This window comes from Streptococcus sp. 449_SSPC (assembly GCF_001073005.1).
GTDB lineage: Bacteria > Bacillota > Bacilli > Lactobacillales > Streptococcaceae > Streptococcus > Streptococcus salivarius_F.
Genome location: NZ_JVGR01000021.1, coordinates 1 through 57,671, shown reverse-complemented (window position 1 = coordinate 57,671; position 57,671 = coordinate 1). Strand labels below are relative to the sequence as shown.

The window sequence follows — 57,671 nt, the reverse complement described above, 5'->3', positions numbered from 1 at the left end:
CTTTTTTCTCTAATATATTACCTATATTTTAGCATTTTTCAGCCCTCTTGTCACGGTAAACCCTATGTTCTTAAGCTTTCATTAAGAAAATCACAAGTGTCCATTTTCTTAATCCAATCAAAAAGGATTTCGATTGAAACCCTTTTAGATTGAAGATAACCTCTTGTAGCACTTTCCTTAGAAAGCGTAATCATCATCTTCTTCAGTGCCTTTGTGCACTCATCCAGTCAAAGATACTGTTATAGGTTTGCCCATTGACACTAGCTCGAGAGCCACCGCCATAGGTTGGGTCAGTGGCTACCATACCACTATAACCATCCCAATTTTTCGTATTTTCAGGATGCTGAACGCCAATCACCTGGTCATGGAAGAAATAAATCCAAGCCCAATGCCCATCATACTCTGTACCAGGAAGATCAGTCCCGGTAGCTGTTTCAAAGTATGAAAACCATTTGTTAGAAGCTCCAGAGGTAATCAAACTCTTGTATAGAGGCAAGACACTATTTTCTGGTTGAACTGTTGCGTCTGCTTTCGTGTGAATCAACCACATAGGCTGGTCCTTCAGTTTATCAATCCCAGATTGGTCAACAGTTAAGGGAGCAGCAATTGGAATGAGAGCTGCAAAATAATCTGGATAGGTTGCTCCCATGGTCAAGACCATACCACCACCATTGGAAACCCCTGCAAGATAAATTCGTCCCTTATCTACCTCTGGGTGATTAGCTAGGTATGTATCAATGGTCTCTTTGAGTTGTGCTGCATTATCCGACCCCCAAGGTGTCTGCGTTTGAACAGCAAGCACATTGACCCCACGCGCCTGATCACCGGTTGTTAAGAAATGGCCTTGAATATCAGGCTGGGTAAGCGCATAGACGTCATTTGAAAGAAGAGGAATATTCATATCTGTCCCTCTTTCACCAATGCCGTGTAGCCAGACTATCAAAGGTTTGGTGCTATTTCCTGTACCGGTTTGGGCACTATAAGCCGCATACTGCATGTTACCTACCTGCCCTCGCTCATCGAAAACCTCCGTTGTTGGCATCAAACGATTATTGATGGCATCTTGCTCAGAAGACACCATTTGCGACTGACTACTACCTTCTGCCACTACTGACAAATCTTTCATTGATACCATATAACTTTCCAGCCATTGGTTAGTCCAAGTAGAAAGGTTAAAATACATAGGTTCAGCATTTCCACCCATGTTGTAGCGATTATAAGAAGGTAGGCTCAATTCAAGCGTCACGTACTTGCTGTTATCATAATAGACCACATGCCCCTGATCGTCGGACACATAAGAATTCGTCACCTGACGACTAACTCCTGCTGTTGTAACCTGGGTTGAGCTGTGGACAACCTCTGGTGTGACCTTCTGATTAAATTCAAAAATGACTTTGGTTACAGCAGGACCAAACTCATAACTCTCTAGGACAATTCTTGTCTTTGTCACAGCCAAGTCTTCTGCTGCCCCTGCTTTGACAGACAAGCCTAAACTTATGGCTAACAAGGAAACAAAGACTGTCACATATACTTTAACTTTTTGGAACATAGTCCCTCCCCATTTTTTATTAGTATTCACCTACAATTGATGAACAGTTACTATTTTATCATTTTCTAATCAAATAAGAAATAGATGTAAACAACTCTAATAAAAAAAGAATCAGCCAACATCCCTCAATAGCGAGAAATAGCCAGCTGATTCTTGAGTCTAAATATCTAGAAGAACTTTAATACTATTAGTCTTTTTTCTTAATGTACTGAGCCACTGGATAGTCCGCACTATCCAAGCTACCAGGTCGGTTCATGGCCAAATCAACCAGATTCTTTCCAATCAGTGGCCCTGTCGTAAGTCCTGAAGAGCCTAAACCTGAGGCGACAAAGACACCCTCAAGCTCTGGAACTTCTCCAAAGAAAGGTGAGAAATCACTCGTGTAGGCTCTAGTTCCCACACGTTCTGAGAAGGACTTGGCAGTACTTAAGTCAGGGAAATAGGTCTTAGCCTCTTCCTCCAGACTTGCAAGTACAGTCTCATCAACTGTCAAATCAAAGCCTTAGTCATTTTCATGGCTGGCCCCTACCGAAATCTTTCCACCAGCAAAAGGAATGACATCCAATTCGCCCTCTGGCATCAGAACAGGTAATCTACCAGTATCCATGCCCTCAAAGAAATAGTCACGCAATTGCCCCTTTTGGGGGCGAACGTCTACTTCAAAACCAAGGGGTTCAAGCGTTTGACCTAGCCAGGCACCACAAGCAAGAATGACCTTATCGAAAGTTTGCCCATTAATCTCGTAAGTGGCATTGTCAAGAGGAGAAAGTGTGACTAGACCCTCTACCTTTTCAAAACCTGAGGCCTCAATCAAAGTCGCTGTCAATTCTGCTCCCTCCACTCTGGCACCTCCAGAAGCATAGAGATAACGGTCAAATCCAGTAAATTCAGGGAGGTCGGCAGCATTTTTTATAGAGAGTTCACCAATAATGGGTGATTCTTCTAGCCTAGTTTCTGCATGCTGATACAAACCGTCCAACTTACTATCGTCTTTCTTGAGAAGGGCTACACCAGACTGATCATAGAAGCTCGTGTCATAACCATCATTTTCAAGATTTGAAACTAAATCTTGGTAAAAATCGGCTCCCAAACGTGCCATACGATACCAGGCCTTATTACGACGCTTGGAAAACCAGGGGCTGATAATCCCTGCTGCTGCCTTGGTTGCTTGCCCTAGACCATGATCAAATACTGTAACCTCTACGTCTTTTTCTTTTGATAAGTAGTAGGCAGCCGTTGAACCGACGATACCTGCACCAACAATTGCAATTTTCATTTTTTACTCCATCTATTTTAAAAGAGCTGAGTCCTATATCAATAGGCACAGCTCTTTAGTATTTTTAACCTAAGGCCACGTCCATAACCATCATGACGACAAAGCCAACCATGAGCCCCAAGGTTGCGACGTCAGTATTACCATTGGTTTGTGATTCAGGAATCAATTCCTCCGTTACCACAAAGATCATGGCACCTGCCGCAAAAGCCAAAGCATAAGGAATAATCACCATCATCCACAAGACTAGAGCAGCTCCCATAACAGCTCCTATAGGCTCCACGATAGCTGACATCGAGCCCCAATAAAAGGCCTTGATACGAGATTTTCCATCTGCTCGAATAGGAATAGAGAGGGCTGCACCTTCAGGGACATTCTGCAAACCAATACCTATAGCTAGACCAATAGCTCCCATAAGACCAGCAAGTGTCATATTCCCACCAGCTAGGGCACCAAAGGTAACACCAACTGCTAATCCCTCTGGAAAATTATGAATCGTGATAGCCAAAAAGAGCAGGGCAGTCTTGGACAACTTTTTCTTACGAGGTTGAATCCCTTCTGCTTTTGAGATATCATTTCCCAAATGCAAATGAGGAACAACGGCATCAATCAAACGAAGGGCCACACCACCAAGCAAGAAGCCAGCTGCCGCAGGGAACCAGGACCATTTCCCATAGCCATTTTGAGTCGCATAAGTTAAAGAGGGATCCAAAAGTGACCAAAAAGAGGCCGCAATCATGACACCAGCCGCAAAGCCCATCATAATATCTAACAATTTACGACTAATATTCTTGAAGAAGAAAACAATGGCCGATCCGATAATGGTACAGCCCCAAGTAAAAAGACCAGCAAGCAAGGCCAAAAAGACCACATTTTGATGTAAAAGCCCAGTCACAGACACATCCTCCTACAAATGGTCAAAAGGATTAGTTGAGGACTGACTCTCAAGTATGGTCACATTCCAATCATGCTCACGTTTCCAAGTCTCAAGTTTCTCAGCGATCTTTGAGATAAAGAGGGCTTCAATATGGTGCCCAGGGTCAATAGCCAAGAGACCATTAGTAATCATTTCTTGTCCTGTATGGTAGTATACATCACCAGTGATAAAGACTTGTGCGCCCTTTTTCAAAGCATCCTTGTAAAATCCTTGACCGCTACCCCCACAAATAGCCACACGGCTAACAAGAGGATTATCATGGTCATAACGAACCAATCGAACACTGTCCAAGCCAAAAACTGCTTTTACTTTAAGAGCAAGTTCTTCAATGGTCTGTGGCACGATATCACCCACTCGACCAATTCCATGATTTTCAGAAGTCTGCGTTAAATATGTGGTGTGTTTAATGTCAAGTAAGTCACAGAACCAATCATTAAGGCCATCATTAACGACATCAATATTAGTATGACTCACATAGACTGCAATATCATGCTTAACCAGGTCGAGCAAAATATCTCGGTCAGGCGAAGACACCAAATCCTTAACTGGACGGAAAATTGGAGCATGTTTAGCAATGATGAGGTCCACACCTTTTTCAATAGCTTCAACTACTGTATTTTCACGAACATCCAAGGTAACCATGACCTTCTGAATCTCCTTGTCCAGACTACCAATCTGCAAGCCAACCACATCACCCTCCATGGAAAGCTCCTGTGGACAAAATTCCTCATAAGTCTTGATAAGTTCACTAGCTAACATGGTTCAAAACCTCCTTAATGGTTTGAATTTTATCTTCAATAGCTGCACGGTCAGCCTGATTGGCAAGAGGAATGGATCCTAAGGCAATCTCAAGTTTATTGATTTCACGTTGCCATTTGAGCTGGAAAACCTGAGATTGTTCTTTCATGAGATGAGGACCAAAACGCACTTCCTTGTCCGAAAGGCTCATGTGTCCAGCTTCTGCCACCATGATTTCGTAGTATTTGCCATTTTCAGTCATGATAGACTCTGCAATAATCTCAAAACCATTTTCCATCAACCAGATACGGAGATCATCTTCACGATTATTTGGTTGTAAAATCAGACGGTTTACGCCCTTAAGTTTGTCCTTTCCAGCATCAAGGATATCCGCAATAAGACGTCCCCCCATGCCACAGATTGTGATGGTTGTGACAGCATCAGAAGGTTCGAAGGCAGCCAAGCCATTAGCCAAGCGCACCTCGATTTTATCTTGGAAACCAGAAGCTGAGACATTTGCAAGAGCAGACTCATAAGGGCCTTTTACCACTTCTCCAGCAATAGCTGAAGTAATCAGGCCTTTTTCAAGTAAATAAATCGGAAGATAGGCATGATCACTGCCTACATCCAAGAGTTTTGCACCTTTGGGAACATAGGTTGCTACGTCCTTGAGGCGTTGAGATAATTGTACGTACATATTTCATCTTTCTATTTTTTTAAGTCTATTTAATTATATCAAAAAAGGAAGTTGGTAAGAAATGGTTTTAACACATTTCCTAACAACTTCCTTTTTGCTTATACTTTCTCGCCTGTAAAGACGAAGAATTTAGAAATAATATAGTTCAATACAATGATAAGGACCTGAGAGAAGAGGCTCTCGATACCGTTTACCCAAGCATGACTATGACCAACAAATTGACCAATAATTTCTGGATAGGTATCGACTAAGAAATAGGCCAGTGCCAAATCCAAGACCAAGGTCAATAGGCGAGCACCCACGAACTTAACAAAGCGCGTAACCATACCTGTCTTTTCCTGATTAAAGACAAACATGTCATTTGTAAAAAAGGCAAAGATAATGGCAATCGCATTCGCTAAGACTGCTGAAAGTGTTCCTTGTTGGGTAAACTGGAAAATCAAAGTACGACTGACCATATAGACCAAAGTTGCCAAGACACCAAAGAAAAGGTACTTGAAAACTTCGGTGGCCATGAAGGCTCTGAGCTTAGCTATCATACTTAGTCCAATCCAATTTCTGCACGAACAACATCAGCAATCGTATCAACGTAGTAGTTCACTTCATCATCTGTTGGGGCTTCTGCCATAACACGAAGAAGAGGTTCAGTACCACTTGGACGAACCAAGATACGTCCATTTCCAGCCATCTCAGCTTCCATTTTTTCAATGATAGCGGCAATTGCAGGAACTTCCATAGCCTTATCTTTCATGCTATTTTCCACACGGATATTAACCAATTTTTGTGGATAGATGGTCACTTCTGAAGCCAATTCAGACAAGCTCTTACCTGTTTCAACCATGACTTTAGTCAATTGAATAGCTGTCAATTGACCATCACCAGTTGTGTTGTAATCCATGATAATAACGTGTCCAGACTGTTCACCACCAAGGTTGTAGCCGTTTTTACGCATTTCTTCGACAACATAACGGTCACCAACAGCAGTCACTGCCTTGTTAATGCCTTCACGGTCAAGTGCCTTGTGGAAACCAAGGTTTGACATAACCGTTGTTACAATAGTATTTTTAGCCAACTCGCATTTTTGAGACAAATGTTTACCAATGATATACATCACCTTATCACCATCAACAATATCGCCATTTTCATCAACAGCGATGAGACGGTCACTGTCACCATCAAAGGCAAGACCAATAGCTGAGCCAGTTTCTTTAACCAAGGCTTGCAACTGCTCTGGGTGTGTCGAACCAACACCAGCATTGATGTTAAGGCCATCAGGTTGGTCACCAATAACAGAGATTTCTGCGTTCAAGTCAAGGAAAATGTTACGTGCAGATACCGCAGCTGCTCCATTAGCCGCATCCAAGGAAACTTTTATGCCACCGAGGTCAACACCTGTAGCCACCAAGAATTTTTCGTATTTACGAAGACCCTCTGGATAATCCACAAGTGTTCCAAGTCCTTCAGCCGAAGGGCGTGGAAGCGTATCTTCTGCAGCATCGAGAAGGGCTTCAATTTCCGCTTCACGCGCATCATCCAATTTAAAACCATCGCCACCAAAGAACTTGATACCATTATCAAGAGCTGGATTATGGCTGGCTGAAATCATAACACCAGCACTTGCATTTTCCGTACGGACCAAGTATGAGACGCCAGGTGTCGCAAGCACTCCAAGTTTGTAGACTTCAATACCCACTGAGAGCAAACCTGCTACTAAGGCAGATTCCAACATCTCACCAGAGATACGTGTATCACGTGCCACAAAAACTTTAGGACGGCCAGTCTCATGTTGGCTAAGCACATAACCACCAAAACGACCTAATTTAAAGGCCAATTCAGGCGTAAGCTCAACGTTTGCTTCTCCACGAACACCGTCTGTTCCAAAATATTTACCCATAATTTTAATATTAGTGCTTAAGCACTAAATCCTCCTTAAACTGTGATGCTGTTTAGCAAGAGTCAATCTAGTGAAATCTATCTAGACAATCTAACTTTATAAAATTTCGCCAATATTTTCAACCCTTGATTTTAAACATTTTTAATTGGTTACATTTTTATGAGATTAGTCCCTCTCAATCCCATCCATTATACATGAATTTAGGAAAAATGTAACTCCCCTATTTTTGCGTGACTTTTAAGTTAACCTTAACAGTGCCAGGCTGAACCGTAACACCTTCTGCCTTAAGGTCTATTGTTTTTGATGTGTCCTTAGTCACTTGGCTAATGTCCACAGGAACTGTGATGCTATCAATCTTATCCATAGCTTCTTGACTACCAACAATAGTCACATGCCCACGATTAAAGCTATAGCTGATACTAGACACATTGCTAGCCTTATCTCCAGTCAGTTCGACCTTAACAGGAACAGATTTGCTCAATTTTCGCAAACTAATCTTGGCATGCACCTTAGCTGGTGAGATTGAACTTGCTAGGACTGTTCCATTTGTCGAAACTGCTTGAAGGACCAAGTTCCCATCATAATCTTCAGACAGGTTGGAATCGCCTTCCAATACTGCTTGAACATGATCAATCTGGTTAATGATATCTTCACTCGAAGTTACCTCTACCTTGGTTGCATCCAGGCTAACTTTTTTAACTTCATAGCCATTTGCTAACTTATCTGATGTGATATTAGCTACGACGTCAAAGGTCTTGCTGGCTTTTTTACCAATAGTCGCCGTCAAGGTTGATGGCGATACTTGCGCAGACATTCCAGCTGGAAGATCCTTAACCTGAATAGGTACTCGACTGGTTCCTTGACCCAGATTCGACAAATCAGCAACTAATTTAAAGTGACGCGTATCACTACTTGTCTCAGTCGTTAAAGCCAGCTGTGTTGTCGCTGTCAAATAGACTTCGGCATCATAGGAATAACCACTGATAAAGTACTTATCACTATCATATTTAATATCCACAGGAACCGATTCAACGGTTTGTGTAAAGGTATTAGATGCACTTGAGCTATTGTTTTTATTTTGCGTATTTCCCGACCATGCCGTGAAAAAGAGTACCACAGCAAAGAAGAGAGCAACTAGCATCTGCCATAAACGATCGTCTTTAAAGAAATTTACGAAACGCTTCATTTTTTGCTACCTCCCATCCAACGTTGGAAGAATGACTGACGTGGTTCTTGTTCTTTCAACAAGATAAGACTCAACTCTTGTTCAAATTCTTGAACAGAGAGATCATGGATGAAATTTCCCTTGTACGCAATTGAAATCGCACCAGTTTCCTCAGACACAACAAAGGTCAGTGCATCTGTCTGTTCTGAAAGACCAATGGCAGCCCTATGTCTAGTCCCAAACTCTTTGGAAATCTTATTAGATTCCGTCAATGGCAGATAAGAACAAGCCGTCGCAACCTTGTTATCTCTGATGATAACTGCCCCATCATGAAGCGGTGTATTTGGGATGAATATATTAATTAAAAGTTCCCCAGTCACCACCGCATCAAGTGGAATTCCAGTCGCAATCTGCTCTTGTAAGGTCTGAGTCTGTTCAATAGAAACCAGCGCCCCAATCTTACGAGGACTCATGTACTTAACAGCTTTAACGTAGGCTTGAACCAACTTCTCGTCTGAGCTAACCTCTTTATTTTGCAAAAAATGCTGAGGTGTCCGTCCAAAGGTTTCAAGTGCAGAACGAAGCTCTGGCGCAAAGATTACAACCGCCGCAATGGCCCCATAGTTGATAACCTGATTCATCAAATAAGAAATCGTCGTGAAGCCTATAAAATCAGAAATCAGTTTGACTAAAATAAATAAGACAACCCCTTGAACAAGGGTCATAATTTTTGTCCCTCGTAGGGCCCTAATAAAGCGATAAATTAAAAAAGCAACAATCAATATGTCCAAACTATTGACGATAACTTTCAGCGGACTATCAAAGAGTGACCGCCAAAAATCAATATCAATGGACGAAAGTATTCCCATACATATCACACTTTCTTTTAATTTTTAAACAGTTTCTATTATACCACGAATTCTAACTATTTTGAGACTACAATCACTACTTTTTGTGATAAAATAAATTCATGACTATGAAAACTACCATGGGAATTCTGGCGGGTAAAGCTAGCCATTTCGTCCTTTCAAAATTGGGACGTGGCTCAACCCTGCCTGGAAAAATCGCCCTTAAATTTGACAAAGATATTTTAGACACTTTAGCCAAGGATTACGAGATTGTCGTTGTCACTGGAACCAATGGTAAGACTCTGACAACAGCTTTAACAGTAGGAATTCTTAAAGAAGCTTTTGGTGAGATTGTGACCAACCCTAGTGGAGCCAACATGATCACAGGAATCACTTCTACTTTCCTAACAGCTAAAAAAGCCAAGTCTGGTAAGAAAATCGCTGTCTTGGAAATTGACGAGGCTAGCCTTCCAAAAATCACTGAATACATCACTCCAAGTCTTTTTGTCTTCACAAATATTTTCCGTGACCAAATGGACCGCTATGGTGAAATCTATACCACTTATCAGATGATTTTAGATGGTGCTGCTAAGGCACCTGAGGCCACTATTTTGGCCAATGGGGACAGTCCTCTCTTTAATTCTAAAGAAGTGGTCAATCCTGTACGCTTCTATGGTTTTGACACTGAAAAACACGCTCCAGAGCTGGCACATTATAATACCGAAGGAATTGTCTGCCCTAAATCTGAGAGCATTCTTCAGTATCGCCTCAATACTTATGCTAATTTGGGTGACTATGTATGCCTCAACTGTGACTTTCACCGTCCAGAATTAGACTATAAGCTAACAGAGTTGACTAAAATCACTAACACTACTTCTGAATTTGTCATTGATGGACAAGATTACAAGATTAATGTCGGTGGTCTTTATAACATCTACAATGCCCTTGCTGCAGTCTCTGTCGCTGAATTCTTCGGAGTGGCTCCAGAGCAAATCAAAGCTGGTTTTGATAAGAGTCGTGCTGTCTTTGGTCGCCAAGAAACCTTTAAGATTGGTGACAAATCATGTACTCTCGTACTAATTAAGAATCCAGTAGGAGCCAGCCAAGCTCTCGATATGATTAAACTTGCAGATTATCCGTTTAGCTTGTCAGTCCTTCTTAACGCCAATTATGCTGATGGTATTGATACTAGCTGGATTTGGGATGCCAACTTTGAAAGCATTATCGAGATGGATATCCCTGAGATTAACGCTGGTGGTGTTCGCCATTCTGAAATTGCCCGCCGTCTTCGTGTAACCGGCTATCCAGAAGAAAAGATTACGCAAGCAGAAAAACTTGAAGATATTATGGCCTTGATTGAAAAACAAGATTGCGATCATGCCTATATCTTAGCGACCTACACTGCCATGCTTGAATTCCGTGATATTCTTGCTCAACGTCATGCTGTCGGAAAGGAGATGAACTAATGACTTATACTTCACTCAAATCTCCAGAAAATCGTGACTACACCTATGACCTAAATGTTGCCCACCTTTATGGTAATCTACTCAATACCTACGGTGACAACGGAAATGTTCTTATGATCAAATACGTGGGTGAAAAACTTGGTGCTAAGATGACCTTCGACATCGTTTCAGTTGGTGATGACTTCGACAAGGACCACTACGACATGGTCTTCTTTGGAGGTGGTCAAGACTACGAACAATCCATCGTTGCTAAAGACCTCCCAACTAAGCGTGAGGCCATTGGTCAATTCATCCAAGATAACAAAGTAGTTCTTGCCATCTGTGGTGGTTTCCAACTTCTTGGTCAATATTACATCCAGGCTAATGGTGTCCGCATTGATGGTATCGGTGTTATGGGCCACTACACCCTCAATCAAGAAAATAATCGTTATATTGGTGACATCAAGATCCATAACGAAGAGTTCGATGAAACTTACTATGGCTTTGAGAATCACCAAGGGCGTACCTTCCTCTCTGATGATGAAAAACCACTTGGAAAAGTGGTCTACGGTAATGGTAATAACAAGGAAGACGGTTCTGAGGGTGTCCACTATAAAAATGTTTATGGTAGCTACTTCCATGGACCAATTCTTTCTCGTAACGCCAACCTGGCCTACCGTTTGGTCACTACTGCCCTTCGTAACAAATATGGCCAAGACATTAAATTGCCAAGTTACAATGATATTCTTTCAAGCGAAGTCGCTGAAGAATACGCAGATACTAAATCAAAAGCAGAATTTGAAAAATAATTCTATGACATAGCAAAATAGCGAAATCCTTAGGGTTTCGCTATTTTTTCATATCTATTTCCAAAGTCGTCTTTTCTTCAATCTGTCTTCAATTTTTCGATTATCAATCCTTAGAATGGCAATCATATCAAACAAGAGCCAAGTTCGTTTAGGATAAACAATGTATTTGGGAGACCAAATTGGAGAGAACTTCTCCTTATAACGTTGGAGCCCACTAAAAGAGTAAAAACGCTGCGCAAAGACATAGACCAAATTGGCAACCTTCTCTTCCAAAAAACTATCTTCTTCAGTACCCACATTCGCGAGTGGAGCCATTCCCATATCAAAATACTGCTTTCCTTCTGCTTGGAAGTACTGGAAGAGTTTCACAAAGAGGTAATCCATGATACCTTCGGGTGCCTTTTCAAAGTCATAACGCATAAGGTCAATCGTCGCCACCCGTTTGTTTTTGGTTGGCATGATGTTGGCAAAGGCTACAATTTCTCCCTCCTCACTCTCAACAATAGCAATCGGTGCTTGCTGCAAATAGGCTACATCAAAGAAACCAAGAGAGAAGCCCTTCTCCTTACGACCGTTAAGCCAAATATCTGAGACAGCCTTCATTTCTTGCATCTGAGTCTCTGAAAATGGAGGATCAAGTAACCTAAACTGGAAACCTGCTTTTTCAACACGATTGGTTGGCTTACGGAACTTCTTACCATGTTTACCATCAACAGAAAATGACGTCAAATCAACCATGGCATTTTCCCCAAATTTCATAAAATCAAAGCCATAATCATGAAGCATCAGGGTAATACTCTCATCTGCCTCATAAAACAAGGCTTGTAAATTCCAATCCGATAAGGTCTTCAAGAAAGATTCCCAAGCTACTCGGTAATAGTTTTCATTACCTATCGGATTTCCCATAACCACACACTTGTTACTGGTTTGTGCAAATTGGAAAACTACCTGGTCTTGTCCATCGACACGATACCAAAAGAGGCGTTTATCATGTAAATAAGCCAGGGCACTTTCTGATGCACCTCCATATTTCTCAAGGAGAGCTGTGAAGCGCTCATCATCCATGCTTTGACCAAAAGGCCTGCGGGGTGCCAAAATTCTCAAGACTCCCCAAACAATAGTTGCAATGATAACTGATGCCAGTAAAATATCAAACCAAATATGAACAAAATGTCCAAGAACATCCCGATTCTTAGGTGGCAATAAATGAGACCAAAAACCGCTGCCACCCAAAACGAGGAGAACCAGAATCGTAAAGGCTAGGAAAAGGAAATCCTTGGTTTTGTCTTCCCAACTATAAACAAAGTAACGATGATACAACCTCTTTCTGATGATCAACATAAGCACCAAAGAGAGTAAAATTAGGAAAGACATGGCCCATGAAATACCATTGAGATTGACATAAATTAAGGCCAAGACAAAGGTTATCAAGGAGGCAACAAAAGCACCCTTAACCCGACGTCTAATGAGACGAGCCATGAAAATGAATAGGGTACCAAATAGGATACTTGGGAATTGCCAAATCAACTGCTCCTGAATAGGATCAAAACGGCTAATAAAGTAGACATTAGCCAAGCGTTCAGGGATTAGGGCAGACAAAATCAAGAAAATCCCTAAAAAACGTAGCAAATAGACGAGAAAACGGTGGAGACTTCCACCAAATACTCGTGAAGAAAGTTTGAAGTATTTCTCGTTGATACGTCCTCCCATGTGTTTGAAAAAGAAGACAACACCAAGCATGAAGGGAATAACGTAGTAGGTTAAACGAAAGAGCAAGAGCAGACTAACCGCAAGAGCATTGCTAACCCCCATAGAGGTCAGACCGGTAATCACAATCAAATCGAAACTACCAATACCACCCGGAATCATAGAGAAGATACCAATAATAACCGCTAGGAAATAAAGTGGAACCAGATTATAAAGTGGAACATGTAAGCCCATTAAATAAGCCACACTGACAAAGCTCCCTAGGGCCGTTCCCCATTCAGCTGTCGAAGCTAAAAGAAGACTTAGCCTCGTTTTCAACGGTACTTGACCAAAATAAGTTAACTTTTCACGACTAGAAACAAAGAAAATAAAAGGCAGATAAAGGAAAATACCCAATAAGAGTAACCAATATTTTCTTAAGTCTGGACTTAGAGGGAAGAACCAAAAGACAGCGAATACCAAACCACTTAAAAGGGATAGACCCGACATAAAATAAGGCAATAAACGAGAAAGTGCCTTAACACCTGTCTTTTCCTGCCCATCCTCAGAATAAAAGGAATATCGCAGACCCACATCGACCAAACCAGCAAAACCAGCCAAGTTATTAATGGTATTGACAGCCCAACTTGTTTCTAAGATATAGGATTTGGAATAATCCGTTTCTAGCTCCTTATTCAGTATGATGTCATAAAAGAGCATGGGGGAGACAGCGACTAGTCCGATGACAGCCATCAAAACAAGATGCCAAATAGACAAACCGGACAGAGCTGACTCCAGTGACTCTAAAGTGATGGTCCGTTTTAGACGAACCAATTCTATGACGACAAGAACCGTAATCGAGATAAAGAAGATGGATTTAACGGCCGCTTTTAAAGGTTGAAGTCTCTCTAAAAGACGCTTCATGCCACCACCTCTTTTCGACTAATTCTCACAAGTTCACGAATCATTTGATTAAAGACCTTATATTTACGTTGAGCTAGACGATGTCCTTCTCGACGTTGGACATAGAGCTTATGAATAGGAAAGAGTTCTGAAATCTCTCTAGAATGCCTAATACTGATAACATCCCTTTGCCCCATAACTACCCAAACAGGATAGGCAGCCTGATGTAGACGTTTCCTATCTAATGGCAAGTCATGAAGCATCAGACCCGTTACCTGAGCCATGATATCCATTTTAGATGAAAATGGTGACAAGGCTTTTAAGCAAAGATATTGTATATAGACCGCGAATCTTGAGCGTCTCGTCAACCCATTAAAGGTCATATTCCCCGCATTAAGCAAGAGCCCTGCAATCCGGTCAGGATAACGACTAGCATAAACCATAGCCAAATTAGCACCGTCACTATGACCGACAAATAAGGCCTTCTTGATATTCAAATATTGCAAAATTTCCTCCAAATCGGCAGCCATCTGTTCAAAGGTCATCTTAACACTCTGACGACTGGACCTGCCGTGATTACGACTATCAATGAAAATTAAACGATAGTCTCGATACAGAATTCCTTGCTTACCAAAGTAATTTCCTGACAAATTATTGCCATGCAAAAAAACAATTGGAAAGCCTTTACCGAGATCACGATAATAGATGATTTGACCATCTTTCACTTTGAATTCCATAATATTACCTACCTTTTCACTAACGCATTCTTATACGATAATTAGTCTTATAAGGCATTTGGGATAATGAATTGGACTTATCTCATTCCAAAATCATCTAACCCTCTTCACTCCATTATAACACTTCCACTAGGCAAGAGTCAGAATATTTGTGCATTTTCTGCAAAAAGAAAAAGCCTTTTCAGGCTTCTCCTCTTATTGTTCGAAAGTTTGTTGAGCGATGAGCTTATTATAGTTTTCTTCATCTTCTTGATTATCACGGACAACCTTAGATACTGTAAATGAAGATGAAATCAAACCAACACATCCCATGAGGTAGTAACCCTTAACCATCAAAGGCTCTTTAAGGGTATAGAGGCCTACCAACATTAAGATTACGAAGAAGCCAAATGATCCCCATGCCATCATGTTGAAAGATGTTGTGTTACGATACACTTTTTTCTTTACTTTGTTCATAAAGTTAGTCTCCTTTTATATACTAAGACTGTTATACCAACAATGTAAGCCTTTCACAACTCAAAACATGAAAAGGTTCTCATCATCCCTTAACTTTCCAATTGTTCTGATAGGTCACTCCACTCTTCCATCAGAGCTTCTTGATTGACTGATAAGTCATCCAGCTCTTTCTGTAAGTCAGACAATTCTGCCACGTCATTTGTTTCAAGCATGGCAGCAGAGATTTCCTCCAATCGTTCTTCAATCGTCTCTAGCTCATTTTCAATTTGCTCAATGCGTCGGCTTAATTTACGCATCTCTTTTTGATTGGCTTTTTGAGCTTGATAATCACTAGCACCCGCTGAAGCTACTTGAACTTCCTCTGATACTTGATTTTCCTCTGCTTCAAGACGTGCTAACTCTTCAAGCTCCGCCTTCTTCTCAAGGTAGTAATCATAATCTCCAAGATAAATGGTTGCCCCATCCTCAGAAATTTCCATCACTTTGGTTGCCACACGGTTGATAAAGTAACGGTCATGGCTGACAAAGAGAAGCGTTCCATCAAAGTCAATGAGGGCATTTTCCAAGACTTCCTTGCTATCAATGTCCAAGTGGTTGGTCGGCTCATCTAGGATGAGGAAGTTATTGTTTTCCATTGATAATTTAGCTAGGAGCAGACGAGCTTTCTCACCACCAGAAAGCATGGAAACAGACTTTTTGACATCATCACCTGAGAAGAGAAAGGCCCCCAGACGGTTACGAATCTCAACTTCAGGAGTCGTCGCAAAATCATTCCACAACTCATCAAGGACTGTGTTCGACGGTGTCAAGGCAGATTGGGTTTGATCATAATACCCCACTTCAACATTAGCACCATAGGTTGACGTTCCCTTGATAAAAGGCAATTTACCCACTACCGACTTGATAAAGGTTGTTTTTCCGATACCATTTGGACCAACGATGGCAATGGCATCCATCTTCTTAACATCCAGGGAAATAGGCTCTGAGAGAATCTCATCGTCATAACCAATAGCAGCATCCTTAACTGTCAAGACCACATTCCCAGAGACCTTATCCGCATGAAAAGTCATATTAGCTGACTTCTGGCCTTCTGTTGGCTTATCCAGACGTTCCATTTTCTCTAGCTGTTTACGACGGGCTTGAGCACGCTTAGTTGTAGAAGCACGGACAATATTACGATTAACAAAGTCCTCCAACTTAGCAATTTCCTTTTGTTGTTTTTCGAAGTTCTTTGCTTCAGTGGCCAACTTTTCAGCCTTAAGGTCCATGAATTTTGAATAGTTTCCGACATAACGATCTAAACTATGTTTGGTCAAATCCAGGGTTACTGTCGCCACCTTATCCAAAAAATAACGGTCGTGACTGACAATGACTAGAGCTCCCTGATAATTGACCAGGTAATTCTCCAACCAGGCAATGGTTTCGATATCCAAGTGGTTAGTCGGTTCATCCAGTACCAAGAGTTCAGGCTTCTCAAGCAGCATTTTCGCCAAAGCTAAGCGCGTGTTTTGCCCTCCAGAAAGATCTGAAATAGGCATCTCCCACATGCTTTCATCAAACTTAAAACCATTGAGAATAGCTCTGATATCAGATTCATAGGTAAAACCACCTCGCTGTCTGAAATCCTCAGAAAGGCGATCGTAGTCAGTCATTAACTTGTCCAAGTCTGAACCAGTTAACTCAGCCATCTTCATTTCCATGTCACGAAGGCGTTTTTCGTCTGCACGAAGACCTGCAAAAACATTTAACATTTCCGCATAGATGGTATTGCTAGACTCAAAGCGACTATCCTGAGCTAAGTAAGACAAATTCAAATCACGTTTTGTGTTGATTTCACCACTTGTCGGCGTTTCCTCTCCAACCAAAATTTTCAATAGGGTTGATTTTCCAGCACCGTTACGTCCAACAAGGGCAATACGATCGCGTTCATCTACCTGAATATTAATATTATCAAAGAGCACATCCCCTGAGAAAGAGCGCTCAATCTTGTTTCCTTGTAAAATAATCATAACGTTTCAATTATACCAAAAAAGCCAAGCTCCTGCTTAGGCTTTCTGACTTTCTTTCAAAATACTTGCTACCTTAGTATTAATCAAATCGATAGCAACAGTATTTGTGACACCTTCAGGAATCACCACATCTGCGTAGCGTTTCGTAGGTTCGATAAACTGGTGGTACATAGGTTTAACCACACTGATATATTGCTCAATGATACTATCCAAGCTACGGCCACGCTCTTCCATATCACGCTTGATACGACGGATAATACGAATGTCATCATCAGTATCTACAAAAAGCTTGATATCCATCAAATCACGCAAGCGTTTATCCTCAAGTACCAAAATCCCTTCAACAATGAAGACGTCCTGTGGTTCCTGACGATAAGTCTTTTCACTACGAGTATGTTGGGTGTAGTCATAAATCGGAATATCCACTGGACGCCCAGCAATCAGCTCATTGATGTGTTCAATCATAAGATCTGTATCGAAGGCAAAGGGATGGTCGTAGTTAGTTGACACACGCTCTTCAAAAGTCAAATGTGACTGATCCTTATAATAAGAATCATGCTCAATCATAGCAATTTTCTCATCTGGAAAATTTGATAGAATGGCACGAGAAACACTGGTCTTACCTCCACCAGAGCCACCCGTAACCCCAATAATAATCGGTTTTTTAGGCATGGTAAATTCCTATCTAATATAGTCTTTCTTATCTATTCTACACTAAATCATGATATAATAAAAGCAAATCCATATAGAAAATGAGACTTTTATGTTTAAAAACTTTCCTGAACAATGGCAAGACCTCCTTAAAGAAAAAGGAATCACTACAGAGACTGCCATTCAAAAAGAACTCTTTGCACCAATCACTGAAGGAGACAATATCCTAGGTATCAGTCCTACAGGAACAGGTAAGACTCTAGCCTACCTTCTCCCATTGCTCCTCTCACTCAAGCCCAAAAAATCTCAGCAATTGCTTATCCTAGCACCCAATTCAGAGCTTGCTGGACAGATTTTTGATGTGACCAAACAATGGGCTGAGCCACTAGGACTCACTGCCCAACTCTTCCTTTCTGGCTCTAGTCAAAAGAGACAAATTGAACGCCTGAAGAAAGGACCGGAAATTCTCATCGGAACACCTGGCCGTGTCTTTGAGCTGATTAAACTCAAAAAGATCAAGATGATGAATGTCAACACCATCGTCCTAGATGAATTTGATGAGCTTCTCAGTGATAGCCAATACCACTTTGTGACAAAAATCAGCCACCATGTTCCTCGTGACCATCAAATGATTTATATTTCGGCAACCAACAAAATTGATGATCAAAATCTTGTCGAAAATACCATCGTTTATGACCTATCTGATCAAGAACTTGACACTATCAAACATTATTATATCAGTGTTGATAAACGTAACCGTGTCGAACTTCTCCGTAAGTTCTCCAATATCCCTGACTTCCGTGGCCTTGTCTTTTTTAACAGTCTATCTGACCTTGGGGCTACTGAAGAACGCCTCCAATTTAACGGAGCTTCAGCGGTATCATTGGCTAGTGACATCAACGTCAAATTCCGTAAGGTTATCTTGGAAAAATTCAAGAATCATGAGATTTCACTCTTACTAGGTACTGACCTCTTGGCACGCGGCATCGATATTGAAAATCTAGAGGTAGTCATCAACTTCGATATACCTCGAGATCGCGAAGCCTATACTCACCGTGCAGGACGTACTGGTCGTATGGGAAATGAAGGTAGCGTCATTAGCTTGGTAACCCATCCAGAAGACCTCAAAAAACTTAAAAAATTCGCCAAAGTTTCAGAACTGGTTCTTAAAAATCAAGAACTTCACGAAAAATAAGGCATCACAAAAGCACTTCAGTTTACTCTGAAGTGCTTTTAACATATACAGATTAGGCTTTTTTACCAAAGTCCTCAATCATTTGTTCCATTTCCTCACGACTTGGAGTTGTCAACATATAGAGGAAGTCACCTTGCAACTCTGCAAAGGCTGCAGGCATGATTTTCTTAACTTTAAGTTGTTCACGATACTTATCAAAAAGTTCTTCTTCTGAATAAGCATAGTGAGAGCTTGCACGACGTGAAGTCGCCAAACAGTAAAGTGGCTCAAACTGAGAAGCTGGGAATGGTTCGCCAGCAACGATATCCGCATACCCCTTGTACAAATCGAAAGAGTGAGCATAGTTATACACGTCGATTGTGAAACCACCTGCTGGACGGTTGTTATATTCAATAGCAATATAATCGTCACCATCACGGAAGAACTCAATATGGAAGAAACGTTCCTTCATACCAAATTCTTTGACAATTGCCTCACCATACTTACGTAACTTAGGATCCATTTCTTTAAGAACGTAGTAAGAATTATCCATCTTGTAAATCATCAAGTCAAGTGGTGTGTGGGCATAATCAAAAGTTGTCGAGAAGACAATATTACCATCATGATCAATCAAACCATCGAAAGTACAGATTTCGCTTGATGTTACAAATTTTTCAAAGAAATAAACTGTTTCATGATCCCACTCAGCCTTAAAGTGATTGATATCATCTTCTGTTTCAAGTTTGAAGGTTGCAGCTGCACCAACCCCATTATCTGGCTTAGCAATCATTGGAAGACCGATTTCTTTCACAGCTTTATCCACATCTTCATCAGTTTTAATGATAGCACCAGGTACAACTGGAACTCCAGCTTTTTGGAAGAGTTTTTTCATTTCAGACTTGAATTTAGTCTTCTTAAGATCTTCTGGCTTAGCACCAAAAACATTGAACTGTTCACGAAGAGCAGCATCCAATTCCAACCAGTATTCGTTATGAGATTCGATTCGGTCAATTGGTCCGTGTTTATAGAAAAGAAAGGCTACCGCACGTTTAACTTCATCCAAGTTTTCCAGATTGTCTACACGGAAGTACTCAGTCAAAGCCTCTTTCAAAGGTTGATCCAATTGTTCATAAGGCTCTTGACCAATACCAAGAACAGTGATTCCCTTATTAGCAAGTTCAACTGTAAACTGTTGGAAGTTTTGTGGATAGTATGGTGAAATAACAAGATAATTCATTAGTAATTCCTCTTTTATAGTTATTTAGATGGGATGGACAAAGAAATTATAGGTTCATATTGTCAAGGAAATAAGGCATTTGTTTACGCCACCATTCCCAATCATGAGCGACATCATGGCCCCACTCAGAGAACCAAGCTGGAATATTCTTTTGTTCAAAGGCTTCCTTGAGTTTATAGTAAGATGGAAGACCATCTTGTTCCCAAGCACCAAGACCTGTACATACGATAATCTCAGCTTGACGGTAACGGTCGATAAACCAACCATCATTTTGGTTCCAGATATAATCTGATGGGGAATTTTGGTAAATAGCTTCGTCCCCTCCAAACTCACCCACAAAGAAACGAGCATCGTAGACACCACTGAGGGCTACCACTTTATTGAAAACATCAGGGTGTTGCAAGAAGAAATTAAGCGCATGGTATGCCCCCATTGAACAACCTGTTGTCATCATTGGATCAAACCAACCAGTTTTGTGTTTGATAAATGGAATAGCTTCTTCAATAACATAGCGTTCATAGGCACGGTGCATTTCAGCACGATCGTGTGGATTTTTCCAATCACAAAGCCAGCTTTCACTGTCCACACTTGAAAGCGTAAAGAATTGTACGCGTCCTTCTTCGATAAAACGTGCACAAGCATCAATCATACCAAAGTCATAGTATTCGTTATGGCTACCACCTGATGAGGCAAAAACCACAACAGGGATACCAGCGTGCCCGTAACGGTTAACATACATTTCACGGTTAAGTTGACCACTCCAGTGGCTAAGATGTTCGATATTCATATTTATATTCCTTTTCCTAAATTAAATTAAATTAATTTGCGTTAATAAAGACTAGTCCCATTTTTCAGCGAAAAAGCGAAGACAGTCTGGTAAATTCTCGGCCCAAGCTTCTTCATTGTGTTCAGCACCAGATTGAATGTGAATCTTGATATTTTCCAAATCAACCCCACGAGCAATCAAATCATGATAATAGCTCAATGAAGAGTCTATATAAGCCTGCTTAATATTACCAGCCATCAAGGTCTTGTCAGTATCATCAGCTTCCTCAGTTCCTACATATATGTAGACACGTTGATCTGAATCGAGCTTTTGACGCGACATGTAACGATCAAAAGCATCCTGATGCAACCAGTTAGCTGAAGAAAATACCCCAAGACAACCAATCTGCTCCTTATAATCAAGCCCCATAAACTGAGTAATATTACCACCGAGAGATGAACCAATCATAGCTGTATGCTGACGGTCAGAGAGGGTACGGTATTCCTTATCAATAAAGGGTTTAACCACATCCATGACAAACTCTGCATACTCTACACCCTTACCTCCGAACTGGACACCAGGGATATTAGATTCTTGGTACTTCCACGCAGAATACTCATTCATACGGCCAGGACCATCATTATCAATGGCTACAACAATCATGCGCGAAATATCAGGATTACGCTTGACTGTTGGGATAATCTTCCAAGAATAGCCAGAAAACGACTCCTTACTATAAAGAACATTCTGACCATCATGGAAATACACGACAGGGTAAGAACGATCTGTATCCGTTTCATAGTTCTTAGGTAGAAGAACACGCACACGACGAAGTTGACCAGTGTATGGTACCTCTAACTCATGCGTCTTCATAACCAAGTAAAAATAAGATTTATTCATTGTCAGAAAACTCTCTATATTCGAAATTTAGTTCTATTATACCATATTTTAAAAGAAAAAGAGTCCCTATAATGAGGACTCTTTACACTTTTTTAATGATTGAATAGCTAAACTCTTAGTAGTTTGCGATATCAAATACTGTTGATTTCACACGAGTCATAGCTTCGATAGAGTATTTCACACCTTGAGTTCCGGCACCGGATCCTTTAACACCAAGGAATGGGAAGTTATCTGTACCACGTTGTGTTTTGTTGTTGATGTGAACTGTACCAACTTCAAGTTGTTCAGCAATTGCAAACGCACGTGGGTAGTCTTGAGTGAAGACTGCACCTTGAAGACCAAATTCAGATTCGTTAGAAATCTTGATTGCTTCTTCTACTGAAGATACACGGATGAATGGCAATACTGGACCAAATGGTTCTTCCCAAGCAAGACGCATGTCAGTTGTCACATGGTCAAAGACAGCTGGGTAGATAAGGTTACCTTCACGTTTCAATTCAGTTTTAGCAGTAGCACCTTGTTCAACGGCATCATCAATCAAACCTTGAACGAAGTCAGCTGCTTTTGTATCGATAAGTGGTGTAACGCTTGCGCTTTCTTCAGGCATACCAACAGTGATATTACCTACCAAAGCAGTTACTTTTTCTACCAATTCATCTGCAACACTATCCATTACAAGAACACGTTTGATAGCTGTACAACGTTGACCTGAATAGTCAAAGGCACCAGCAACAATGTTTTTAGCAGTCAAGTCAAGATCAGCATCTTCAAGAACGATAGCGGCATCTTTACCACCAAGTTCAAGCATGATTGGACGCATAGCTGCCAAACGACCGATGTTTTCACCAACTGGTGTTGAACCTGTGAAGTTGATGAAATCAACTGCTTTGTGTTCAACGATGTAGTCACCGATAACAGAACCACGACCTGTGATAGAGTTCAAGACACCTGCAGGGATACCAGCTTCAACAAATGCTTCAACCAAAAGAAGACCTGAGATAGAACCTTGTGTTGGTGGTTTGAAGGCAACAACGTCACCAGCAATCAAGGCAGGAGCAATTTTAGAACCAGCCAAGTTTACTGGGTAGTTAAATGGAGAGATAGCAAGGACAAGACCTACTGGTTCGCGACGAACAACAGCGATTTTTTTCTTACTACCAGCGTCAAACGCACCACCTTCAAGTACTTCACCTTCCAAACGCAAACCTTCTTCAGCTGCATAGTGGATGATTTCAGCAGTACGAACAACCTCACCGATTGCAGATTTCAAACCTTTAGAGATTTCTTTAGAAAGAACTTGTCCGATTTTTTCTGCATCACGTTCCAAGATATCTGCTGCTTTATGAAGGTAAGCTGCACGTTCAGCATATGAAAGCGCACGCCATGCTGGAAGTGCTGCTTTAGCTGCTGCGTAGACTTCGTCTACTTCAGCTTGGCTCATCGCTGGAACTGATCCAAGTTCCTCACCGTTTGCAGGTGCGTAAATAGTAATTTCGTTTTCAGATGTTTTCCACTCACCATTGACATAGTTTTTGTATTGTTTAGCCAAGATAGTAACTCCTTTTATCTATTATAAGACCTATTTTATCATTTTTTTAGAAATAATCCAAGATTTAAACGAGAATTATTCAGAAAATTTTGACAAAAAATAGTTTTAATTATTAACCTAGGTTAGCCGTATTCTACTCCTAAGCAAAGAATGAGTCAATTATTTTGTCTCTGTTTAGCTATAAAAAAAGTGAAAGCCTAAGCCTCCACTTTTTATGATTAGTCTACGTTAACGTATTCTTTTGAAAGTTCAAGAACTTCTTCCATTGTTGAACATTCAGTAAGCGCACGGTTAGCGTATTCTTCCATTTTAGCTGTGTCAAGTTTCTTCATCAAGCTACGTGTACGAAGAACAGATGTCGCTGACATTGAGAACTCATCCAAGCCCATTCCGACAAGAAGTGGAACAGCAGTTTGGTCACCGGCCATTTCACCACACATACCAGCCCATTTACCTTCAGCATGAGCCGCTTTGATAACATTGTTAATCAAACGAAGGATTGATGGGTTATATGGTTGGTAAAGGTATGAAACTTGTTCGTTCATACGGTCAGCAGCCATAGTGTATTGGATAAGGTCGTTTGTACCAATTGAGAAGAAATCAACTTCTTTAGCAAATTGGTCAGCAAGCATAGCTGCAGCAGGGATTTCAATCATGATACCTACTTCGATATCGTCTGCAACGGCAACACCTTCAGCAACCAATTTAGCTTTTTCTTCTTCAAGAATACCTTTAGCAGTACGGAACTCATTCAACAAAGCAACCATTGGGAACATGATACGCAATTTACCGTGAACAGATGCACGAAGCAAGGCACGCAATTGTGTACGGAACATTTGGTTACCAGTTTCAGAGATAGAAATACGCAAAGCACGGTAACCCAAGAATGGGTTCATTTCTTTAGGAAGATCGAAGTAAGGGAGTTCTTTATCCCCACCGATATCCATTGTACGAACGACAACAGGTTTACCGTTCATACCTTCAAGAACTGCTTTGTATGCTTCATATTGGTCATCTTCAGTTGGGAAGTCTTGAGAATCCATATACAAGAATTCTGTACGATAGAGACCAACAGCTTCTGCACCGTTATCATTTACACCTTCAACGTCTTTAGGTGTACCGATGTTAGCAGCCAATTCGAAATGTTTTCCATCAGCAGTAACTGTTTGAGCATCTTTAAGGAGAGCCCATTCAGCTTTTTGTTTAGCGTAAGCTTCACCAGCTGCTTTAAACTCAGCAATTTGCTCTTCAGTTGGGTTGATAACAACTTCACCAGTAATACCTGAAACCGCCAAAATGTCGCCATCTTTGACAAGTTCTGTGATGTTATTTGTACCAAGAACGGCTGCGATTTCAAGTGTACGAGCCATGATTGCAGAGTGACTTGTACGTCCACCGATATTAGTAACAAAAGCTTTTACGTACTTTTTGTTCAACTGAGCTGTATCAGATGGTGTCAAGTCATGAGCAACAACGATTGATTCTTCGTTAATTGTTGCTGGGTTAGGCAATTTCTTACCAAGCAAGTTAGCAAGCACACGTTTTGTAACGTCACGAATATCCGCTGCACGTTCTTGCATGTATGGGTTGTCTTCCATACCTTCAAAAATAGCGATAAACATGTCTGTTACTTCTGTCAAAGCAGCTTCAGCATTAACTTGTTTAGCACGGATAGTTTCTTTAATTTGACCAGTCATTTCTGGGTCAGCAAGAACCATCAAGTGAGCATCAAAAACGGCTGCCGCTTCTTCACCAAGGCTTTCAACTGCTTTTTCGCGGATAACAGAAAGCTCGTCTTGTGACGCCGCTAGAGCAGCATCTAGACGAGCCTCTTCTGCACTTGTATCTTCAACTGTTACAGTTTCAAATGACAAGTCCGGTTGAACAAGCAGATATGCCTTAGCAACTGCAACACCGTCAGATGCTGCGATTCCTTTAAGCATTTCTGTCATATTCTTATGCCAATCCTTCTTTTGTCATTGTTTCTGCGATTGCTGCGATTGCGTCATCAGCATCAGCACCTTCTGCAGAGATAGTTACGTCAGCACCTTGACCAACACCAAGGCTCATAACACCCATGATAGATTTAAGGTTAACTGCTTTACCTTTGTAGTCAAGAGTGATATCTGAAGCAAATTTGCTAGCTGTTTGAACAAGCAAAGTAGCTGGACGTGCGTGGATACCTGTTTCTGCAACAATGTGGAAATCTTTAGAAGCCATAATGGATTCTCCTTCTTCATTTGGAATATTTGAGTTATCAATGATAACCCTTACAATTTAGAATTATAACATAGCTAATTGAGATTAGCAAGGTTAAAACGTACTTTCTACAAGTTTTTCGAAAGCTTGTCTCTCATTTTACTGGTCATTTTCATTTTTCAAAACATAAACAAATACTAGTCTCTAGTTATTTACAACATTTTCAGAAAATTTCTTTCATGGTGTTTTCAATCGTTAATTTTCATTTTCGAGCAAAAACAATCACATAATTGAAAGAATTTGATTGCTAAAGGCACTCGTTGAATAAGCTTGTTTCCCAAATGCTAAGTCAGCTGTAAAGATATCAGCTTTAAATGTCTTCTCAATAGCACTTGTAATCAGTTGAGCTGCCTCAGTCCAACCAATATAATCTAGAAGCATGCAGCCAGATAATAAAACTGAGCAAGGGTTAGCCTTATCTTGATCCGCGATATCTGGAGCTGTTCCATGTGTTGCTTCAAAAATAGCATGGCCTGTTTGATAGTTAATGTTGGCTCCAGGGGAGATGCCGATACCACCAACTTGTGCAGCCAAGGCATCACTGGCATAATCACCATTCAAGTTAGTTAAGGCAACAACATCAAATTTTTCTGGATTCAAAAGAATCTGTTGGAGAAAGTTATCAGCGATTATATCATTAATCTCTAGACGACCAGCTAGCAATTCTGCTTTATAGTCTTCCTGAGCTACTTCATAACCCCATTTACGGAAGCCACCTTCTGTGAATTTTTGAATATTCCCTTTATGAACCAATGTCACTTTCTTTAGATTGTTCTTGAGAGCATAATCGATAGCAGAGCGAATGAGACGTTTACTTCCTTCTATTGAAATTGGCTTGATTCCGATACTACTTGATTCTGGGAAGCGAATTTTATTAACATTCATTTCTGTCTGGAGAAACTCAATCACGCGCTTGACATCTGCCGTTCCTGCTTCCCATTCAATCCCCGCATAAATATCTTCAGTATTTTCACGGAAGATAGTAATATTTGTTTTTTCTGGTTCCTTAAGTGGACTTGCTACTCCGTCAAAGTAACGAACAGGTCTAACACAAGCGTAGAGATCAAGTTCTTGACGTAAAGCTACATTTAAAGAACGAATACCACCACCTACTGGCGTCTCAAGCGGTCCCTTAATAGCTACTAAACTTTCTCGAATAGCCTCCAAGGTTTCTTTCGGCAACCATTCACCTGTTTTGTCATAAGCCTTCTTACCGGCTAAAAGCTCTTGCCACTCAATATGACGCTTTCCTTCATAGGCTACTTCTACTGCTTTATCAAAGATTGCTTGGGCATTCTTCCAGATATCATGTCCAACACCATCTCCTTCAATAAAAGGGATAATTGGACGATCAGAAACTTGAAGCTGTCCATTTTTCATTACGATTTTTTCTGCCATATAGCTTTCCTCCCTAGCGTTTTTCTAAAGGAATATACGTCATATTTTCTTGTCCGATGTACTGCGAGCGTGGACGAATCAATTTATTATTTTTTTGCTGCTCTTGAATATGAGCAATCCAGCCGGCAACACGACTCATAGCAAAGATAAGGGTGAAGATATCGCTGTCAATTCCTAGAGTATGGTATACGGTGGCTGAATAGAAGTCCACATTGGGAATCAATCCCTTCTTATCTTTCATGAATTCTTCAATTTCTTGAGACATATTAAAGAATTCTTCATTCTCAGTACCCTCTGTCAACTTTTTAGCCATATCTCTTAAGAAAATTTCACGAGGATCCTGTTTCTTGTATACACGGTGTCCAAATCCCATGATTTTTTCTTTAGAATCAAGTTTTTCCTGCAAGTAAGCATTAACATCACCAGATTCACGGATTTCTTTAAGCATATCAAAGACGCGTTCATTAGCTCCACCATGCAGGGGACCTTTTAGAGCTCCAATAGCTGTTGTGACACAAGAATAGATATCTGTCAGAGTCGAGGCACAAACACGCGCTGCAAAAGTTGAAGCATTCAACTCATGGTCAGCATGTAGAATTAATGCCTTATTCATAGCTTCAATTTCAATTTCAGAAGGTTCAACACCATTCAGCATGTAGAGAAAATTAGCTGCAAAACCTAAATCTTCTCTTGGTTTGAGAGGCATTTTACCAGTACGTAAGCGTGCAAAAGTCGTAATAATTGTAGGCAATTTAGCCATCAATTCAATACTTTGCTGATAAATTGCCTCCATGGATCTTTCCTCGGCGTCAACATTGTAAACTCCAAGAAGGGAGACTGTTGAACGTAACACACTCATTGGGTGCAAATGTGGACGAGACTGGATAAGAATGCATTGTTCTACAGCATCAGAAATATCATAGTTCTTACGCAACTCAGCTTCAAAATACTTAAGTTCCATTTGCGTAGGAAGATGACCATTCCACAAGAGATAAATCACTTCCTCAAAAGACGCTTTATTTTCCATAAACTCAGAAATATCATATCCCGAATACGATAAATGATCATCGATAATAGATGAAATCCTAGTATTACAGGCAACCATATCCTTAAGTCCATTAATTTCAACTGTTGTCATATTAGGCCCCCTTCAATTTTTTTCTTACAACCATTGGCAAGATACCACCATTTTTATAGTAGCGAATGTCAGCATCTGCATCGAAGCGTACCAAGGCTTTAAAGGTTTTGGTTTGTTCAGGTGTTGAAGCTGTAACAGTGATAACATCATGGACACCTGGATTTTCTGAAAGGTCAAAGCTAAAGGTCTCATGTCCTGTCAATCCAAGACTTTCAGCATTTTCTCCTTCCATAAATTGGACTGGTAAAATCCCCATCATAACGAGATTTGAACGGTGGATACGCTCAAAACTCTCAGCAAGCACTACTTTTACACCAAGAAGATTAGCACCTTTAGCCGCCCAGTCACGACTTGAGCCCATACCATAATCCTTACCGGCTATTACAAGCGTATCTTGATTAGCTTCTTTATATTTCATAGCAGCATCATATATAGGTAGAATGTCACCATCATATTTAGTATATCCACCAATTTTTCCATCTGCTAGCTCATTCTTGATACGAATATTAGCAAAGGTTCCTCGCATCATGACTTCATGATTACCACGACGGCTACCATAAGAATTAAATTCTTGATAATCAACACCATTCTCAGTCAAATAACGAGCTGCTGGACTATTTCTGGCAATATTACCTGCCGGAGAAATATGGTCTGTTGTAACCGTATCTCCAAATTTAGCCAAAACCTTCAAATCTTTCAATGGTTTAATGCTCAAATCATCTCCTAAAGCATCAAAGTAAGGCGGGTTTTGAATATAGGTAGAGTTTTGATTCCATTTATAATTTTGACTTTGTTCAGTAGGAATGGCATTCCACTTCTCACTATCAGAAAAGACACTGGCATATTCATCTTGGAAGAGTTGACGGGTGACGTATTTATCAACATAAGTCTCAATTTCATCACGAGATGGCATAACATCCTCTAAATAAACAGCTTGACCATTGTCGTCAAAACCTAAAGGTTCAGTTGTCAAATCAATATTCGTGTTACCAGCTAAGGCATAAGCAACAACCAATGGTGGGCTAGCCAAGAAATTCGCTTTAACAAGTGGATTAATACGCCCTTCAAAATTACGATTTCCTGACAAAACAGCACTCGCTAATAAATCAGTGTCTACAATAGCCTTAGCCACCTCAGGACGTAAGTCTCCTGAGTTCCCAATACAGGTTGTGCAACCGTAACCTACCAAGTTAAAGCCAAGCTTATCTAGATAGGTTTGCAAGCCTGAAGCTTTGAGATAACCAGTAACAACCTTAGAACCGGGTGCCAAAGATGTCTTCACTGTTGGAGAGACTTTTAATCCTTTCTCAACCGCTTTTTTAGCTAAAAGACCGGCTGCCATAAGAACGTAAGGATTTGAAGTATTGGTACATGATGTGATAGCTGCAATGGCCACATGACCTGTTTGAATTGTTTCTGAATGATCCTCAAAGTCAACGTTTGCAGTTTTTACTAACTCTTCCTTATCCAAACCGAAACCACGGACACCTGCTTCTCGTACCACTGCATCCTGGAATTCTTGCTTAGCATCTGATAAGAGAATCAAATCTTGTGGACGTTTAGGACCTGAGATAGAAGGTTTAATAGATGACAAATCGATTTCAACAATCTTAGTATACTTGGCTTCTTTACTTGGATCATAGAAAAGATGATTGGCTTTTGTATAGGCTTCAGTGACTTGGATATGATCCTCATCACGGTTAGTTAAACGCATGTAGTTAAGAGTCTCGTCATCAATAGGAAAATAACCACAGGTCGCACCATATTCTGGTGCCATATTAGCGACTGTGGCACGGTCAGCTAGAGACAAACTCTTCAAGCCAGGTCCAAAGTACTCAACAAATTTACCAACCACATTTTCAGAACGAAGCACCTGAGTAATCTTGAGAGCCAAATCTGTTGCCGTTGCAATTTTAGGCAACTCTCCTGTCAAATGTACACCAATAACCTCTGGAATTGGAAAATAAGATGCTTCACCGAGCATCGCTGCTTCAGCTTCAATTCCGCCAACGCCCCAACCAAGGACGCCAATACCATTAATCATAGTCGTGTGACTATCTGTACCAAACATAGAGTCAGGATATAGGAGCCCATCATTTTCAATAATGACATCACTCAAAAATTCAATATTAACCTGGTGAATAATACCTGTAGCTGGTGGAACCGCACGATAATTTTCAAAAGACTTTTCAGCCCACTTAAGAAATTCATAGCGCTCGTTATTACGTTTAAACTCTAGATTGATATTATCTTCAAGAGCAGTATCACATCCGTATGAATCCACTTGGACAGAGTGGTCGATGACCAAATCTACTGGAATCTCGGGATTAATAAATTCGGCTTTACCACCATTAGCCACTATAGCATCACGCATTGAAGCTAAATCAACAACAACAGGAACTCCTGTAAAATCTTGTAAGATAACACGACTTGGTTTAAAAGGCACTTCAGAAATTGTTGGAAAATTCGGAAATTTCATTAGATCAGAAATGTGAGATTCCTTAACATCCTCGCCATCTTTTTTTCGGAGGAGACTTTCAAGTATTATTCGAATGGTATAAGGTAGCTCTCCGACCTTAACATCATGAGATTTTGCTGCTTTTTCGAGATCATAGAAAGAGAATGTCTTACCATTTACAGTTAGATTTGAACAGTATTCTTGCATACTTGAACCTCCATTAGTTAAAAATTTTCTTTATTCTACACTGTTTTTTTTGAAAAAACAAATAGAATTGGCATTTTGATGTTATATTATATAACATCAGAGGTGAGATATTTCTTTTTTAGTCAATTCCATAAACAAATCCTATTTAATTTAGGAAACTTAAAAAAGCCTTTAAAACACAAGATATAGGGTTGTGTTTTAATACTAAACACAAAATCTTGTATTTCCTTAAGATATTTAGCTTGATTTTTCCCTATATTTTGGGTATTCTATTAGAGTCGAAAAAGTGGCTCTTGGCCACTTAAAATCTTTTTATAAAGGAGTATTTGCAATGGCAAAGATCACATTGTTTTCTAAAAACAACTGCATGCAGTGCAAAATGACTAAAAAATTCTTGGAAAAGGAAGGTGCTGATTTCGAAGAAATCAACATTGATGAACAGCCAGAAAAAATCGATTACGTTAAAAGCCTCGGTTTCACTGCTGCTCCAGTTATTGAAGCCGGCGATATCGTCTTTTCAGGTTTTCAACCGGCTAAACTTAAAGAAATCCTTTAATTATCAAGTTTTTATATAGAAAGGAACTTGTTTGCTTAGTTTAATATTTTAACCTTAATCTACTATTAAACTGAGCCTGGTATCTGTATTATGTCTTTAAAAAATCTTGGCGATGTTTCATACTTCCGCCTCAACAACGAAATTAACCGTCCTGTTAACGGTCAAATTCCTTTGCATAAGGATAAAGAAGCGCTTCGTGCCTTCTTCCTTGAAAACGTTAAGCCAAATTCAATGGCATTCAACAGCATCACAGATAAAATTAATTATTTGATTGAGAACGATTATATTGAGTCTGAATTCATCGGTAAATACGAACCTGCTTTCATCGAAAAATTGTCTGCAGAAATTCATTCTCAAAAATTCCGCTTCCAATCTTTCATGGCAGCCTACAAGTTCTACCAACAATATGCCCTCAAAACAAACGATGGCGAGTCTTACCTCGAAAGTATTGAAGATCGTGTTCTATTCAACGCCCTTTACTTTGCTGATGGTGATGAAAACCTAGCTAGTGACCTTGCCAACGAAATGATTCACCAACGTTACCAACCTGCTACTCCTTCATTTCTAAATGCTGGACGTAGCCGTCGTGGTGAGCTCGTGTCATGTTTCCTTATTCAAGTAACGGATGACATGAATTCTATCGGACGTTCTATCAACTCTGCCCTCCAGTTATCACGTATTGGTGGTGGGGTAGGTATTAGCTTGTCTAACCTTCGTGAAGCTGGTGCTCCTATCAAAGGATATGCTGGGGCAGCCTCTGGTGTCGTGCCTGTTATGAAGCTTTTCGAAGATAGCTTCTCTTACTCAAACCAACTTGGCCAACGTCAAGGTGCTGGTGTTGTTTATTTGGATGTTTTCCACCCAGACATCCTTGCCTTCCTTTCTACTAAGAAAGAGAATGCTGATGAGAAGGTGCGTGTTAAGACACTGTCACTTGGTGTTACAGTTCCAGATAAATTCTACGAGTTGGCACGTAATAATGAAGATATGTACCTCTTCAGTCCTTACTCAGTCGAAAAAGAGTACGGTAAACCATATAACTACATTGATATTACAGCTATGTACGATGAGTTGGTTGCCAATCCAAATATCACAAAAACCAAGATTAATGCCCGTGAGCTAGAAACTGAAATTTCTAAACTCCAACAAGAATCAGGTTATCCATATATCGTCAATGTTGATACAGCCAATCGACACAATCCAATCGATGGTAAGATTATCATGTCCAACCTCTGTTCTGAAATTCTTCAAGTTCAAACACCAAGTGAACTTAACGATGCACAAGAGTTTGTTAAACTCGGTACAGACATTTCATGTAACCTTGGATCAACTAATATCCTTAACATGATGACTTCACCTGACTTTGGTCGTTCGATTAGAGCAATGACACGTGCGCTTACCTTTGTTACAGATAGCTCAAGTATTGACGCTGTACCATCTATCAAAAATGGTAACCAACAAGCTCATACCTTTGGTTTGGGAGCTATGGGGCTTCACTCTTACCTCGCTAAACACCATATCGAGTATGGTAGCCCTGAATCTGTTGAATTCACTAATATCTACTTCATGCTTATGAACTACTGGACTTTAGTTGAATCTAACAACATTGCCCGTGAACGTCAAGAAACCTTTGTCGGTTTTGAAAAATCAAAATATGCTGATGGTTCTTACTTTGACAAATACGTTACAGGCCAATACGTTCCTAAATCTGATCGTATAAAAGAACTTTTCGATGGCCACTTCATCCCACAAGCCAAAGATTGGGAAGAACTCCGTGAACTCGTTAAGAAAGATGGACTCTACCATCAAAACCGTTTGGCTGTTGCGCCAAATGGATCAATCTCTTACATTAACGACTGTTCGGCTTCTATCCATCCAATCACACAACGTATTGAAGAACGTCAAGAAAAGAAAATCGGAAAAATCTATTATCCAGCCAACGGTCTTTCAACAGACACAATTCCTTTCTACACTTCAGCCTACGACATGGACATGCGTAAAGTTATCGACGTTTATGCCGCTGCGACTGAACACGTTGATCAAGGTTTGTCATTAACCCTGTTCTTGCGTAGTGAGTTACCAAAAGAAATTTACGAATGGAAAACAGAAAATAAACAAACGACTCGTGACCTTTCTATCCTTCGTAACTACGCCTTTAACAAGGGAATTAAATCAATCTACTACATCCGTACTTATACAGATGACGGTGAAGAGGTTGGTTCTAACCAATGTGAAAGCTGTGTCATCTAAGATAGTGATTTAACGGTAACACCTTCACTAGTCTTATTTACAAAATGCATTAAAAGGTCGGTTCGCCGACTTTTTTAATAGATCAACTCAAAAAACTATATCATGATTTTGAATTATGATAAAATAGTAACGATATCAATAAAGAAAGAGGTTTCTAATGGAAACTTACTACAAAGCCATTAACTGGAATGAAATCGAAGATGCGATTGATAAATCTACTTGGGAAAAATTGACCGAACAATTTTGGCTCGATACACGTATCCCACTTTCAAATGACCTTGATGACTGGCGTAAACTTTCAGCTGAAGAAAAGGATTTGGTTGGAAAAGTTTTCGGTGGTTTAACCTTGCTAGATACCATGCAATCTCAAACTGGTGTTGAAGCCATTCGTGCAGACGTCCGTACACCTCATGAAGAAGCTGTATTGAACAACATTCAGTTCATGGAATCTGTTCACGCGAAATCTTACTCTTCAATCTTCTCAACTTTGAATACTAAATCTGAAATTGAAGAAATTTTCGAGTGGACTAACAGTAACGAATACCTACAAACCAAGGCGAAAATCATTAACGATATCTATGAAAATGGAACACCTCTTCAGAAAAAGGTTGCTTCAACATATCTTGAAACATTCCTTTTCTATTCAGGGTTCTTTACTCCACTCTATTATCTTGGTAATAACAAGCTGGCTAACGTCGCTGAAATCATCAAGCTCATTATCCGTGACGAATCTGTTCACGGAACCTATATTGGCTATAAATTCCAACTAGGGTTCAACGAATTACCTGAAGAAGAGCAAGAAAGTTTCCGTGAATGGATGTATGATCTTCTCTACCAATTGTATGAAAATGAAGAGCTCTACACTAAATCTCTTTATGATGGTGTTGGATGGACTGAGGAAGTCATGACTTTCCTACGTTATAACGCCAACAAGGCTCTCATGAACCTAGGACAAGATCCACTCTTCCCAGATAGTGCGAACGATGTTAACCCAATCGTTATGAATGGTATTTCTACAGGAACATCTAACCACGACTTCTTCTCTCAAGTTGGTAATGGTTACCTTCTAGGTACTGTTGAAGCCATGCAAGATGATGATTATAACTACGGACTATAAGAAAAAACTAGCTGAGCTAGTTTTTTCTTTATTGTGTTCAATACTATATTCGAAAAACAAATAGAAAAAGAGTTCAAATTGAACTCTTTTTATTTTATTTTGCTTTTACTTCAAAACCTTCTGCTACACCTTCAGCAAAGTTTTCTTCAACAATGCTAGCACAGTGATCACAGATAGTCGCATTGTAGCTACGTTCTTTGGTAGTTGGATCGATACGACGGCAACGATCACAGACATCACCTTCAGCACGTTCTACTGTGAATGCTACACCTTCAAAGCTTACAGCAGATTCAGGAGCATCTCCTTCAGCAATAGTCAATGCTGAAACAATCAAAAGTTGAGCAAGGTTAGTGTTCAAACCTTCAAGAAGTTCTTTGACTTCAGCATTAGGATAGATTGTCAAATGAGCTTCAAGTGATTTACCGATAACTTTTTCGTTACGCGCTTCTTCCAAAGCTTTTTGAGCTTGGCCACGGAAATCCATGAAGGCATTCCATTTTTCAAGAAGTGCATCTTGACCAGCGAAATCTTCTGCTTCTGGCAACTCTGACAATTGAACATAGTCTTCTGTTTCAAATTCAAGATATGACCAAATTTCTTCTGCAGTGTGAGGAAGAATTGGAGTCAATAGTTTTGTAATCTTAACAAGAACATCGTAGAAGACTGTTTGCATTTGACGACGTTCAAGTGATTCTGCACTCTCAATATAAACCACATCTTTGGCAAAATCAAGATAGAAAGCAGACAACTCAACGTTAATAAAGTTAACCAAGGCTTTGTAGATAGTTAAGAATTCAAAGTTTGCATAGGCATCACGAATAGTCTTAACTAATTGGTTAAATCGAATAGTCATGTACTGATCTACAGAACGCAAGTCTTCAAAGGCTACTGCATCAGTTGTTGGATTGAAGTCAGATGTATTAGCAATCAAGAAACGAAGTGTGTTACGAATCTTACGATAAGATTCTGATACTTGGCTAAGGATATCCATTGAGATACGAACGTCATTAGTTGTATCAACACTTGTTACCCAAAGACGCAGAATTTCAGCACCAAATTGTTTCTCAACATCACTAGGAGCAATAGTATTACCGAGGGATTTAGACATCTTTTCACCCTTACCATCAAGCGCAAAACCTTGAGACAAGAGTTGTTTGTATGGTGCAACACCATTATTAGCAACAGATGTGATAAGTGATGAGTTAAACCATCCACGATATTGGTCTGAACCTTCAAGATAAAGGTCAGCTGGATAAGTCAACTCAGGACGGTTAACAACGACACCATTCCATGATGAACCTGAGTCAAACCATACGTCCATAATGTCAGTTTCTTTAGTAAACTCACCATTTGGTGAACCCGGATGTGTAAATCCTTCTGGAAGAAGATCTTTGGCATCACGTTCCCACCAGATAACTGAACCGTGCTCTTCGAAAAGTTTAGCCACATGTTCGATTGTTTCTTCAGTCATGATTGGTGTTTTATCTTCAGCATAGAAGATTGGGAGAGGCACACCCCAAGCACGCTGACGAGAGATTACCCAGTCACCACGGTCACGAATCATGTTGTAGAGACGAACTTTCCCCCACTCAGAATGGAATTTAACTTTTTCAATCTCATCCAAAATCTCTTGACGGAATTTAGAAACAGAGGCAAACCATTGTGGCACAGCACGCCAGATGATTGGTTTCTTCGTACGCCAGTCAAATGGGTATGAGTGTGAGATTTCTTCTTTAGCAAGGAGCAAATCACCGAGTTTTTCCATAACGATTGGCGCCACTTTATCGTAGAACTGACCTTCAAAATCAGGACCAGCATTTTCCATCATGATACCACGCTCATTAACGGTTACGGCAACTTCAAGGCCATTAGCGATACCTACGTTATAGTCATCCTCACCAAAACCAGGAGCCGTATGGACGATACCTGTACCTGAATCAGTAGTAACGTGATCACCAAGGATAACAAGCTCATCAACTTCTGTATCCCATGGGTGTTCAGTGACGATTTGATTCAATTCTTCACCACGGCATGACTGAAGTACTTCCACATCAGTCCAACCAAATTTCTCAGAAAGGCTATTAAGTAATTCAGAAGCAACGACAAATTTTCGGTTTTCTCCGGCAGGTTTTACGAGAACGTATTCAATATCAGCACCAACAGTCAAACCACGTGAAGCTGTTACTGTAAATGGTGTTGTTGTCCAAACTACGATATATGTATCTGTGTCTAGTACTCCTCTACCATCCTTAACCTTATTGGCATAGTAAAGTGAGGTTGAAACTAAATCATGGTACTCGATTTCTGCTTCAGCAAGTGCTGACTCTGATGACCATGACCAATAAACTGGTTTTGCACCTTGATAGATGTAACCTTTTTTAGCCATCTCACCAAAGACACGGATTTGTGCAGCTTCATAGTCTGGTGTCAAAGTAACATATGGATTATCCCAATCAGCCGAAACACCAAGACGTTTGAAATCTTCACGTTGTTTGTCAACTTGTGAAAGTGCATAATCACGACACATCTTAAGATATTCAGCACGATCAAGTTCTTTACGTTTCACACCTTGTTTTGCCAACACTTGCTCAATTGGAAGACCATGCGTATCCCAACCAGGAACGTAAGGAGCATAGAAACCAGACATTGATTTTGAACGAACAATGATATCCTTAGAAATTTTATTCATCGCATGTCCAACGTGAATATTACCATTGGCATACGGAGGACCATCATGAAGAGTGAAGTGAGGTTTACCTTGGTTCAACTCTTGACGACGTTGATACATCTTAGCATCTTCCCACTCTTTTTGCCAGATTGGTTCTTTGTTAGGAAGTCCAGCTCGCATTGGAAAAGCTGTCTTACCTAGATTTAAGGTTTCTTTGAGTTTCATTATATCTCCTCTTTAAATTAATTTACTAAATAAAAAGAGCCTTCATCAAAAAGGACGAAAGCTCGTGGTACCACCTTAATTCAGAGCAAAAAACATTTGCTCCCTCATATGTCCGTAAGGAGGACCATCCTTCTAACTTACTTAGTTCAGTTAGAATGCTTGAAAATGATAACTATCCAAATAGGGAATGTGGGACTCACACCATCTCCCACTCGCTGTTAATATACTTGGTAAGTTGTATTTTTCTTATTCGCTAATATTCAATTTAAACGTTTGTGTTTCGTTAAGATTAATTTCACCTGTTGACTCAGGTTGCAAATCAAAATCTTCATCTACTGGTGCTGAAGTTGGGAAATCTGCCACTTCACTCTCGAAAGTATCTGGAATACCAAAATCAACTGGAGTTGAGACAACTTCGTTTGTTTCATCAACTTCTGGACTAGAGAAATCTTCAACTTGCTTATTACTTTCAGCAACGCGACGTTGAAGTTCAGCCATTTCATCAGGAGTGAATTGACGAGTTGCATCAAATGAAGCTGCGTCATTTGAATCAGGTACATGCTCATCCAAAACTTTTTCAACAACTTCTTTAAAGGCAGCATCTGAATTTTGAAGATAAATAGCTGTTGGTTGCAACAATTCACCCCATTCTGGAGCACTTGCTAAGCTAAGTTGACCTTCAACTGCAGCCAATAGGCGTTGGTGGAAGACACGACTTTGACGCTTAAGTTCTTCTGTTTCGATGGCAACTCGTTTGGCTTCATCTGTTGCATCACGAAGAATTTCAGATGCCTTAGATTTAGCTTCTTCAACCAAATGAGTAGCATTGAAGTTAGCCTTATTAATCAAGTTAGCTGATTCATCAGCCGCTGAAGCTTTAACTTTTTCAGCTGTTTCTTGAGCCAAAATAACTGATTGACTCAATGATTCTTTCATTTCATCAAAATAAGCCAATTTTTCTTCAAGCTCTTTTACACGAGCAGCAAGTTCACGATTATCACGAACCAAATCTTCATAATCATCTACAATAATATCAAGAAATTCATCAACTTCTTGCTCATTATATCCACGAAATTTAGTTGTAAACTGTTTATCTTTAATATCAAGTGCTGTAATAGCCATTACAGGCCTCCTTTATTTTTCATTACCATATCTGATGGTTTAAATTAAATAACTACTTTTTTCTCCGTCTTAACAGACTTTCAATAACGATTTTAGCTTTCCCGGACTTTGAAAATCCGTCTCGTTGAGCTAGTCGAAATCGACCATAACCTCTAACCGAAATCATATCACCAATCATAACCGTCTGATTAGCCTTCTCAATTTGTCTATAATTTAATTTAACTTTTCCAGAAGCAATAAGTTTTAAGGCGTTAGAACGGGATAGGTTTAGTACCGTCGCCAACACATTATCAAGACGCATACTGGAAAGTAAAACAAAAGATTGTGAATAATTTTCTTGATTTGAAATCCAATCGTCTTTACTTACTTCTTTTAGAGTAACCGAAACATTACCAATCTTAGTAATAGTCATTATCGCATAACTTGCTAAATGAGAAGCAATGGAAAATTGAACGCGTCCTTCTTCATCAAGAATAATATCTCCAAATACTTGACGGTCAAGACCAAGTTGATTAATCAGTGCTCCCAAAACTTTTGGGTGTGTCAATTTATTGAACTGTCTCGCATAAGAGATTTCTAGGCGTTTAATTTCAAAGTCTTCGTCATCAAGCTCGTAATATTCGGGAGCAAGAATAACTCTTCCATATTCTTCAGATTCAGGAGTAGAACTCACAAAAAATTTTAAATTGTAGTAATGAGCTAACTCTTCAACAATCTGAATTTCACGAGGATTCAAGAAATCAGTTAAGTAAGGACTGTACCTATCATCAACTAATTGACAAAATCCCCTAACCTTCTCTAGAAAAGGCCGTTCATCTAACGAGTAATGCTGTTCAATATTTTTAATATCTGACATCAGAGTAGAATAAATCTAAGAATTCTAAGTGAAAAGTTTAGTAGAAGTACAATTACCAATATTGAAAAATCAATACCAGCAAAAGCTAAATTCAAGCGACGAAATGGTGCGAGAATCGGTTGAACAATTTGTCTAATGATTCTTCCAAGGCTAGTGTCATAAGCTCCTGGAAACCAGGATAAGAACGCATAGACTACAAGAAGAATCTCTATCACGTTAACAACACGTGCCCAAATAACATAAAGTAATACAGACATCGCTTAACGTCTCTTCATGTCGAAGTCAAAATTAGCTTCTTGATTGCCATGTGCCAACCCAATCTCTTCGATGTCAACAACGACATTAATTGGCGTAAGCAAATACATTGAAGAGCCAACTTTTTGCAAGTTGCCTGTAAGTACCTTGCTAGCACCATCAATAAAGTCAAGACAACGACGAGCTTGCGCTTCCAACATATATTGAAAATCGATTAAAACACATTCGTTTTCAATCAATAGTTCTACAATTTCCTGAGCATCTTCATACTTTTTAGGATATTTAATTGCAATTGTTGTTTTAGTTGTATTCATTTGTTGTGGTCCCTGGTTTGCTTGTGAACGACTCAGAGGTAAACTACGAAGGACTTGAGTTTCCTGTAAGTCTGAATGAACATGTTGGCGACGAGGAGGGACTGTTGCCTGAGAACGCTCAGGTTGACGTTGCTGACGAGGAGGTGGTGTCTGCACAGGTTTCTGTGCTTTCACTGGACGTTCTTTAGCCTCTTCTTTAGCAGCATCTTCATAATCTGTTACTTCGTCGGTATCAAAATATGAAACAATTTTATCAATTGCGTCTTTTAATGCCATAAGGTTATTCTCCGTTCTCTTTAAAGAATGCACTGCCTATTCTGACAAAGGTTGATCCATTCTGAATAGCCATGTCATAGTCTCGACTCATCCCCATGCTTAACTGATCACAAGGAACATTCTTTAGTTTTTTCTCTTGAATTGATTGTCTAAGTTCATTTGTCTCAGCAAAAATCTTATCAAGTTCTTGAGCATCTGCATCAATTGGAGCCATAGTCATGAGTCCAACTATACAAATCTTATCAAGATTTTCAATTTGTTTTAGAACAGTATCAAGTTCTTCAGGTGAAAAACCATGTTTTGACTCTTCACCTGAAACGTTAACTTGTAGGAAGCAATTAATGGTGTGGTCGGCACGCTTTTGAATTTCCTCTGCCAATTTAACAGAATCCAAAGCATGAAAATAATCAACTAAATTAATAACATCCTTTACTTTACGACGTTGCAGGGTACCAATAAGGTGCCAAGTCAAATCATAATTTTTTAAAGCTTGATACTTATCTAAGAATTTATCAACGCGATTTTCAGCAATGTGCTTGATTCCCGTTTTAACTAATTCTTCAGCGACATCACTTGAAACATATTTGGTTACAGCAATAATATTGACATCATCACTAGAGCGATTAGCCTTATCACAAGCTTTTTTTACCGCTTGATAAACATTATTTTTATTCTCTTCTATAGTCATTATTAACGATTTTTAAAGAATGGTGGTGTCTCCAATTCATCATCATCTTCAACATCACTTGAGAATGTAGACATAGTCAATTGACTATCTAGTTGACCAGTTTCAGGACGAGAAATATTATCACGTCTCAAATCCCAATTACCAAAAGCTGACTGCTCTTGTTGAGGAGCTGCCGCTGCAGGACGAACTCCTGCTTGAGGCATTGAAGGTGTTTCATTATAGTCAAAATTTGGTTGACGTTCAAATGAAGGTTGAGAAACTGGACGTTGCTCTTCTTGAACAACTTGTTGAGCAGGAGCTGATGGTTGTGAAGGAGCTGTAGTCACTTTACGTGGCTGAGCTTTCATACCAGATACTTTTTCAGCACGATCTTGACGAACTCCAGTTGCAACAACAGTTACACGGATTTCATCTTTCAATGTATCATCGATTGATGTACCAAGCCAAATGTTAACACCGCTACCAGCTGCTTGACCAACAATTTCAGATGCTTCTTCTGCTTCTGTAAGCGTCATATCAAGACCACCAGTTACGTTAACGATAACATCTTCTGCACCATCAATAGTAGTTTCAAGAAGTGGTGAATAGATTGCTTTGCGCGCAGCTTCAACAATACGTTCTTCACCTGAACCAATACCAATACCCATAAGTGCATTACCTTTATTTGCCATAACTGTTTTCACATCGGCAAAGTCGAGGTTGATCAAACCTGGGTTAGTGATAAGGTCCGTAATACCTTGGACCCCTTGACGAAGAACATTATCTGCTTCACTAAGAGCTTCAAGAAGTGGTGTTTTCTTATCAACGATTTCAAGAAGGTTATTGTTAGAGATAATAAGAAGGGTATCAACTTGCTCACGCAACTCTTGAATACCTTCGACAGCGAAGGCACCACGTTTGTTACCTTCGAATCCAAATGGACGTGTCACAACTGCAACTGTCAATGCACCCAAGCTTTTCGCAATACGTGCAATAACTGGTGCTGCCCCTGTACCAGAGCCACCACCCATACCAGCAGTGATAAAGACCATATCAGCTCCTGTAAGTGCTTCTGTAAGTGTTTCTTCACTTTCTTCAGCTGCCTTACGACCAACTTCAGGTTGACCTCCGGCACCAAGGCCACGAGTCAATTTAGGACCCAATTGGATTACTGTTTCTGCTTTAGAAGAGCTGAGTGCTTGAATATCAGTATTAGCTGCAATAAATTCAACACCAGCAAGACCTTCTTCAATCATTCGGTTGATGGCGTTTCCGCCACCTCCACCGACACCGATAACTTTAATTACCGCACCTTGAACTGATGCGCTATCAAATGAAAAACTCATTTTATTTCCTCGCTTTTACTAGATTCAATTAATCAAACATACTGCCGAAAATACCACGAACACGATCACCAAGTTTTTGTTTTTGTTCATGATTTTCTTCTTCAACTGGCAGAGGTACCTCAATGGTATTCTCAACTGGAATAGGATTTGGTTGAGGAGCCACTCGAGGTGCTGGAGCTGGAGTTCTATCAAAACTCAAGGCAGGAGCCTCATTGTCGATTGGTTTACGACGAAGATACTCTTCACCAGACACAGCTTGTTGCGCGATGATATCAACTTCTGTAAGAAGACCAACATACTCAACAAGACTAATCACATTTGCAAACATTGGATTACGGATACCAACTTGATTTGGCACGTAAAGTTTAACATTTGTCTCAAAAATTTCTTGAGCAACTTCAACCACACCTGGCATGATAGCTGTTCCACCTACAAGGACAATGCCACCAGGCAAATCAAGTAGACGTCCTCGAGTCAAGTCTTGTTTAACTCTATCAAGGATATGCTTAACACGAGCTGAGATAATCTCAGCAAGGTATTTTTCTGTAATCTCAACTGGTGAATTCTCACCTACAACTTCTACTTGGACAGTTTCTGTTTCGCTTGCTTCTTCAATATCTGCATTACCAAAATTGAACTTAAGTGCTTCAGCAATCTGCATTGAAGTCTTCAAAACTTTTGAAATATCCTTAGTGATGTACTCGCCACCTTCAGAATAAATATTGGTAAATTGAAGTTCTTGAGCACGCATGCTCGCAACAGTTGTTTGACCGCCACCCATATCAATAACAGTAGCACCAAACTCACGTTCACCTTCATTTAGAACAGCACGTGTCATTGCAAGAGGAGAGATGATAATATTCTCTACTTGAATACCAGCACGTTCAACTGTCTTACGAAGGTTGTGAAGAATTGTTGTTGGACCTGTGTATATGAGACCTCTCATTTCAAGACGAATCCCCATCATTCCACGAGGATCACGAATTCCTTGGAAGCCATCAACAATAAACTCTTCAGGAACTAGTGAGATAACCTCACGCTCAGGTGTAATGCTCTTTGTCAAGGCTGAGCGAACAACACTTTCAACATCTTCATCTTTGATTTCTTTTGATTCACTTGTTACAGGAATCATACCTTGTGTAGGCTCAATTTGAAGAAGATTAGCTGGAAGCCCAACGTTCACTTGCTCAATAACAATCCCAGCTTTTTCTTCTGCTTGTTCAATAGCTGTTTTGATTGATTTCGCTGCAGCGTCAATGTCAACAATGATGCCATCTTTCACACCAGAACTCTTAACATTACTTACTCCGATGACATTCATTGATCCATCAATAAACTCAGCAACAAGAACCTTAATCGAGCTAGTTCCTATATCTAATCCTGTAAAAAAGCCATCTCTAGCCATTCACTCGACCTCTCAATCTTTCCATTCAATATCTTTGTAAACTGTATAAAAACAGAATTATTCGGATACTATTGTACCATAAAAAAACGTAAAATGTCAGCATTTTACGTTTTTTATTATTCAATATTAGCCTTGAGCAGGGGAAGTCCGATGAGTTGTTTCCTGACCAACTGGTGGATTTTCTTCTGTTTGAATACCTGAATTTTCAGAAATAGTTTCTTCTTCAGAATGCTGTTCCGTTGATGTTGTAGTATCTTGACCTTCTTCAGAAGTTGCATTTTCTTCTTTTTTATCAGTCTTATCTTTATCTTTCTTTTTATCCCCATCAGTTTTTGATGATTCAACTTCAGGAGTCGTTGTATAAAGTCCAACTTCCATATCTACAATACTTCCATCTGAAAGTTGACTCTTAATTTTCTCGTAGTAAGGAAGCTTAACTGTTAATTGAGAAAGTGGAACACGAATGGAATTGCCATCATACAGCTCAATCGTTAGTAAATCTGAAGTTGCTTTAGTAGGCGTAAGATTAATAATTTGAATATTATTCTTGATTTTTGTATCAAGTTTATTTAATTCTTTTACTAACTCTTCGATTTTCTTCTCGTCATCCATCTTTAAGGTGATGAATTTATCAGGTAGATTACTAGTTGAAACTGTTCCTCCTGTCTTACCACTTTGAAGAATAGAAACATAACCATTTGTAGTTTGACGATAAGCCACGATTGGGTATTCTTTTACTGCAATATTAAATTGATTTGGAAAACTATATGTAACTGTAGCCTTTTTAACCCAAACATTAGTTTTTTCAACAGTTGATGCAACCTTTCCTTGGTTGAAAAAGACATGAGTGATATAGTCTGTATCAAGAATACCACTTGCAACTTTCACATCTTCTGGTAAAGCATTTTTTGTTCCTGATACAGTGAGAACCTTTTGTTTTGACCAAGGTGAAATAAAGAAAAGTGAAAATACGATTAGGAGTGCAGCGATAAAAACAACTAGTCCTGCAAGATTTTGTTGTGCAATTGGAATATTACTAGTTGTATTACCTTTTTTTCGTTTCTTCCTTTTGGTCTTTTTTTTCTTTTTAACCTTCTTTTTCACTGGTGGCTGGCTCTCATTTGAAGTCGCTTCTTGTGAATGAACGACCTTTCCATTCGCAAATTCTTCAGAATCTTCGGTTTCTTTTTTTCTCAAAAATTCGAGATTTCTCTTCTGCCACTCTGTAAGAACTTGTTTTTCTTGTGATTCTTGATCCTTTTTTGCCATGAAATTCCTTTATTTTTTTGAAATACTAGTCACTAATAGGTTATAAAAATCATCAGGAGAAGTGATTTCATCAGATTTAGCCATCGCTTCTTTGTAAGTCTCTGCATGTTCAACAAGTTGTTCAAGCTCATGATTCAAGGTTTCCCAACTTAATTCTGTTTCCTGTAATTGACGTGCGTAGCCTTTTCGTTCAAAATAGGCAGCATTTTCAAGTTGGTCTCCTCGGCTAGCTTCTTTCCCTAAAGGAATAATTAAATGAAGTTTTTTCATAGCCAACAATTCGAAAATCGTATTTGAGCCACCACGAGTTACAACTAAATCTGCCGTATCCATAAGAGGTTGGTACAAATCTGTCACATAATCAACTCTATAAAGATGACGTTCTAAGGTATTCAATGAAGAGTCCCCAGAAATATTAATGACATTATATTTTTCAGTCAGCTGTGGAGTATTACTAATAAAATCATTAAATACCTTTGCACCAGCTGAACCACCAATGAAAAGGACAGTTTTTAAGTTGTCATCAAACTGTTCTTTAATCTTATCAAGGGCACCAGACTGATTAGATGTCGCCATTCCTACCTTTGTAATAGCACCTACATGTTTTGTCTTTGCCAATCCTTTTGATTGTTCAAAAGTCGTAAACATAGTAGTCGCAAATTTATAGGCAATTTTATTGGCCAAGCCCATAGAAAGGTCAGACTCATGCACATATACAGGAACTCCTAATAATTTAGAAGCAATTACCGGTGGCACTGAGACAAATCCACCCTTTGAAAAGAGTGCTTGGGGGCGAATCTTGGCAATAATTGCAATAGACTGAAGAATCCCCCAACCAACTTTAAAGACATCCAACATATTTTGCCATGAGAAATAACGACGTAGTTTACCTGTAGCAATACTATGGAAAGTCACATCTAAGCCAGATTTATCAATCTGCTCATGTTCAATCCCGTGCTTGTCACCGATATAGTGCACTTCCCATCCATCTTTGAGAAATTTTGGAATTAAGATAAGATTTAAAGTCACATGTCCAACGGTTCCACCACCGGTAAAAACAATCTTTTTCGCTTTTGCCATAGACTATCCCTTCAATTGCTCAACAGTTGTGATAAATTCGTCACCACGCACTTCGAAATTCTTGTACATATCCCAACTTGCGTTTGCAGGGCTCAACAAGACAACATCTCCTGCACTTGCTTGATCAAAAGCAATACGTGTCGCATCTGCCACATCTTTGGCATCAAGATAAGTCACGCCCGCTTTATCAGCAGCACGTTTGACACGGGGAGCTGATTCTCCTAAAATCACCATTTTCTTAAGACCAGTAATGTCAGGAATGAGTTCATCAAATTCATTACCACGGTCCAAACCACCGGCAATCAAAATGACTTTGCTATTATCAAAACCAGAAAGTGCTTTTTGTGTCGCTAAAATGTTTGTTGACTTACTATCATTATAGAATTTCACTTCATCGATAGTGTCAACGAATTGGAGACGGTGCTTAACCCCACCAAAGCTTGCGAGAGTTTCCTTGATAGCTTGGTTTGAAATACCTGACAATTTTGCTACAGCTATAGTTGCCAAGGCATTTTCAACATTGTGACTACCAGGAACGCCAATCTCATCGGCTTGCATCACCAATTCACCTTTGAAGTAGAGACCACCATTTTCAAGATAGGCACCATCTACTTTTTCCACTGTTGAGAATGGAACTACTTGTGCTTTAGTTTGTGTAGCCAATTCCTTAGCTAAATCTTGATTGAAGTTCAAAACAACAAAATCATCCGCAGTCATCTGATTTTGAATATTCCATTTAGCAGCCACATATTCTTCAAAACTACCATGATAGTCAATATGTGTCGGCATCAAGTTAGTAATCACAGCAATATGTGGATGGAAGCTGTCAATCCCCATCAATTGGAAAGAAGACAATTCCATAACTAAGGTATCTTGATTAGTTACTGACTGTGCAACTTCTGACGCAGGGAAACCAATATTCCCAGACAAGACACCTGATTTACCACCATGATTTAGGACATCAGCAATCATAGTTGTCGTTGTTGTCTTACCGTTTGACCCTGTAATACCGATAATAGGTGCTTCAGATACTAGATAGGCCAATTCCACTTCAGTCCAAACAGGAATACCTTTTTCTAGTGCACGAGCTACCATTGGATTGTCATAACGAATTCCAGGATTTTTCACCATTAATTCAAAATTTTCATCCAAAAGTTCAAGAGGATGTCCGCCGCAAACAACCTTAATGCCTTCTTCAAGAAGGGCTTGAGCCGATGGATTTTCCTCAAATGGTTTACCATCATTTACTGTGACAATAGCACCCAACTTAGCCAACAGGCGGGCAGCTGCTTCGCCAGATTTAGCCAAGCCAAGGACCAAAACTTTTTTATTTTCAAATTGTGTTACTGATTTCATAATTCGTCCATTCTCTCAAATTGTATCATAATCATTTTACCCTTTATCCCAAGCTATTTCAAGGAGTTACCTCTTCTTGGTAAAAGAAAAAGCCAATCTATCAGACTGACTTTTAATCTCATGCTACTTATTTATCTTCATGATCAGCTTTTTCATGATTAAGCTCCGACATGGCGAAAAAATCTTTCAAGGTGAAATAGCTCAATACAAGCATTCCAACTGTAACAAAGAACTCACCAGGTAGGCTGAAGAATTTAATGATTGATAGCACTGCTAAAAGTAGGAGCAATGCTAAGGTAGCCATGACAAAGAGAAGATTCATGGTGTTTTTTACCGACTTTGGTGCAATAAAGAAATAGAATGATGCAATCAATACAGCAACAATCAGATAAAACATCTCTTCTCCTCTCTATATATTATTCAGCTTCTGCTGCTTTTTTCTTACGTTTATTGGCTTTATCACGCTCTGCTTTATTCAAAATTTGTTTACGCAAGCGGATAGATTCAGGCGTTACTTCCATGTATTCATCATCATCCAAGAATTCAAGTGATTCTTCAAGAGTCAAAATACGTGGAGTCTTGATAACAGCCGTTTGGTCCTTAGTTGCTGAACGCACGTTTGTCATTTGTTTTGCTGTAGTAATATTGACACCTAGGTCATTTTCACGAGCATTTTCACCAACAATCATACCTTCATAAACTTCAGTACCTGGGTTAACAAAGATTGTACCACGTTCTTCAATACGCATAATTGAGTAAGTTGTCGCTTTACCTGTATCGATAGAAACGAGGGCACCACGGTGACGTCCACCAATTTCACCAGCAACAACTGGCAAGTATTGGTCGAAGGTATGGTTCATGATACCGTAACCACGTGTCATAGACAAGAATTCAGTAGAGAATCCGATAAGTCCACGAGCTGGTACAAGGAAGATAAGGCGAGTTTGACCGTTACCAACCATTTGCATATCAAGCATGTCACCTTTACGTTCTGAAAGGGCTTGGATGATAGAACCTTGGTACTCTTCTGGAGTATCAATTTGAACACGTTCAAATGGCTCACATTTCACGCCATCAATTTCTTTGATGATAACTTCTGGACGAGACACTTGAAGTTCGTATCCTTCACGACGCATTGTTTCAATAAGGATAGACAAGTGCAATTCACCACGACCTGATACAGTCCATTTATCTGGAGAATCAGTTGGATCAACACGAAGAGAAACGTCTGTTTGCAACTCTGCCAAAAGACGCTCTTCAACCTTACGTGATGTCACGTGTTTACCTTCACGGCCGGCAAATGGTGAGTTATTCGCCAAGAAAGTCATTTGAAGTGTTGGTTCGTCAATACGAAGAACTGGCAATGGTTCAACAGCATCAGTTGGTGTAATTGTTTCACCAACGAAGATGTCTTCCATACCTGAGATGGCAATCAAATCACCAGCTTTTGCTTCTTCAATTTCACGACGTTCCAAACCAAAGAAACCGAAAAGTTTAGTAACACGGAAGTTCTTTGTTGTTCCGTCAAGTTTTGAAAGGGTAACTTGGTCACCAACTTTTACAGTTCCACGGAAGATACGTCCAATACCGATACGACCAATGAAATCATTGTAGTCAAGAAGCGACACTTGGAATTGAAGAGGCTCATCTGAGTTATCTACAGGAGCTGGGATGTGATCAATAATAGTGTCAAAGATTGGAGCCATAGTGTGCTCTTGATCAGCAGGGTTATCTGACAATGATGATGTACCGTTAATCGCTGACGCATACACAACTGGGAATTCCAACTGATCATCATCGGCACCAAGCTCGATGAAGAGTTCAAGAACTTCATCAACAACTTCTTCAGGACGTGCTGATGGTTTATCAATCTTGTTAACAACAACGATAGGTGTCAAGTTTTGCTCAAGCGCTTTTTTCAGCACAAAACGTGTTTGAGGCATTGTACCTTCGTAGGCATCGACAACAAGGACAACCCCATCAACCATTTTCATGATACGTTCAACTTCTCCACCGAAGTCCGCGTGACCTGGTGTATCCATGATGTTGATACGTGTGCCGTTATAAGCAACAGCTGTATTTTTGGCAAGAATTGTAATTCCACGTTCTTTTTCAAGATCGTTTGAGTCCATTGCACGCTCATCAAGCTCTTTACGCTCATCAAGAGTGTGTGATTGTTTCAACAATTCATCAACAAGTGTTGTTTTACCGTGGTCAACGTGGGCAATGATGGCTACGTTACGGATATCTTCTCTAAGTTTAGTCATTTTTTCCTCTTTAATTTTTATTTCAACTTTTAAAGTATACCACATTTTCAACAAAATGGCAGAGCTCAGCTGATTGTAAACGTTTTTCAACAAGAAAAAGGTGCTGTCCACCTATAATTGGTCAGACACACCTTCTGTCATTAGTTATCAATTGTAAGTGCAAGACTAGCAGCTCCAATGATTCCAGCATCATTTCCAAGCTCTGCTAATTTCACTTTTGTTGTACGGCGAACTTGTGGGAATGCATAACGTGTAAAGTATCCTTCAACACGGCTACGCAAGAATTCACCAGCTGCTGAAACACCACCACCGATTACAACTGAATCTGGGTTAAGAATGTTTGAAATGTTTGCTGTTGCAAGTCCGAGGTATTGAGAGACTTTATCAACAATGCTATTAGCAAACTTATCACCTTCAGCAGCAGCTACGAAGATATCTTTACTTGTCACTTGCTCACCATTATCTACAGCAGCTTTAATAGAAGAGTTCCCTTCGTATCCTTCAGCCAAATGACGTGCTAAACGTACAACACCTGTTGCTGAAGCTACAGTTTCCAAACACCCCTTGTTTCCGCATGTACATTCAAATCCTGTTTCAGGCTCAACGATAATGTGGCCAATTTCACCACCAGCACCGCCAACACCATGAATCAAGTTACCATCAGCGATAACGCCACCACCAACTCCTGTTCCTAATGTCACAAAGACAACATCAGGATTGTTAGCACCAGCACCAACCCAACGTTCACCGAGGGCAGCAACGTTAGCATCATTATCAATGGCAAATGGAATACCGAGTTCTTTTTCGATGACAGATCCAACTTCTTGAGTTTCTGCCCAGTTCAAGTTGAAGGCACCAGTAACCGTTTTATTTTCACGATCAACAGCTCCTGGAGAACCCATACCAATTCCAATGAAATCTTCTGCAGTAAGTCCGTACATTTCCAAACGGTGTTTCAAAGACTCCACGATGTTAGGGACGATGTGACGACCATTTTCAAGCGTATTTGTTTCAATCGCCCATTTTTCTTGCACTTCACCTTCTGAAGTCAAAATACCAAATTTAACAGTTGTTCCACCAAGGTCAATTCCCAAGAGTTTTTTACTCATTTTCTTTCTCCATTTCAATGCGATGTTCACGTCGTAAAATCATTTCAGCAGTAAGGTAGCTGTCCTTGTCCACCAAACCATTCTGGTAGAGGGCTTCTAATTCAATCTTCATCATTTCGATATCATAGAGCCTTTTTCCCAGGTAAACTACTATGCCAAACTGTTTCAACAACTGTTGAACGTCATATAAAGTTTTCATAGCAATATTTTAGCAAAAAGCTTCTGCCATGACAAGATAGTTTTGAAAACCTTTACAGATTATTGTATACTTCAAAAAAGACCTAAGTCATTTAGACTCAGGTTATTGACAATTCGGGCAAATCCCATGTAAAATCATCTGTTCACGAGTAATGCGAAATCCAGTTTGTGATTCTACCTCTTCCTTGAAAGACGGAATCGGTAAGTCTAAGTCAGTAATGTGACCACATTTTTCACAAACAATGTTTAAGTGGTCATGTCCCATAAAATCATAATAGGTTGTATTATCATTATTAACCTTGATTTCAGAGACAATCCCTTCTTCAACCAACACCTTCAGGTTGTTATAGACCGTCGCCAAACTCATCCCAGGATTGTCAGGGAGTAGGTCATAATATATCACATCTGCACTAGGGTGTTGATCAGACATCATCAAATAGCGAATAACAGCTTTACGAGATTCCGTCAACCGAATTCCTTTAGCTTTTAACTGATTCAGGACATCTTCATAAACGCCTAGACTACGTCGATGCTCAGACATATCGCCGCCTCCCTTCGTCTAAAAGTATTTTATGTCTATTATACACTTTTAGAGGAACTCTTGACAATCATCTTAACTCAAAAATGCTTATCTCAAGCCTGGAGCTTGTCCAAGTTCTGCAGTCAACATCCAGATTGTCTTATCAATTTCAGATTTAGCTGCAGTGAAGATATCATTTGAAGGAGCATCTCCTTCTTCATCTGTGATATCCAAACCAACTTGGAACAAGACTGACAAATATTTGTATGTATCAACCAATAATTGGATTTGATCAGACATTGGTTTATCAAATGTACCAGTAGTTTCAGTCAAGCCTGAATTAGATGAAAATTCTACCAAAGTTGAGTATGGTTCCCCACCAATAGTAATCAAACGTTCACTAACAACATCAAGGTGAGCATTCAAACTATCCATCAATTCATCCATTTTTGGATGAAGATAGAGGAAACCAGGACCACGCATATACCAATGAACTTGGTGAACAATTGAAGCTGCTACAGACAAATCAGCGACTGCTTGATTCAAAACTGCTTTAGTTTTTGTATATGAAGGTGTTTCAGCTTGTTGGTTAACTGTTTCATTGATTGTTTCTTTAATTGAATCTACCATATTAATACTCCTTATTTAGAATTACTATTATTTATACTTTTATTTTAGAATATTTCTAAATAAGATGCAAGTAAAATGCTTTTTCTCACTCTTTTTCGAATAATTAGGTATGTTAAGTATTATTTATTTTTTTCTAGGAGCCTCTTTTGGTTCATTCATCGGACTAATTTGTGATCGTTTTCCTGAGAGGTCGATTATTTTCCCTAGAAGTCACTGTAGCCATTGCAAGCATCAGCTGCGTTTTTTCGAGATGATCCCTATCCTCTCACAACTTTTCTTAAGATCTCGATGCCGTTCATGTCAGACTCCTATCCCTTTTCGTTACCTCTTTATGGAACTATTTTGTGGAGTAATATCCCTGCTATATTTCTATGACTTTTTAAGTCTTGAAGTGACCTACTTTCTTTACTTCAGCCTTTGTCTGTCGATTTTTGATTTGAAACATAAATCCTATCCGCTTCTGATTTGGATAGTTGGAACAGTCCCACTCTTATTCATGGGCAACTACTACATCACATTTGCCTTAGGTATAATCCTCGCTATCCTTTCTTATATGAAACATCTAAATATTGGGGAAGGAGATTTTCTCTACTTAGCAAGTGCCTCACTTATTTTCCCATTTTCAAAAATACTACTAATTATCGAAATTGCCTGCCTATTAGGACTAGCTTACTTCCTTCTACGAAGAAATCTTAAAGAATGCATCGCATTTGTCCCATTTCTTTTTCTAGGAATAGTACTTCTTACTTTTTGTTCAATTGTATAGAAAAAAAGCCGATAAACTCGGCTTTTCTTTGTTAGTTCATATTGACACGGTGCCACTCATTAATGACATAAGAGAGCATCTCTAATTGTTGTAATCCCACATTATTAACCTCTGAAGTTTCTTCGTTAGAACCTCCTAGGTAACGTGTATAAATTGCAATAAGATACGGTGTATCTTCCATTACAATAGCATCAACGTTAAGTGCTTCACGAACATAACCTGGTTTCTGATAAATAGTCAATCCTTGATTATATGTTTTATAATAATATTCTGGGAAAGACTCTCCTAAATATTTGAGAATGTCTTTATAATCCTCTTGGTGTTTCCAAAGATAATCCAAAACTTGGATATAATAATCCGTTGTCGTCTTATTACCATGCATTTGGATAGTCTTCACTTCACCTTTTGATTTACCGTATTTATCGAGCATGCCATAGAATTTTTCCATACCACCAAGGCGTTCCGCCAAAGCATAGGCAGGAGTGTTCTCAGAGTAAACAAGAGAATACTCTTGCATCTCTGGAATAGTCATCGAACCACCGAAAGCAGCAACATAACTATCGTGCTCAGCCTGATATTCATACTCAGTATTAGTAATATCAAAACGTTCAGTTAAAGAAAGTTTACCCTTGTTAACCTCATCCATGACGAGCATGTTTAGTGGCAATTTATAAGTTGATCCTGCAGTCATTGGCTGAGTATCATTCATAGAGAATTGCTCATTTGTCTTGGTATTTTTATATGAAAAGGCAATTTGGCTTGACTCAATACCTTGGTCAGCCATAAATGCTTCAACTACTTGGTTCAATGTCATGTTAGCATAATCATAATACAAGCCATTACCATACATAGTATCTGCATCTGCTTCCATGACTGCTTGTTTAGCTTCGGCTGATTTATTTGTTGGAGTTACCTTTTCCTCTTTTTCTTTGTCTTCTTTTTTAGTGACTTTAGAACTAGATCCGAAGATATTTCCAAGGCCACCAGTGTGACCAACTTGTTTACCACGTCCTGCTAAAGCAAGCATGGCAACAAACAAAAGAATTACCAAAACACCTAGGAAAGCTAAGATAATATAAGCTTTCTTATCATCACGAGATGATTTTGATTTAGCTTTAGATTTCTTAGAGCGCTTACTTCTAAGTGCCAAGGTTTCAGTTTTTGCTTCATTTTCCTTGTGCTCAACTGGTACTACTGATTCCTCAGCAGATTTCTTCTCTACTGATTTTTTAGAAGTCTTTTTAGCATCTTTTTTCGATGATTTTTTCTTGTCTTTCTTGGCGCCTTTTTTGACATCTTTTTTAGTATCTTTAGTGTCTTTTTGGACGTCTTTTTGAAGGTCTTGTTTTACCGAATCTTTCTTTTTATCTTTAGTTTTTCGGCGGCTTCCACTATACTTTTTGCTTGAATGTTTTTTCTTTTTTTTCATAACAATAATAGTTTAAGCTATAATTCACTAAAAAGCAAGGAGATTTTACAATCATATTACAAAAAAATTATCCCCAATAGTGAGGATAATTTTAAACTTATTTAGCTGCTGAATAAAGCTCAGCAACTTTATTCCAGTTGATGATTTCAAAGAAAGCTTTGATGTAGTTTGGACGTACGTTACGGTAGTTTAGGTAATATGCATGTTCCCAAACATCAAGTGCCAAGATTGGTTTCTTACCATCTGAGATAGGGGTGTCTTGGTTAGCTGTTGAAACGACTTCAAGCTTACCTTCAGCGTTAACAACAAGCCATGCCCAACCTGAACCAAAACGAGTTGTTGCTGCTGCTGTGAAAGCTTCTTGGAAGGCTTCAAATGAGCCGAAAGCTTCGTTAATAGCAGCTGCTACTTCTGCAGTTGGTTCTTGTTTTTCAGGAGACAAGAGTTCCCAGAAAAGTGCGTGGTTAAGGTGTCCACCACCATTGTTAATAAGTGCTTGACGAATATCTGCTGGAATTTGTTCCACGTCAGCCAAAAGTGCTTCGAGATCTTCACCAATTTCTGGGTGTTTTTCAAGAGCAGCATTAGCATTTGCTACATAAGTTGCGTGGTGTTTATCGTGGTGAAGAGTCATTGTTTCAGCATCAATGTATGGTTCCAAAGCATCGTAAGCGTAAGGAAGGTCTGGAAGGATAATTGCCATAGTAAAGGTCCTCTTTTCATTTTTTCTTCATTTTACCGTAAAGTGGTAGAGCTTTCAAAAATTTTGCTTACAAAATCAAAGAAAACTCCAAATCTCTAGCGGTTTGATACGATTTTTAAAAATGCTAAATCAAACAAGTAATCTTTATCTAAAGTTCCTGTCTTTATCTGGTAATCTGTCTCTACTAAAATCTTAATCGTCTTTTTTAAGAATGCTACTGATAAGGGACGACTATCTCTCAGAGCAAAACGAACCTGAAATTGATTGACTTTACGCCCTAAATAATCTGACAGACTTGAAACAATCTGCTGCTCACTTTTGCCTTGAGCAGATAAGAGTTTAACCTGTAAATAGGTACGAAATTGTCCCAACATCACAGCAATCAACTTAATCTCATCTTCACCCTGAAGCCGTAAATCATGCACTAATTCACGAACACTCTGAATCTGTCCTCGCAAAAGAAGTTGCGTCATATCAAAAATGTTATCTTGCAAACTTTTAGGAATGGCATCAGCAATATCTTGCGATGAGATATTTCCTTCCGTTTTATACCCCTTTAGAAAAGCTAAGTTTTTTTGAACATCTGAAAAGTCAAAATTTGACTTAATCAAAAGTTCCTCAAAGACTCCTGTGTCAAATGTAAGTCCCTCTTGATGCGCCTGCTTTTGAAAATAGGTTCTAAGTTCTGCATCTTTTAAGGGACTGGCTTCAAGCACCATGGCATCACGTTTGAGAAGTTTGACTAAACGACGCTTTCCATCTAGCTTTCCTGCAGACATCAAGACAAGACGTGTTGTTTCAACAGGAGACTCAAGATAATTTTCAAGGCGCTTCAACTCTTTCTCATCCAGATACGATTTTTTAGCAGTAGTCATATCCGCGAAATGATCAAAAATGACCACCTTTTCATCTGCAAAAAAAGGCATGCTTTCTAAATCGAGCTCAGCATCTTGATAATCAGTCTCAGACATATCAAAATAAGAAAAGGTTAAGTCACTGGGATCGAAACCAATTTGTTTTAAAAATTTTTCTTTAGCTTGACTATACTGCCCTAAATCCTCGCCCGCCAAGACCGTTATCATGGGGAGCTTTTCTTTGGACAGCTTTTCAATCGTTTCCATAGCAATCATGGTTTTATTATAACAGAATTTTCACCATAACAAAAAGTCCACCACTAACGTGATGAACTTTACTTTATTAACCAGAGTTACGAAGACCTGTTGCAATACCATTGATGGTAATGTGAATAAGGCTAATTTCGTCATCGGTCAAATCATTGTTACGAAGACGTTTAATCAATTCAATTTGGATGTAGTTCAAGACATTGAAGTATGGTAAACGGAAGTCCAAACTTGCTTTAAGCGATGGACTTTCATCAAGGAAGCCATCATGTTTTTCAATAGCAAGAATAACATCCTTAGTCAACTGCCACTCATCCAAAATAATATTGAAGACACTACGTACTTCTTCACTCTCTGCCAATTGTGCATAGTGGAAGGCGATATTCATGTCTGATTTTGAAAGAACCATGTCCACGTTTGACAAAAGTGAACGGAAGAATGGCCATGTTTCAAACATATGTTGAAGTTTCTCAAGGTTGCCTTCTTCAGCTTGGATAAAGCGATTAAAGGCAGAACCCACACCATACCAACCTGGGAACATGATACGGTTTTGTGACCATGAGAATACCCAAGGAATCGCACGAAGACCAGAAATCTCAGTAATAGTCTTACGAGCTGCTGGACGAGAACCGATATTCAAGCTTGACACTTCTTTAATAGGGCTTGCTTCAAAGAAGTAGTCATAGAAATGTTCGTTTCCAAAGACAAGATCACGATAGATAACATTAGAATCATTAACAATACCGTCCATAATTTCACGGAAATCAACCAATTCATCTGGGTCCGCAATTTGACGTGTTACCATACGGTCAAGGGCAGCTGAAACAAGCATTTCAAGATTGTAGTAGGCAGCATCCTTATTACCATATTTATTACCGATAACTTCCCCTTGTTCAGTCAAACGGATACGGTCCTTAATAGTACCAAATGGTTGAGACGTAATAGCATCGTATGATGGGCCACCACCACGACCAACAGTACCACCACGGCCATGGAAGAAGGTAATCTTAATACCACGCTCTTCACCAATCTTAGTCAATTCGTTTTGAGCTTTGTAAAGCGTCCAACCTGAAGATAAGTAACCACCATCTTTGTTAGAGTCTGAGTAACCCAACATGATTTCTTGGTAATTATTGCTATTCTTGATCCAACGTTTAACGATATCATAACCAAGATATTGTTTCATGATATCATTAGAGTTTTCCAAGTCTTCGATAGTTTCAAAAAGTGGAACAATTTGGACACGCGCACGTTCTGTATCAACCAAGCCAACTTCTTTAAGA

At 39.5% G+C, this 57,671-nt stretch carries 50 protein-coding genes, 1 pseudogene and 1 other annotated feature; of the genes and pseudogenes, 7 read left to right on the top strand and 44 right to left on the bottom strand.

What is annotated here, in order from left to right:
* Positions 1-202: 202 nt before the first annotated feature.
* From ADH51_RS03785 to cdaA, 9 genes and pseudogenes are all read right to left on the bottom strand, one after another.
* Positions 203-1,549, bottom strand: a complete 1,347-nt coding sequence (locus ADH51_RS03785) for an acyl-CoA thioester hydrolase/BAAT C-terminal domain-containing protein (protein WP_048674493.1) — start codon at positions 1,547-1,549, stop codon at positions 203-205.
* Positions 1,550-1,736: 187 nt separating this feature from the next.
* Positions 1,737-2,825, bottom strand: a pseudogene (locus tag ADH51_RS03780) (NAD(P)/FAD-dependent oxidoreductase).
* Between the two features lie 64 nt (positions 2,826-2,889).
* Positions 2,890-3,717 (bottom strand): ZIP family metal transporter, encoded by an 828-nt coding sequence (locus ADH51_RS03775; protein ID WP_002884046.1) that lies wholly within the window; start codon positions 3,715-3,717, stop codon positions 2,890-2,892.
* Positions 3,718-3,729: 12 nt separating this feature from the next.
* Entirely contained in the window at positions 3,730-4,518 is a 789-nt protein-coding gene (locus ADH51_RS03770; RefSeq protein ID WP_048674490.1) for a Nif3-like dinuclear metal center hexameric protein, read from the bottom strand.
* A complete protein-coding gene (locus tag ADH51_RS03765) occupies positions 4,508-5,194 on the bottom strand; it encodes a tRNA (adenine(22)-N(1))-methyltransferase (protein WP_048674487.1) in 687 nt (228 codons plus the stop codon). The genes ADH51_RS03770 and ADH51_RS03765 overlap by 11 nt, the downstream gene beginning before the upstream one ends.
* Before the next feature lie 98 nt (positions 5,195-5,292).
* Positions 5,293-5,733, bottom strand: coding sequence for a GtrA family protein (locus ADH51_RS03760; protein ID WP_013990768.1), 441 nt, complete (start codon positions 5,731-5,733; stop codon positions 5,293-5,295).
* 2 nt (positions 5,734-5,735) lie between these two features.
* Entirely contained in the window at positions 5,736-7,088 is a 1,353-nt protein-coding gene (gene glmM / locus ADH51_RS03755; RefSeq protein ID WP_048674485.1) for a phosphoglucosamine mutase, read from the bottom strand.
* Between the two features lie 220 nt (positions 7,089-7,308).
* Positions 7,309-8,274, bottom strand: a complete 966-nt coding sequence (locus tag ADH51_RS03750; RefSeq protein ID WP_037600530.1) for a CdaR family protein — start codon at positions 8,272-8,274, stop codon at positions 7,309-7,311.
* Positions 8,271-9,122 carry a diadenylate cyclase CdaA gene (cdaA, locus tag ADH51_RS03745; protein WP_037600527.1) on the bottom strand — a complete coding sequence of 284 codons (852 nt, stop codon included), beginning with the start codon at positions 9,120-9,122 and terminating at the stop codon, positions 8,271-8,273. The genes ADH51_RS03750 and cdaA overlap by 4 nt, the downstream gene beginning before the upstream one ends.
* Positions 9,123-9,223: 101 nt before the next feature.
* Here cdaA and murT point away from each other — a divergent pair, with 101 nt between their 5' ends.
* Together murT and gatD are read left to right on the top strand one after the other, a co-directional pair.
* Positions 9,224-10,567 carry a lipid II isoglutaminyl synthase subunit MurT gene (gene murT, locus ADH51_RS03740; RefSeq protein ID WP_048674482.1) on the top strand — a complete coding sequence of 448 codons (1,344 nt, stop codon included), beginning with the start codon at positions 9,224-9,226 and terminating at the stop codon, positions 10,565-10,567.
* Entirely contained in the window at positions 10,567-11,355 is a 789-nt protein-coding gene (gene gatD / locus ADH51_RS03735) for a lipid II isoglutaminyl synthase subunit GatD (protein WP_048674479.1), read from the top strand. Before murT ends, gatD begins: the two co-directional genes overlap by 1 nt.
* A gap of 54 nt (positions 11,356-11,409) precedes the next feature.
* On the opposite strand, the gene mprF is transcribed toward gatD, so the two are convergent.
* The 5 genes from mprF to udk form a co-directional block, all read right to left on the bottom strand.
* Positions 11,410-13,965 (bottom strand): bifunctional lysylphosphatidylglycerol flippase/synthetase MprF, encoded by a 2,556-nt coding sequence (mprF, locus tag ADH51_RS03730; RefSeq protein ID WP_048674477.1) that lies wholly within the window; start codon positions 13,963-13,965, stop codon positions 11,410-11,412.
* Positions 13,962-14,681 carry an alpha/beta fold hydrolase gene (locus tag ADH51_RS03725; protein ID WP_004182706.1) on the bottom strand — a complete coding sequence of 240 codons (720 nt, stop codon included), beginning with the start codon at positions 14,679-14,681 and terminating at the stop codon, positions 13,962-13,964. The genes mprF and ADH51_RS03725 overlap by 4 nt, the downstream gene beginning before the upstream one ends.
* A gap of 195 nt (positions 14,682-14,876) precedes the next feature.
* Positions 14,877-15,137 carry a YiaA/YiaB family inner membrane protein gene (locus ADH51_RS03720; protein WP_048674474.1) on the bottom strand — a complete coding sequence of 87 codons (261 nt, stop codon included), beginning with the start codon at positions 15,135-15,137 and terminating at the stop codon, positions 14,877-14,879.
* Positions 15,138-15,226: 89 nt separating this feature from the next.
* Positions 15,227-17,146 carry an ABC-F family ATP-binding cassette domain-containing protein gene (locus tag ADH51_RS03715; protein WP_048674471.1) on the bottom strand — a complete coding sequence of 640 codons (1,920 nt, stop codon included), beginning with the start codon at positions 17,144-17,146 and terminating at the stop codon, positions 15,227-15,229.
* A 36-nt stretch (positions 17,147-17,182) separates the two neighbouring features.
* Positions 17,183-17,818, bottom strand: coding sequence for a uridine kinase (udk, locus tag ADH51_RS03710; protein ID WP_002890688.1), 636 nt, complete (start codon positions 17,816-17,818; stop codon positions 17,183-17,185).
* Positions 17,819-17,909: 91 nt separating this feature from the next.
* Here udk and ADH51_RS03705 point away from each other — a divergent pair, with 91 nt between their 5' ends.
* Entirely contained in the window at positions 17,910-18,992 is a 1,083-nt protein-coding gene (locus ADH51_RS03705; protein ID WP_037600508.1) for a DEAD/DEAH box helicase, read from the top strand.
* A 52-nt stretch (positions 18,993-19,044) separates the two neighbouring features.
* Here the strand turns inward: ADH51_RS03705 and ADH51_RS03700 are convergent, their stop codons facing one another.
* From ADH51_RS03700 to acnA, 9 genes are all read right to left on the bottom strand, one after another.
* Positions 19,045-20,208 carry an ATP-grasp domain-containing protein gene (locus ADH51_RS03700; RefSeq protein WP_037600505.1) on the bottom strand — a complete coding sequence of 388 codons (1,164 nt, stop codon included), beginning with the start codon at positions 20,206-20,208 and terminating at the stop codon, positions 19,045-19,047.
* Positions 20,209-20,254: 46 nt separating this feature from the next.
* Positions 20,255-20,995, bottom strand: a complete 741-nt coding sequence (locus ADH51_RS03695) for an esterase family protein (protein WP_002884014.1) — start codon at positions 20,993-20,995, stop codon at positions 20,255-20,257.
* A gap of 51 nt (positions 20,996-21,046) precedes the next feature.
* Positions 21,047-21,874 carry an alpha/beta hydrolase gene (locus tag ADH51_RS03690; protein WP_021152024.1) on the bottom strand — a complete coding sequence of 276 codons (828 nt, stop codon included), beginning with the start codon at positions 21,872-21,874 and terminating at the stop codon, positions 21,047-21,049.
* 115 nt (positions 21,875-21,989) lie between these two features.
* Positions 21,990-23,423 (bottom strand): NADP-dependent glyceraldehyde-3-phosphate dehydrogenase, encoded by a 1,434-nt coding sequence (locus tag ADH51_RS03685; protein WP_002890682.1) that lies wholly within the window; start codon positions 23,421-23,423, stop codon positions 21,990-21,992.
* Between the two features lie 218 nt (positions 23,424-23,641).
* A complete protein-coding gene (gene ptsP / locus ADH51_RS03680; RefSeq protein ID WP_013990779.1) occupies positions 23,642-25,375 on the bottom strand; it encodes a phosphoenolpyruvate--protein phosphotransferase in 1,734 nt (577 codons plus the stop codon).
* A gap of 4 nt (positions 25,376-25,379) precedes the next feature.
* The gene (locus ADH51_RS03675) at positions 25,380-25,643 is read right to left on the bottom strand and encodes a phosphocarrier protein HPr (RefSeq protein WP_002884015.1); all 264 of its coding nucleotides are present in this window, start codon (positions 25,641-25,643) and stop codon (positions 25,380-25,382) included.
* Positions 25,644-25,904: 261 nt separating this feature from the next.
* A complete protein-coding gene (icd, locus tag ADH51_RS03670; protein WP_048674467.1) occupies positions 25,905-27,080 on the bottom strand; it encodes an NADP-dependent isocitrate dehydrogenase in 1,176 nt (391 codons plus the stop codon).
* A gap of 13 nt (positions 27,081-27,093) precedes the next feature.
* A complete protein-coding gene (locus tag ADH51_RS03665) occupies positions 27,094-28,218 on the bottom strand; it encodes a citrate synthase (RefSeq protein WP_048674464.1) in 1,125 nt (374 codons plus the stop codon).
* 1 nt (position 28,219) lies between these two features.
* A complete protein-coding gene (acnA, locus tag ADH51_RS03660) occupies positions 28,220-30,883 on the bottom strand; it encodes an aconitate hydratase AcnA (protein ID WP_048674461.1) in 2,664 nt (887 codons plus the stop codon).
* A 331-nt stretch (positions 30,884-31,214) separates the two neighbouring features.
* On the opposite strand from acnA, the gene nrdH reads away from it, so the two are divergent.
* From nrdH to nrdF, 3 genes are all read left to right on the top strand, one after another.
* Positions 31,215-31,439 carry a glutaredoxin-like protein NrdH gene (gene nrdH, locus ADH51_RS03655; RefSeq protein ID WP_003096895.1) on the top strand — a complete coding sequence of 75 codons (225 nt, stop codon included), beginning with the start codon at positions 31,215-31,217 and terminating at the stop codon, positions 31,437-31,439.
* Between the two features lie 90 nt (positions 31,440-31,529).
* Positions 31,530-33,689 (top strand): class 1b ribonucleoside-diphosphate reductase subunit alpha, encoded by a 2,160-nt coding sequence (nrdE, locus tag ADH51_RS03650; protein ID WP_013990782.1) that lies wholly within the window; start codon positions 31,530-31,532, stop codon positions 33,687-33,689.
* A 157-nt stretch (positions 33,690-33,846) separates the two neighbouring features.
* Positions 33,847-34,806 (top strand): class 1b ribonucleoside-diphosphate reductase subunit beta, encoded by a 960-nt coding sequence (nrdF, locus tag ADH51_RS03645; RefSeq protein ID WP_014633295.1) that lies wholly within the window; start codon positions 33,847-33,849, stop codon positions 34,804-34,806.
* Between the two features lie 94 nt (positions 34,807-34,900).
* Here nrdF and ileS read toward each other — a convergent pair whose 3' ends face one another.
* From ileS to ADH51_RS03560, 17 genes are all read right to left on the bottom strand, one after another.
* Entirely contained in the window at positions 34,901-37,699 is a 2,799-nt protein-coding gene (gene ileS, locus ADH51_RS03640) for an isoleucine--tRNA ligase (RefSeq protein WP_048674459.1), read from the bottom strand.
* 47 nt (positions 37,700-37,746) lie between these two features.
* Positions 37,747-37,959 (bottom strand) — a binding site (T-box leader).
* Positions 37,946-38,821, bottom strand: a complete 876-nt coding sequence (locus ADH51_RS03635; RefSeq protein WP_002884119.1) for a DivIVA domain-containing protein — start codon at positions 38,819-38,821, stop codon at positions 37,946-37,948. It overlaps the preceding feature by 14 nt.
* Before the next feature lie 52 nt (positions 38,822-38,873).
* Positions 38,874-39,677 (bottom strand): RNA-binding protein, encoded by an 804-nt coding sequence (locus tag ADH51_RS03630; RefSeq protein WP_002883997.1) that lies wholly within the window; start codon positions 39,675-39,677, stop codon positions 38,874-38,876.
* Positions 39,677-39,934, bottom strand: coding sequence for a YggT family protein (locus ADH51_RS03625; protein WP_004182719.1), 258 nt, complete (start codon positions 39,932-39,934; stop codon positions 39,677-39,679). The genes ADH51_RS03630 and ADH51_RS03625 overlap by 1 nt, the downstream gene beginning before the upstream one ends.
* 3 nt (positions 39,935-39,937) lie before the next feature.
* Complete coding sequence (locus tag ADH51_RS03620; RefSeq protein WP_038675734.1) at positions 39,938-40,522, bottom strand: cell division protein SepF; 585 nt, start codon at positions 40,520-40,522, stop codon at positions 39,938-39,940.
* 4 nt (positions 40,523-40,526) lie between these two features.
* A complete protein-coding gene (locus ADH51_RS03615) occupies positions 40,527-41,210 on the bottom strand; it encodes a YggS family pyridoxal phosphate-dependent enzyme (protein ID WP_048674456.1) in 684 nt (227 codons plus the stop codon).
* Between the two features lie 2 nt (positions 41,211-41,212).
* Positions 41,213-42,535, bottom strand: coding sequence for a cell division protein FtsZ (ftsZ, locus tag ADH51_RS03610; RefSeq protein WP_002884133.1), 1,323 nt, complete (start codon positions 42,533-42,535; stop codon positions 41,213-41,215).
* A gap of 28 nt (positions 42,536-42,563) precedes the next feature.
* Positions 42,564-43,940, bottom strand: a complete 1,377-nt coding sequence (gene ftsA / locus ADH51_RS03605) for a cell division protein FtsA (RefSeq protein ID WP_022496829.1) — start codon at positions 43,938-43,940, stop codon at positions 42,564-42,566.
* A 126-nt stretch (positions 43,941-44,066) separates the two neighbouring features.
* Positions 44,067-45,209 carry a cell division protein FtsQ/DivIB gene (locus ADH51_RS03600; RefSeq protein WP_038675731.1) on the bottom strand — a complete coding sequence of 381 codons (1,143 nt, stop codon included), beginning with the start codon at positions 45,207-45,209 and terminating at the stop codon, positions 44,067-44,069.
* Positions 45,210-45,218: 9 nt separating this feature from the next.
* Entirely contained in the window at positions 45,219-46,289 is a 1,071-nt protein-coding gene (locus tag ADH51_RS03595; RefSeq protein WP_037611520.1) for a UDP-N-acetylglucosamine--N-acetylmuramyl-(pentapeptide) pyrophosphoryl-undecaprenol N-acetylglucosamine transferase, read from the bottom strand.
* A 3-nt stretch (positions 46,290-46,292) separates the two neighbouring features.
* Positions 46,293-47,645 (bottom strand): UDP-N-acetylmuramoyl-L-alanine--D-glutamate ligase, encoded by a 1,353-nt coding sequence (murD, locus tag ADH51_RS03590; RefSeq protein WP_048674452.1) that lies wholly within the window; start codon positions 47,643-47,645, stop codon positions 46,293-46,295.
* 127 nt (positions 47,646-47,772) lie between these two features.
* Positions 47,773-48,042 (bottom strand): DUF3165 family protein, encoded by a 270-nt coding sequence (locus ADH51_RS03585; protein WP_048674451.1) that lies wholly within the window; start codon positions 48,040-48,042, stop codon positions 47,773-47,775.
* Positions 48,043-48,061: 19 nt separating this feature from the next.
* Entirely contained in the window at positions 48,062-49,912 is a 1,851-nt protein-coding gene (typA, locus tag ADH51_RS03580; RefSeq protein ID WP_048674447.1) for a translational GTPase TypA, read from the bottom strand.
* Between the two features lie 140 nt (positions 49,913-50,052).
* On the bottom strand, positions 50,053-51,021 hold the full coding sequence (locus ADH51_RS03575; RefSeq protein ID WP_048674446.1) for an ROK family glucokinase: 969 nt from the start codon (positions 51,019-51,021) through the stop codon (positions 50,053-50,055).
* Positions 51,014-51,220 (bottom strand): YqgQ family protein, encoded by a 207-nt coding sequence (locus ADH51_RS03570; RefSeq protein ID WP_014634249.1) that lies wholly within the window; start codon positions 51,218-51,220, stop codon positions 51,014-51,016. Before ADH51_RS03570 ends, ADH51_RS03575 begins: the two co-directional genes overlap by 8 nt.
* Positions 51,221-51,322: 102 nt before the next feature.
* Positions 51,323-51,760: a Fur family transcriptional regulator gene (locus ADH51_RS03565; RefSeq protein WP_002884117.1), complete on the bottom strand. Its 438-nt coding sequence runs from the start codon at positions 51,758-51,760 to the stop codon at positions 51,323-51,325.
* 87 nt (positions 51,761-51,847) lie between these two features.
* A complete protein-coding gene (locus ADH51_RS03560) occupies positions 51,848-52,369 on the bottom strand; it encodes a Dps family protein (RefSeq protein ID WP_014634248.1) in 522 nt (173 codons plus the stop codon).
* A gap of 109 nt (positions 52,370-52,478) precedes the next feature.
* Between ADH51_RS03560 and ADH51_RS09820 the strand changes: the two genes are divergently transcribed.
* Positions 52,479-53,135, top strand: coding sequence for a prepilin peptidase (locus ADH51_RS09820; RefSeq protein ID WP_080702554.1), 657 nt, complete (start codon positions 52,479-52,481; stop codon positions 53,133-53,135).
* Between the two features lie 31 nt (positions 53,136-53,166).
* Here ADH51_RS09820 and ADH51_RS03555 read toward each other — a convergent pair whose 3' ends face one another.
* From ADH51_RS03555 to ADH51_RS03540, 4 genes are all read right to left on the bottom strand, one after another.
* Positions 53,167-54,564: a serine hydrolase gene (locus ADH51_RS03555; protein ID WP_080702553.1), complete on the bottom strand. Its 1,398-nt coding sequence runs from the start codon at positions 54,562-54,564 to the stop codon at positions 53,167-53,169.
* Positions 54,565-54,661: 97 nt separating this feature from the next.
* Positions 54,662-55,267 (bottom strand): superoxide dismutase SodA, encoded by a 606-nt coding sequence (sodA, locus tag ADH51_RS03550; protein ID WP_002884006.1) that lies wholly within the window; start codon positions 55,265-55,267, stop codon positions 54,662-54,664.
* A 95-nt stretch (positions 55,268-55,362) separates the two neighbouring features.
* Positions 55,363-56,397 (bottom strand): DNA polymerase III subunit delta, encoded by a 1,035-nt coding sequence (holA, locus tag ADH51_RS03545; protein ID WP_037600911.1) that lies wholly within the window; start codon positions 56,395-56,397, stop codon positions 55,363-55,365.
* A gap of 67 nt (positions 56,398-56,464) precedes the next feature.
* A partial coding sequence (locus ADH51_RS03540; RefSeq protein WP_048674443.1) for a phosphoenolpyruvate carboxylase occupies positions 56,465-57,671 on the bottom strand: 1,207 nt, incomplete at its 5' end.

Bases quoted from the DNA above. Each gene is read 5' to 3' on its own strand.
- ADH51_RS03665 (WP_048674464.1), bottom strand. From the start codon at position 28,218: ATGACAACAGTTGAAATTAATGGACTTAAGGATATGGTTGCCTGTAAT.
- ADH51_RS03585 (WP_048674451.1), bottom strand. From the start codon at position 48,042: ATGTTTTATCTGATTGTTGCTGTATTGATTGCATCATTCTATTTCTTT.
- ADH51_RS03600 (WP_038675731.1), bottom strand. From the start codon at position 45,209: ATGGCAAAAAAGGATCAAGAATCACAAGAAAAACAAGTTCTTACAGAG.
- ADH51_RS03765 (WP_048674487.1), bottom strand. From the start codon at position 5,194: ATGTACGTACAATTATCTCAACGCCTCAAGGACGTAGCAACCTATGTT.
- ADH51_RS03770 (WP_048674490.1), bottom strand. From the start codon at position 4,518: ATGTTAGCTAGTGAACTTATCAAGACTTATGAGGAATTTTGTCCACAG.
- ADH51_RS03555 (WP_080702553.1), bottom strand. From the start codon at position 54,564: ATGAAAAAAAAGAAAAAACATTCAAGCAAAAAGTATAGTGGAAGCCGC.
- ADH51_RS03720 (WP_048674474.1), bottom strand. From the start codon at position 15,137: ATGAACAAAGTAAAGAAAAAAGTGTATCGTAACACAACATCTTTCAAC.
- acnA (WP_048674461.1), bottom strand. From the start codon at position 30,883: ATGCAAGAATACTGTTCAAATCTAACTGTAAATGGTAAGACATTCTCT.
- sodA (WP_002884006.1), bottom strand. From the start codon at position 55,267: ATGGCAATTATCCTTCCAGACCTTCCTTACGCTTACGATGCTTTGGAA.
- ADH51_RS03615 (WP_048674456.1), bottom strand. From the start codon at position 41,210: ATGACTATAGAAGAGAATAAAAATAATGTTTATCAAGCGGTAAAAAAA.
- ADH51_RS03565 (WP_002884117.1), bottom strand. From the start codon at position 51,760: ATGTCTGAGCATCGACGTAGTCTAGGCGTTTATGAAGATGTCCTGAAT.
- icd (WP_048674467.1), bottom strand. From the start codon at position 27,080: ATGGCAGAAAAAATCGTAATGAAAAATGGACAGCTTCAAGTTTCTGAT.
- ADH51_RS03785 (WP_048674493.1), bottom strand. From the start codon at position 1,549: ATGTTCCAAAAAGTTAAAGTATATGTGACAGTCTTTGTTTCCTTGTTA.
- ADH51_RS03625 (WP_004182719.1), bottom strand. From the start codon at position 39,934: ATGTCTGTATTACTTTATGTTATTTGGGCACGTGTTGTTAACGTGATA.
- ADH51_RS03705 (WP_037600508.1), top strand. From the start codon at position 17,910: ATGTTTAAAAACTTTCCTGAACAATGGCAAGACCTCCTTAAAGAAAAA.
- cdaA (WP_037600527.1), bottom strand. From the start codon at position 9,122: ATGGGAATACTTTCGTCCATTGATATTGATTTTTGGCGGTCACTCTTT.
- ADH51_RS09820 (WP_080702554.1), top strand. From the start codon at position 52,479: ATGTTAAGTATTATTTATTTTTTTCTAGGAGCCTCTTTTGGTTCATTC.
- ftsA (WP_022496829.1), bottom strand. From the start codon at position 43,940: ATGGCTAGAGATGGCTTTTTTACAGGATTAGATATAGGAACTAGCTCG.
- ADH51_RS03630 (WP_002883997.1), bottom strand. From the start codon at position 39,677: ATGTCAGATATTAAAAATATTGAACAGCATTACTCGTTAGATGAACGG.
- ADH51_RS03725 (WP_004182706.1), bottom strand. From the start codon at position 14,681: ATGGAATTCAAAGTGAAAGATGGTCAAATCATCTATTATCGTGATCTC.
- ADH51_RS03560 (WP_014634248.1), bottom strand. From the start codon at position 52,369: ATGGTAGATTCAATTAAAGAAACAATCAATGAAACAGTTAACCAACAA.
- murT (WP_048674482.1), top strand. From the start codon at position 9,224: ATGACTATGAAAACTACCATGGGAATTCTGGCGGGTAAAGCTAGCCAT.
- ADH51_RS03595 (WP_037611520.1), bottom strand. From the start codon at position 46,289: ATGGCAAAAGCGAAAAAGATTGTTTTTACCGGTGGTGGAACCGTTGGA.
- glmM (WP_048674485.1), bottom strand. From the start codon at position 7,088: ATGGGTAAATATTTTGGAACAGACGGTGTTCGTGGAGAAGCAAACGTT.
- ADH51_RS03570 (WP_014634249.1), bottom strand. From the start codon at position 51,220: ATGAAAACTTTATATGACGTTCAACAGTTGTTGAAACAGTTTGGCATA.
- ADH51_RS03675 (WP_002884015.1), bottom strand. From the start codon at position 25,643: ATGGCTTCTAAAGATTTCCACATTGTTGCAGAAACAGGTATCCACGCA.
- gatD (WP_048674479.1), top strand. From the start codon at position 10,567: ATGACTTATACTTCACTCAAATCTCCAGAAAATCGTGACTACACCTAT.
- ADH51_RS03715 (WP_048674471.1), bottom strand. From the start codon at position 17,146: ATGATTATTTTACAAGGAAACAAGATTGAGCGCTCTTTCTCAGGGGAT.
- udk (WP_002890688.1), bottom strand. From the start codon at position 17,818: ATGCCTAAAAAACCGATTATTATTGGGGTTACGGGTGGCTCTGGTGGA.
- typA (WP_048674447.1), bottom strand. From the start codon at position 49,912: ATGACTAAACTTAGAGAAGATATCCGTAACGTAGCCATCATTGCCCAC.
- nrdH (WP_003096895.1), top strand. From the start codon at position 31,215: ATGGCAAAGATCACATTGTTTTCTAAAAACAACTGCATGCAGTGCAAA.
- ADH51_RS03700 (WP_037600505.1), bottom strand. From the start codon at position 20,208: ATGAATTATCTTGTTATTTCACCATACTATCCACAAAACTTCCAACAG.
- nrdF (WP_014633295.1), top strand. From the start codon at position 33,847: ATGGAAACTTACTACAAAGCCATTAACTGGAATGAAATCGAAGATGCG.
- murD (WP_048674452.1), bottom strand. From the start codon at position 47,645: ATGAAATCAGTAACACAATTTGAAAATAAAAAAGTTTTGGTCCTTGGC.
- ADH51_RS03695 (WP_002884014.1), bottom strand. From the start codon at position 20,995: ATGAATATCGAACATCTTAGCCACTGGAGTGGTCAACTTAACCGTGAA.
- ADH51_RS03635 (WP_002884119.1), bottom strand. From the start codon at position 38,821: ATGGCTATTACAGCACTTGATATTAAAGATAAACAGTTTACAACTAAA.
- ADH51_RS03760 (WP_013990768.1), bottom strand. From the start codon at position 5,733: ATGATAGCTAAGCTCAGAGCCTTCATGGCCACCGAAGTTTTCAAGTAC.
- ptsP (WP_013990779.1), bottom strand. From the start codon at position 25,375: ATGACAGAAATGCTTAAAGGAATCGCAGCATCTGACGGTGTTGCAGTT.
- ileS (WP_048674459.1), bottom strand. From the start codon at position 37,699: ATGAAACTCAAAGAAACCTTAAATCTAGGTAAGACAGCTTTTCCAATG.
- ADH51_RS03690 (WP_021152024.1), bottom strand. From the start codon at position 21,874: ATGAATAAATCTTATTTTTACTTGGTTATGAAGACGCATGAGTTAGAG.
- mprF (WP_048674477.1), bottom strand. From the start codon at position 13,965: ATGAAGCGTCTTTTAGAGAGACTTCAACCTTTAAAAGCGGCCGTTAAA.
- ADH51_RS03620 (WP_038675734.1), bottom strand. From the start codon at position 40,522: ATGGCATTAAAAGACGCAATTGATAAAATTGTTTCATATTTTGATACC.
- holA (WP_037600911.1), bottom strand. From the start codon at position 56,397: ATGATTGCTATGGAAACGATTGAAAAGCTGTCCAAAGAAAAGCTCCCC.
- nrdE (WP_013990782.1), top strand. From the start codon at position 31,530: ATGTCTTTAAAAAATCTTGGCGATGTTTCATACTTCCGCCTCAACAAC.
- ADH51_RS03750 (WP_037600530.1), bottom strand. From the start codon at position 8,274: ATGAAGCGTTTCGTAAATTTCTTTAAAGACGATCGTTTATGGCAGATG.
- ftsZ (WP_002884133.1), bottom strand. From the start codon at position 42,535: ATGAGTTTTTCATTTGATAGCGCATCAGTTCAAGGTGCGGTAATTAAA.
- ADH51_RS03575 (WP_048674446.1), bottom strand. From the start codon at position 51,021: ATGAGTAAAAAACTCTTGGGAATTGACCTTGGTGGAACAACTGTTAAA.